At 39.7% G+C, this 57,671-nt stretch carries 49 protein-coding genes, 1 tRNA gene, 6 rRNA genes, 1 other RNA gene, 1 riboswitch and 1 other annotated feature (1 of these 59 running past the window's edge); of the genes, 49 read left to right on the forward strand and 8 right to left on the reverse strand.

The features are described from left to right. The 12 genes from dnaA to NSQ95_RS00060 all read left to right on the forward strand — a co-directional run bounded on the left by dnaA (window position 1) and on the right by NSQ95_RS00060 (window position 18,950). Window positions 1-1,344 carry a chromosomal replication initiator protein DnaA gene (gene dnaA / locus NSQ95_RS00005; RefSeq protein WP_340881197.1) on the forward strand — a complete coding sequence of 448 codons (1,344 nt, stop codon included), beginning with the start codon at window positions 1-3 and terminating at the stop codon, window positions 1,342-1,344. Window positions 1,345-1,514: 170 nt separating this feature from the next. Then, entirely contained in the window at window positions 1,515-2,651 is a 1,137-nt protein-coding gene (dnaN, locus tag NSQ95_RS00010; RefSeq protein WP_169359831.1) for a DNA polymerase III subunit beta, read from the forward strand. A gap of 107 nt (window positions 2,652-2,758) precedes the next feature. After that, the gene (gene yaaA / locus NSQ95_RS00015; RefSeq protein WP_340881194.1) at window positions 2,759-2,986 is read left to right on the forward strand and encodes a S4 domain-containing protein YaaA; all 228 of its coding nucleotides are present in this window, start codon (window positions 2,759-2,761) and stop codon (window positions 2,984-2,986) included. 1 nt (window position 2,987) lies between these two features. Continuing rightward, entirely contained in the window at window positions 2,988-4,100 is a 1,113-nt protein-coding gene (gene recF / locus NSQ95_RS00020; protein WP_340881192.1) for a DNA replication/repair protein RecF, read from the forward strand. 48 nt (window positions 4,101-4,148) lie between these two features. Further along, the gene (gyrB, locus tag NSQ95_RS00025; protein WP_340881190.1) at window positions 4,149-6,071 is read left to right on the forward strand and encodes a DNA topoisomerase (ATP-hydrolyzing) subunit B; all 1,923 of its coding nucleotides are present in this window, start codon (window positions 4,149-4,151) and stop codon (window positions 6,069-6,071) included. 27 nt (window positions 6,072-6,098) lie between these two features. Then, entirely contained in the window at window positions 6,099-8,615 is a 2,517-nt protein-coding gene (gyrA, locus tag NSQ95_RS00030) for a DNA gyrase subunit A (protein ID WP_340881188.1), read from the forward strand. 167 nt (window positions 8,616-8,782) lie between these two features. After that, a complete protein-coding gene (locus NSQ95_RS00035) occupies window positions 8,783-9,892 on the forward strand; it encodes an HD-GYP domain-containing protein (protein ID WP_340881186.1) in 1,110 nt (369 codons plus the stop codon). Between the two features lie 424 nt (window positions 9,893-10,316). Beyond that, window positions 10,317-11,870: ribosomal RNA gene (locus tag NSQ95_RS00040) — 16S ribosomal RNA — on the forward strand. Between the two features lie 205 nt (window positions 11,871-12,075). Beyond that, window positions 12,076-15,004: ribosomal RNA gene (locus NSQ95_RS00045) — 23S ribosomal RNA — on the forward strand. A gap of 56 nt (window positions 15,005-15,060) precedes the next feature. Continuing rightward, window positions 15,061-15,176, forward strand: a 5S ribosomal RNA gene (gene rrf / locus NSQ95_RS00050). The 16S, 23S and 5S rRNA genes sit together here, the layout of an rRNA operon. 839 nt (window positions 15,177-16,015) lie before the next feature. After that, window positions 16,016-17,482 carry an IMP dehydrogenase gene (gene guaB / locus NSQ95_RS00055; RefSeq protein ID WP_340881184.1) on the forward strand — a complete coding sequence of 489 codons (1,467 nt, stop codon included), beginning with the start codon at window positions 16,016-16,018 and terminating at the stop codon, window positions 17,480-17,482. A gap of 97 nt (window positions 17,483-17,579) precedes the next feature. Then, on the forward strand, window positions 17,580-18,950 hold the full coding sequence (locus NSQ95_RS00060) for a serine hydrolase (protein ID WP_340881183.1): 1,371 nt from the start codon (window positions 17,580-17,582) through the stop codon (window positions 18,948-18,950). Between the two features lie 62 nt (window positions 18,951-19,012). Here the strand turns inward: NSQ95_RS00060 and NSQ95_RS00065 are convergent, their stop codons facing one another. After that, window positions 19,013-20,467, reverse strand: a complete 1,455-nt coding sequence (locus NSQ95_RS00065; RefSeq protein ID WP_340881181.1) for a PLP-dependent aminotransferase family protein — start codon at window positions 20,465-20,467, stop codon at window positions 19,013-19,015. Window positions 20,468-20,518: 51 nt separating this feature from the next. Between NSQ95_RS00065 and pdxS the strand changes: the two genes are divergently transcribed. The 3 genes from pdxS to serS all read left to right on the forward strand — a co-directional run bounded on the left by pdxS (window position 20,519) and on the right by serS (window position 23,597). Further along, window positions 20,519-21,409 (forward strand): pyridoxal 5'-phosphate synthase lyase subunit PdxS, encoded by an 891-nt coding sequence (gene pdxS / locus NSQ95_RS00070; RefSeq protein ID WP_169361356.1) that lies wholly within the window; start codon window positions 20,519-20,521, stop codon window positions 21,407-21,409. A 1-nt stretch (window position 21,410) separates the two neighbouring features. Beyond that, window positions 21,411-22,004 (forward strand): pyridoxal 5'-phosphate synthase glutaminase subunit PdxT, encoded by a 594-nt coding sequence (gene pdxT / locus NSQ95_RS00075; RefSeq protein ID WP_340881178.1) that lies wholly within the window; start codon window positions 21,411-21,413, stop codon window positions 22,002-22,004. A 24-nt stretch (window positions 22,005-22,028) separates the two neighbouring features. Continuing rightward, window positions 22,029-22,240: a binding site (T-box leader), on the forward strand. Window positions 22,241-22,322: 82 nt separating this feature from the next. After that, window positions 22,323-23,597: a serine--tRNA ligase gene (gene serS / locus NSQ95_RS00080; RefSeq protein WP_169361354.1), complete on the forward strand. Its 1,275-nt coding sequence runs from the start codon at window positions 22,323-22,325 to the stop codon at window positions 23,595-23,597. Between the two features lie 215 nt (window positions 23,598-23,812). Here the strand turns inward: serS and tadA are convergent, their stop codons facing one another. Further along, a complete protein-coding gene (tadA, locus tag NSQ95_RS00085) occupies window positions 23,813-24,289 on the reverse strand; it encodes a tRNA adenosine(34) deaminase TadA (protein ID WP_340881176.1) in 477 nt (158 codons plus the stop codon). 76 nt (window positions 24,290-24,365) lie between these two features. On the opposite strand from tadA, the gene NSQ95_RS00090 reads away from it, so the two are divergent. The 3 genes from NSQ95_RS00090 (at window position 24,366) to NSQ95_RS00100 (ending at window position 26,916) form a co-directional block, all read left to right on the forward strand. Continuing rightward, complete coding sequence (locus tag NSQ95_RS00090) at window positions 24,366-25,502, forward strand: glycosyl hydrolase family 18 protein (RefSeq protein ID WP_340881175.1); 1,137 nt, start codon at window positions 24,366-24,368, stop codon at window positions 25,500-25,502. Window positions 25,503-25,607: 105 nt separating this feature from the next. Then, complete coding sequence (locus NSQ95_RS00095; RefSeq protein WP_340881172.1) at window positions 25,608-26,240, forward strand: deoxynucleoside kinase; 633 nt, start codon at window positions 25,608-25,610, stop codon at window positions 26,238-26,240. A gap of 1 nt (window position 26,241) precedes the next feature. Beyond that, window positions 26,242-26,916, forward strand: a complete 675-nt coding sequence (locus NSQ95_RS00100; RefSeq protein WP_169361350.1) for a deoxynucleoside kinase — start codon at window positions 26,242-26,244, stop codon at window positions 26,914-26,916. A gap of 236 nt (window positions 26,917-27,152) precedes the next feature. Here the strand turns inward: NSQ95_RS00100 and NSQ95_RS00105 are convergent. Beyond that, window positions 27,153-27,245: transfer RNA gene (locus tag NSQ95_RS00105), tRNA-Ser, on the reverse strand. Between the two features lie 149 nt (window positions 27,246-27,394). Between NSQ95_RS00105 and ffs the strand changes: the two genes are divergently transcribed. From ffs to rrf (NSQ95_RS00150), 9 genes are all read left to right on the forward strand, one after another. Continuing rightward, an RNA gene (gene ffs / locus NSQ95_RS00110) (signal recognition particle sRNA large type) lies at window positions 27,395-27,661 on the forward strand. 145 nt (window positions 27,662-27,806) lie between these two features. Continuing rightward, on the forward strand, window positions 27,807-29,558 hold the full coding sequence (gene dnaX / locus NSQ95_RS00115; protein ID WP_340881169.1) for a DNA polymerase III subunit gamma/tau: 1,752 nt from the start codon (window positions 27,807-27,809) through the stop codon (window positions 29,556-29,558). 14 nt (window positions 29,559-29,572) lie between these two features. Beyond that, window positions 29,573-29,893 carry a YbaB/EbfC family nucleoid-associated protein gene (locus tag NSQ95_RS00120; RefSeq protein ID WP_340881167.1) on the forward strand — a complete coding sequence of 107 codons (321 nt, stop codon included), beginning with the start codon at window positions 29,573-29,575 and terminating at the stop codon, window positions 29,891-29,893. Window positions 29,894-29,904: 11 nt separating this feature from the next. After that, window positions 29,905-30,501, forward strand: a complete 597-nt coding sequence (gene recR, locus NSQ95_RS00125) for a recombination mediator RecR (protein ID WP_169361347.1) — start codon at window positions 29,905-29,907, stop codon at window positions 30,499-30,501. Between the two features lie 16 nt (window positions 30,502-30,517). Beyond that, a complete protein-coding gene (locus NSQ95_RS00130) occupies window positions 30,518-30,730 on the forward strand; it encodes a YaaL family protein (protein WP_169361346.1) in 213 nt (70 codons plus the stop codon). 59 nt (window positions 30,731-30,789) lie between these two features. Continuing rightward, on the forward strand, window positions 30,790-31,047 hold the full coding sequence (locus NSQ95_RS00135) for a pro-sigmaK processing inhibitor BofA family protein (RefSeq protein WP_340881164.1): 258 nt from the start codon (window positions 30,790-30,792) through the stop codon (window positions 31,045-31,047). A gap of 232 nt (window positions 31,048-31,279) precedes the next feature. After that, a 16S ribosomal RNA gene (locus NSQ95_RS00140) occupies window positions 31,280-32,834 on the forward strand. 205 nt (window positions 32,835-33,039) lie between these two features. Further along, window positions 33,040-35,968: ribosomal RNA gene (locus NSQ95_RS00145) — 23S ribosomal RNA — on the forward strand. A gap of 56 nt (window positions 35,969-36,024) precedes the next feature. Beyond that, window positions 36,025-36,140: ribosomal RNA gene (gene rrf / locus NSQ95_RS00150) — 5S ribosomal RNA — on the forward strand. A gap of 653 nt (window positions 36,141-36,793) precedes the next feature. Here the strand turns inward: rrf (NSQ95_RS00150) and NSQ95_RS00155 are convergent. Further along, window positions 36,794-37,342 carry a cupin domain-containing protein gene (locus NSQ95_RS00155; RefSeq protein WP_342560090.1) on the reverse strand — a complete coding sequence of 183 codons (549 nt, stop codon included), beginning with the start codon at window positions 37,340-37,342 and terminating at the stop codon, window positions 36,794-36,796. 233 nt (window positions 37,343-37,575) lie between these two features. On the opposite strand from NSQ95_RS00155, the gene NSQ95_RS00160 reads away from it, so the two are divergent. From NSQ95_RS00160 to rsmI, 10 genes are all read left to right on the forward strand, one after another. Next, complete coding sequence (locus tag NSQ95_RS00160; RefSeq protein ID WP_340881160.1) at window positions 37,576-38,997, forward strand: aminotransferase class I/II-fold pyridoxal phosphate-dependent enzyme; 1,422 nt, start codon at window positions 37,576-37,578, stop codon at window positions 38,995-38,997. 2 nt (window positions 38,998-38,999) lie between these two features. Next, window positions 39,000-39,641 carry a dTMP kinase gene (gene tmk, locus NSQ95_RS00165; protein WP_251556947.1) on the forward strand — a complete coding sequence of 214 codons (642 nt, stop codon included), beginning with the start codon at window positions 39,000-39,002 and terminating at the stop codon, window positions 39,639-39,641. Window positions 39,642-39,690: 49 nt separating this feature from the next. After that, a complete protein-coding gene (locus tag NSQ95_RS00170; RefSeq protein ID WP_142643831.1) occupies window positions 39,691-40,020 on the forward strand; it encodes a cyclic-di-AMP receptor in 330 nt (109 codons plus the stop codon). Between the two features lie 24 nt (window positions 40,021-40,044). Further along, a complete protein-coding gene (locus NSQ95_RS00175; protein WP_169360334.1) occupies window positions 40,045-40,485 on the forward strand; it encodes a YaaR family protein in 441 nt (146 codons plus the stop codon). Window positions 40,486-40,549: 64 nt separating this feature from the next. Further along, on the forward strand, window positions 40,550-41,560 hold the full coding sequence (locus NSQ95_RS00180; RefSeq protein ID WP_340885813.1) for an AAA family ATPase: 1,011 nt from the start codon (window positions 40,550-40,552) through the stop codon (window positions 41,558-41,560). Beyond that, a complete protein-coding gene (locus tag NSQ95_RS00185; RefSeq protein ID WP_169360335.1) occupies window positions 41,553-42,368 on the forward strand; it encodes a stage 0 sporulation family protein in 816 nt (271 codons plus the stop codon). The genes NSQ95_RS00180 and NSQ95_RS00185 overlap by 8 nt, the downstream gene beginning before the upstream one ends. 24 nt (window positions 42,369-42,392) lie before the next feature. Beyond that, the gene (gene yabA / locus NSQ95_RS00190) at window positions 42,393-42,749 is read left to right on the forward strand and encodes a DNA replication initiation control protein YabA (protein ID WP_169360336.1); all 357 of its coding nucleotides are present in this window, start codon (window positions 42,393-42,395) and stop codon (window positions 42,747-42,749) included. Between the two features lie 62 nt (window positions 42,750-42,811). After that, the gene (locus NSQ95_RS00195; protein WP_340886141.1) at window positions 42,812-43,558 is read left to right on the forward strand and encodes a tRNA1(Val) (adenine(37)-N6)-methyltransferase; all 747 of its coding nucleotides are present in this window, start codon (window positions 42,812-42,814) and stop codon (window positions 43,556-43,558) included. Then, complete coding sequence (locus NSQ95_RS00200) at window positions 43,545-43,835, forward strand: GIY-YIG nuclease family protein (RefSeq protein WP_340886142.1); 291 nt, start codon at window positions 43,545-43,547, stop codon at window positions 43,833-43,835. Before NSQ95_RS00195 ends, NSQ95_RS00200 begins: the two co-directional genes overlap by 14 nt. Then, the gene (gene rsmI, locus NSQ95_RS00205; RefSeq protein ID WP_340886144.1) at window positions 43,807-44,679 is read left to right on the forward strand and encodes a 16S rRNA (cytidine(1402)-2'-O)-methyltransferase; all 873 of its coding nucleotides are present in this window, start codon (window positions 43,807-43,809) and stop codon (window positions 44,677-44,679) included. Before NSQ95_RS00200 ends, rsmI begins: the two co-directional genes overlap by 29 nt. A gap of 84 nt (window positions 44,680-44,763) precedes the next feature. On the opposite strand, the gene NSQ95_RS00210 is transcribed toward rsmI, so the two are convergent. After that, window positions 44,764-45,039, reverse strand: coding sequence for an AbrB/MazE/SpoVT family DNA-binding domain-containing protein (locus NSQ95_RS00210; RefSeq protein ID WP_144541581.1), 276 nt, complete (start codon window positions 45,037-45,039; stop codon window positions 44,764-44,766). 334 nt (window positions 45,040-45,373) lie between these two features. Between NSQ95_RS00210 and metG the strand changes: the two genes are divergently transcribed. Further along, window positions 45,374-47,335, forward strand: coding sequence for a methionine--tRNA ligase (gene metG, locus NSQ95_RS00215; protein WP_340886146.1), 1,962 nt, complete (start codon window positions 45,374-45,376; stop codon window positions 47,333-47,335). A 469-nt stretch (window positions 47,336-47,804) separates the two neighbouring features. Here the strand turns inward: metG and NSQ95_RS00220 are convergent, their stop codons facing one another. From NSQ95_RS00220 to NSQ95_RS00230, 3 genes are all read right to left on the reverse strand, one after another. Then, on the reverse strand, window positions 47,805-48,020 hold the full coding sequence (locus NSQ95_RS00220; RefSeq protein WP_205964094.1) for a spore coat protein: 216 nt from the start codon (window positions 48,018-48,020) through the stop codon (window positions 47,805-47,807). Window positions 48,021-48,236: 216 nt separating this feature from the next. Further along, window positions 48,237-48,659, reverse strand: coding sequence for a spore coat protein (locus tag NSQ95_RS00225; RefSeq protein ID WP_340886149.1), 423 nt, complete (start codon window positions 48,657-48,659; stop codon window positions 48,237-48,239). A 31-nt stretch (window positions 48,660-48,690) separates the two neighbouring features. After that, window positions 48,691-49,224, reverse strand: a complete 534-nt coding sequence (locus NSQ95_RS00230; RefSeq protein WP_340886151.1) for a spore coat protein — start codon at window positions 49,222-49,224, stop codon at window positions 48,691-48,693. A 595-nt stretch (window positions 49,225-49,819) separates the two neighbouring features. Between NSQ95_RS00230 and NSQ95_RS00235 the strand changes: the two genes are divergently transcribed. The 11 genes from NSQ95_RS00235 to NSQ95_RS00285 form a co-directional block, all read left to right on the forward strand. After that, window positions 49,820-50,590 (forward strand): TatD family hydrolase, encoded by a 771-nt coding sequence (locus tag NSQ95_RS00235; RefSeq protein WP_340886153.1) that lies wholly within the window; start codon window positions 49,820-49,822, stop codon window positions 50,588-50,590. A gap of 122 nt (window positions 50,591-50,712) precedes the next feature. Next, entirely contained in the window at window positions 50,713-51,930 is a 1,218-nt protein-coding gene (locus tag NSQ95_RS00240; RefSeq protein ID WP_340886155.1) for a ubiquitin-like domain-containing protein, read from the forward strand. A gap of 168 nt (window positions 51,931-52,098) precedes the next feature. Continuing rightward, window positions 52,099-52,668, forward strand: coding sequence for a ribonuclease M5 (gene rnmV, locus NSQ95_RS00245; RefSeq protein WP_340886158.1), 570 nt, complete (start codon window positions 52,099-52,101; stop codon window positions 52,666-52,668). Then, complete coding sequence (gene rsmA, locus NSQ95_RS00250) at window positions 52,665-53,546, forward strand: 16S rRNA (adenine(1518)-N(6)/adenine(1519)-N(6))-dimethyltransferase RsmA (protein ID WP_340886160.1); 882 nt, start codon at window positions 52,665-52,667, stop codon at window positions 53,544-53,546. Before rnmV ends, rsmA begins: the two co-directional genes overlap by 4 nt. A 152-nt stretch (window positions 53,547-53,698) precedes the next feature. After that, window positions 53,699-53,962 (forward strand): Veg family protein, encoded by a 264-nt coding sequence (locus NSQ95_RS00255; RefSeq protein ID WP_144541541.1) that lies wholly within the window; start codon window positions 53,699-53,701, stop codon window positions 53,960-53,962. Between the two features lie 131 nt (window positions 53,963-54,093). After that, window positions 54,094-54,270 carry a small, acid-soluble spore protein, alpha/beta type gene (locus NSQ95_RS00260; protein WP_144541539.1) on the forward strand — a complete coding sequence of 59 codons (177 nt, stop codon included), beginning with the start codon at window positions 54,094-54,096 and terminating at the stop codon, window positions 54,268-54,270. A 220-nt stretch (window positions 54,271-54,490) separates the two neighbouring features. After that, window positions 54,491-55,357, forward strand: a complete 867-nt coding sequence (ispE, locus tag NSQ95_RS00265; protein WP_340886162.1) for a 4-(cytidine 5'-diphospho)-2-C-methyl-D-erythritol kinase — start codon at window positions 54,491-54,493, stop codon at window positions 55,355-55,357. A 57-nt stretch (window positions 55,358-55,414) separates the two neighbouring features. Then, the gene (gene purR, locus NSQ95_RS00270; RefSeq protein ID WP_169360385.1) at window positions 55,415-56,266 is read left to right on the forward strand and encodes a pur operon repressor; all 852 of its coding nucleotides are present in this window, start codon (window positions 55,415-55,417) and stop codon (window positions 56,264-56,266) included. Beyond that, on the forward strand, window positions 56,244-56,615 hold the full coding sequence (locus NSQ95_RS00275) for a RidA family protein (RefSeq protein WP_169360348.1): 372 nt from the start codon (window positions 56,244-56,246) through the stop codon (window positions 56,613-56,615). The genes purR and NSQ95_RS00275 overlap by 23 nt, the downstream gene beginning before the upstream one ends. 286 nt (window positions 56,616-56,901) lie before the next feature. Next, the gene (spoVG, locus tag NSQ95_RS00280) at window positions 56,902-57,189 is read left to right on the forward strand and encodes a septation regulator SpoVG (protein WP_169360349.1); all 288 of its coding nucleotides are present in this window, start codon (window positions 56,902-56,904) and stop codon (window positions 57,187-57,189) included. A gap of 100 nt (window positions 57,190-57,289) precedes the next feature. Next, window positions 57,290-57,388, forward strand: a riboswitch (guanidine-I (ykkC/yxkD leader). 63 nt (window positions 57,389-57,451) lie between these two features. Next, window positions 57,452-57,671 carry the 5' portion of a multidrug efflux SMR transporter gene (locus NSQ95_RS00285; RefSeq protein ID WP_340886169.1) on the forward strand. 122 nt of this gene lie beyond the right edge of the window, so the window shows 220 of its 342 coding nt (coding positions 1-220); it begins with the start codon at window positions 57,452-57,454; its stop codon lies off the right edge, out of view.

Consider the following 57,671-nt stretch of genomic DNA (forward strand, 5'->3'; position numbering starts at 1 on the left):
TTGGAACACTTTGAAGAACTTTGGGCTAAAGTTCTCTCTGAAGTAGAAAAGAAAACATCGAAACCAAGCTTCGAAACCTGGTTAAAATCAACAAAGATGCTTTCTTATAAGGGAGACACTGTAACCATAGCTGCGCCCAATTCCTTTGCTAGGGATTGGCTCGAAAATCACTATGTTCATTTAATTGCTGGCATTCTTACTGAACTTACTGGCAATGAACTATTAATTTCTTTTGTAGTACCTAAGGGTCAGGACTTTGATGACTTTGAAATACCAAAGCCAAAAACACCGGTTACTCCAGATGATCAGCCAGACTTTTCTCCTGGAATGCTTAACTCAAAAAATACATTTGATACTTTTGTCATTGGTTCTGGTAACCGTTTTGCCCATGCTGCCTCTTTAGCTGTAGCAGAAGCACCTGCAAAAGCATATAATCCTCTTTTCATTTACGGAGGAGTTGGATTAGGAAAAACCCACTTAATGCACGCGATTGGACACTATGTTCAAGAACACAATCCGAATGCAAAAGTGGTTTATTTATCTTCTGAAAAATTCACGAACGAATTTATTAATTCTATTCGCGATAACAAAGCAGTAGACTTCCGAAATAAGTATCGAAACGTAGATGTTCTCTTAATAGATGATATTCAGTTCCTTGCCGGAAAAGAATCAACTCAAGAAGAATTTTTTCATACTTTTAATGCATTACATGAAGAATCTAAACAAATTGTTATCTCTAGTGACAGACCACCTAAAGAGATTCCCACTTTAGAGGATCGTTTACGCTCCCGTTTTGAATGGGGCTTGATAACAGATATAGCACCACCTGATTTAGAAACAAGAATTGCTATCTTACGTAAAAAAGCACGCGCAGACGGTTTAGATATTTCTGATGAAGTTATGGCCTATATCGCAAACCAAATTGACTCGAATATAAGAGAGCTTGAAGGTGCACTTATTCGCGTAGTGGCCTATTCCTCGCTTGTTAATAAAGATATTAATATCGACTTGGCTGCTGAGGCATTAAAAGATATTCTGCCAAATGCACGTCCAAGAATTATTACCATCTTAGATATTCAAAAGGTTGTAGGAGAGCATTTTCATATTAGATTAGAGGATTTTACTGCAAAAAAGCGTACTAAATCTATCGCATTCCCTCGTCAGATAGCTATGTTTCTTTCCCGCGAGCTAACTGATTTCTCATTGCCTAAAATTGGCGAAGAGTTTGGTGGACGTGATCATACTACAGTAATTCATGCACACGATAAAATAGCAACGATGCTAAAAACAGATATGAACCTGCAGGATGATATTAAGCAAATAAAATCTATCCTCGGTAGATAATTAGATTGTGGATAAGTTCCTATTTTAGATCCATACTTAAACACAAGTTATACACATGGGGATATGTAGCGAAATATAGCGAAATATGCACTTATCAACATATCCACAAGCCCTATTACTATATCTATTAATCTTTTAATAAATAATAAATATATAAGTGAGGTACTAAAATGAAATTTGAAGTAATGAGAGATAGTCTATTAAATGGACTAAATGATGTAATGAAAGCCGTAAGTTCTAAAACAACAATTCCTATATTGACTGGATTAAAATTAGAAGTAACAAAAGAAGGTTTGTATTTAACTGGTAGTGATTCAGATATTACGATCCAAACATTTATACCAGTTGAAAAAAATGGAGAACAAATTATAAAAATTGTAGAACCAGGATCAATAGTTGTCCAAGCAAGAATGTTTAGTGAGATTGTTCGTAAATTACCTACAAACGATGTAGAAATTGAAGTTACAAACCAATTCCACACACATATCCGTTCGGGTAAATCAGAATTTAACTTAATAGGCATTGATGCTAGTGAATATCCTTTGTTACCTCAACTTGAAGAAGATCGACAATTCTACATTCCTTCTGACTTGTTGAAATCTATTATTAAAGAAACAGTTTTTGCTGTTTCTACATCAGAAAGCAGACCGGTATTAACTGGAGTGAATTGGCAGGTTATTGATGGGGAGCTCCACTGTGTAGCTACAGACAGCCATCGTCTAGCAAAAAGAAAAACAGCATTAAAAGATTTACCTGAAGAAAAATATAGCGTAGTAATTCCAGGAAAAAGCTTAAATGAATTAAATAAAATTCTAGAAGAAACTTCTTCTGAAGTAGCTATAGTTATGACTCAGCAGCAGATATTATTCAAAACAGAGGATGTATTATTTTACTCTAGATTGTTAGAAGGAAATTACCCTGACACATCTAGACTGATCCCAAGCGAATATAAAACAACTATTGTCGTTAACGGTAAATCTTTATTGCAAGCAATAGATCGTGCTTCCTTATTGGCACGAGAAGAAAGAAATAATGTTGTTCGTTTTTCAACTCTAGATTTAAATTCCTTAGAAGTTTCCTCCAACTCTCCTGAAATCGGAAAAGTAGAAGAACAAATTCTTGCGGAAACTATAGAAGGCGAAGAGCTTAAAATTTCTTTCAGTGCTAAATACATGATGGATGCACTAAAGGCGATTGATGGTCAAGATGTTAAAATTCTTTTTGCAGGAACTATGAGACCGTTTGTTTTAAAATCTGTACATGACGATTCAATCTTGCAATTAATCCTTCCGGTAAGAACTTACTAAACAGCATAAACAAGAGATAGTCACCAATAGTGGCTATCTTTTTTACTTATTTGCTTTATTAGGGTAAAATGGTGGGATAAACAAAATGAGAAGAGGTTGAATAATTAGTGGAAGAGATTCGTTTTGATTCGGAATTTATTACCTTAGGTCAATTACTTAAGATGACAGACGCAATAAGTTCAGGTGGAATGGCTAAATGGTTTTTGAGCGAAAATACCGTATATATAAACGGAGAAGCAGATCAACGAAGAGGTAGAAAAATAAGAAACAAAGATGTAGTGAATATTCCAGGAGTAGGAAAATTTCTAATGATTGGACCTGAGAACGGAGAGTAATATGTATATTGAACGACTTGAGCTTAAAAACTTCCGTAATTACGATTCAATAGAATTGGATTTTTCCTCCAAAATAAATGTGTTGATTGGGGAAAATGCCCAAGGTAAAACTAACTTAATGGAATCCCTATATGTATTATCAATGGCGAAGTCTCATAGAACTTCTAATGATAAAGAATTGATACGCTGGGAAGCAGAGTATGGTAAAATAATAGGGGATATACACAAAAAATATGGACGACTCCCCTTGGAATTAATACTCTCCAAAAAAGGAAAAAAAGCAAAGGTGAATCACCTAGAACAAAATAGACTCAGTGACTACATAGGTCAGCTTAATGTTGTCATGTTTGCACCAGAGGATTTGTTTTTGGTTAAAGGTAGTCCTCAAGTCAGAAGACGTTTTCTAGATATGGAAATAGGACAAATATCTCCTAGGTATTTACATGATTTGCTTAACTTTCAAAAGATTTTAAAGCAAAGAAACCATATTTTAAAAAAACATCAAGGTCAATCTAAGTTAAATGATGTCATGTTTGACGTTTATACAGAACAATATATAAATGCTGCAGTAAAAGTAATTCAAAAAAGATTCCAATTTATGGAATTACTTCAAAAGTGGGCAGAACCAATTCATTTTGGGATCTCTCGAGGATTAGAAAAACTCACAGTTGCATATGACTCTACTATAGGTATTAAAGCAGACTATTCAGAAAGTCAGATGAAGGCAACTTTAGAGACAAAAATATTTGAAAATCAAAAAAGAGAATTAGATCGCGGAGTCACTTTGTATGGTCCACATCGTGATGACCTTAAATTTTTTGTAAATGACTATGATGTTCAAACTTATGGTTCGCAAGGACAACAAAGAACAACAGCCTTATCACTTAAATTAGCCGAAATCGAATTGATAAAACAGGAGGTAGGTGAAGCTCCTGTTTTATTGCTGGATGACGTTCTATCGGAATTAGATGATTACCGACAATCGCATCTATTAACGACTATTCATGGTGACGTTCAGACGTTTGTTACAACGACAAGTATTGAAGGAATAGCCCATGACACAATTAAACAAGCAAAGATGTTTCATGTGGAACAAGGGGCAGTTATAAAATAAAATTCACCAGTATTGAAAGTAATGAAAGAGTGGGTGAGCAAGTTGGCAATGGAAGAGAAAGATTTACAACCATCTTATGATGCTGATCAGATACAAGTATTAGAAGGTTTAGAAGCGGTAAGAAAACGTCCCGGAATGTACATAGGGACTACTAGCTCTAAAGGACTTCACCATCTTGTATGGGAAATCGTTGATAACAGTATTGATGAGGCGCTCGCTGGTTATTGCGATCATATTATTGTAACGATTGAAAAAGACAATTGGATTCGTGTGGAAGACAATGGCCGTGGTATACCAGTTGATAACCAAGAAAAAATGGGAAAACCTGCAGTTGAAGTTATTATGACTGTTCTTCATGCTGGTGGTAAGTTTGGCGGCGGCGGATATAAAGTGTCCGGCGGGCTTCATGGTGTTGGTGCATCAGTAGTAAATGCCTTGTCAGAGTATACGGAAGTTTATGTTAAACGCGATGGAAAAATTCATACGATTAAGTTTGAACGAGGAGCTGTTGCTTCACCTTTAGAAGTAACGGGAGAAGCATTAGAAACAGGAACTACTACAAGATTTAAAGCAGACTCGCAAATTTTTACGGAAACAACTGTTTATGAGTATGATATCTTAGCGCACCGCGTAAGAGAATTAGCTTATTTAAACCGTGGTTTGACCATCACTATTGCAGATGAACGAGAAGGCCAAGAAAAATCAGTTAAATACCTTTACGAGGGTGGTATTAAGTCTTACGTAGAGGATCTAAATAAATCAAAAGAGCCAATTACAGAAGAAGCTATTTTTGTAGAAGGCGAGAAAGACGGAATATCTATTGAAATTGCCATGCAATATAACGCTGGATATTCATCAAATATTTTATCTTTCGCAAATAACATTAATACGTATGAAGGCGGAACACATGAATCTGGCTTTAAAACTGCCCTTACTCGCGTAATTAATGATTATGCAAGAAAAAATGGTTTACTAAAAGATTCAGAAACAAACTTGTCTGGTGATGATGTACGAGAAGGTTTAACTGCTATTGTTTCAGTAAAACATCCCGATCCTCAATTTGAAGGACAAACCAAAACAAAACTTGGTAACTCCGAAGTAAGCACTATTACTAATAGTTTGTTTGCTGAAGGTTTTGACCGATTTTTATTAGAAAACCCTCAAATTGCTAGAAAAATTGTGGATAAAGGGCTGATGGCTGCTCGTGCACGTGTAGCTGCGAAAAAAGCACGAGAATTAACTCGTCGAAAGTCAGCTTTAGAGGTATCTAGTTTACCAGGGAAATTAGCAGATTGTTCTTCCCGTATTCCAGCAGATAGCGAATTGTATATAGTTGAGGGTGACTCAGCAGGTGGATCAGCGAAATCAGGGCGAGATCGTCACTACCAAGCTATTCTTCCATTACGAGGGAAAATATTAAATGTGGAAAAAGCACGTTTAGATAGAATACTTGGAAATGCAGAGATTCGCACTATGATTACAGCTTTAGGCACTGGCATTGGGGAAGAGTTTATTTTAGAAAAAGCTCGTTATCATAAAATCATTATCATGACCGATGCCGATGTAGACGGAGCTCATATTCGAACATTATTACTTACATTCTTCTTCCGATTTATGAGACCATTGATTGAAGCAGGTTATGTGTATGCAGCACAACCACCTTTATATCAAGTGAAACAAGGAAAGCATGTAGAGTATTGCTATAACGATGAACAACTAAAAGAAATTTTAGATCGATTGCCTAAAACGTCTAAGCCAAACATTCAACGTTATAAAGGACTTGGAGAAATGGATGCGACCCAACTTTGGGAAACAACGATGGATCCAGATAATCGAACATTGCTTCAAGTTAACTTGGATAATGCAATGGAGGCAGACGAAGTCTTTACACAGCTGATGGGCGAAGAGGTAGAACCACGTCGTCAGTTTATCGAAGACAACGCTGTATATGTGAAAAATTTAGATATTTAAGAATGCGTTTAACTGGAGGTCTTTAGGATGTCAGAAATACCGAATAAAGGTGTCAGAGGGATCAATATTAGTACAGAAATGAAAACATCTTTTCTTGACTATGCGATGAGTGTTATTGTATCCCGTGCATTACCTGACGTACGAGACGGGTTAAAGCCTGTACATCGTCGAATTTTATATGGGATGCAAGAACTAGGAAATACACCAGATAAGCCTCATAAAAAATCTGCTCGTATCGTAGGAGACGTAATGGGGAAATACCATCCCCATGGTGACTCCTCCATTTATGATGCAATGGTTCGTATGGCGCAGGATTTTAGCTATCGTTACATGCTGGTAGACGGTCATGGTAACTTTGGATCTGTCGATGGAGACGGAGCAGCAGCTATGCGATATACAGAATCACGTATGTCCAAAATTGCTTTAGAATTATTACGCGATATAAATAAAAATACGATAGATTATAAAGATAACTATGATGGTCAAGAAAAAGAGCCAGTTGTGTTACCAAGTAGATATCCGAATTTACTTGTAAATGGAGCTTCAGGAATTGCCGTAGGTATGGCAACTAACATCCCTTCCCACCACCTTGGGGAGGTAATAGACGGGGTTTTGGCTTTAACGGAAAACCCAGCCATCACTATTGAGGAATTAATGAATATTATTCCTGGTCCTGATTTCCCAACAGGCGGTATCATATTGGGCCGTAGCGGGATCCGTCGTGCTTATGAGACTGGGAAAGGCTCTATCCTAATCCGTGCGAAGGTCGAGATTGAACAAAAGCCTAGCGGTAAAGAAGTAATTATCGTTAAAGAAATTCCATATCAAGTAAATAAAGCTCGTCTAATTGAAAAAATAGCAGAGCTTGTACGTGATAAGAAAATTGATGGAATTACTCATTTGGCTGATGAATCAGATCGAAACGGAATGCGTATTGTTATTGAAGTTCGTAAGGATGCAAATTCTCACGTGCTCCTCAATAACTTATACAAACAAACTGCACTTCAATCGAGCTTTGGTATTAATATGTTAGCGTTGGTGGACAACCAGCCTAAAGTGTTGAACCTAAAAGAAATGCTTTACTATTATCTAGAACATCAAAAAGTAGTAATTCGTCGCCGTACGCAGTTTGAATTGAACAAGGCTGAAGACCGCGCGCATATTCTAGAAGGTTTACGAATTGCATTAGATCATATTGATGAAATTATTAAGCTAATTCGTTCTTCTCAAACAGGAGAAATAGCAAAAAACGGCTTAATGGAGCAGTTCGATTTATCAGAACGACAAGCACAAGCGATTCTGGATATGCGTTTACAACGTTTAACTGGATTAGAGCGCGATAAAATTGAAGAAGAATATAAGGCATTAGTTCAATTAATAGAGGAACTAAAATTCATCTTAGCTAATGAATATCGAGTAATTGAAATTATCCGTGAAGAAATTACAGAGATTAAAGATCGCTATGCAGATAAACGCCGTACGGAGATTGTTGCAGGAGGAGCAGAGGTCTTTGAAGATGAAGACCTAATACCTGTAGAAAATTCTGTACTTACTTTAACAAATAAAGGGTATATTAAACGTTTACCTGCAAATACGTATAAGAGTCAAAAACGTGGTGGTCGTGGGGTACAAGGAATGGGAACTAATGAAGATGATTTCGTTGAGCATTTATTGTACACATCCACCCATGATACGATTCTATTCTTTACGAATAATGGTAAGGTATACCGTGCAAGAGGATTTGAAATTCCAGAGTATGGCCGCACAGCAAAAGGCTTGCCACTGGTTAATCTTCTAGGCATTGAGAAAAACGAGCATGTAACTGCGATGATCCCAATGGCTTCATTCGAAGAAGATAATTACTTAATCTTTACGACCAAGCATGGTGTAACAAAAAGAACACCAGTATCAGGTTTTGCACATATCCGTGCTAATGGTTTAATAGCTATCTCTTTACGAGAAGAGGATGAACTGATAGGAGTTCGTTTAACCAACGGTAAAAAAGAGATTATCATAGGTACACGCCAAGGTAAGCTAGTAAGATTCGAAGAGACAGATATACGTTCTATGGGCCGGACTGCTGGAGGAGTAAGAGGAATCCGTTTGAAGGATGACGATTATGTAGTAGGAATGGAAATTATAGAACCTGGACAAGAGATACTAGTGGTTACAGAGAATGGCTATGGTAAACGTACACCAGAATCTGAGTATAGATTGCAAACTAGAGGTGGTATGGGTGTGAAAACATGCCAAATCACTGATAAGAATGGACCTTTATGTGCCGTGAAGGCAGTAGATGGCTCTGAAGACTTGATGCTAATCACAATTAATGGCATGTTGATCCGTATGGATGTAAACGACATTTCTATGACAGGACGAAGTACACAAGGTGTTCGTCTAATGAGATTATCTGGCAGCGAGTTAATTGCTACCGTAGCAAAAGTAGAAAAAGAAGAGGAAGAAGAAGTAATAGATGCTGATATTGAAGAAGCAGCTGTTACTCCTGATGAAGATTCATCCTCAACAGAAGAAATAGAAGAATAAGTAAAAACTACCCTTAGACATTGTTTAAGGGTAGTTTTTTTAGTTAGATAACTGCAGCTAAGTGTAAATACGATTTATATTAATTATAGAAACATAGAATTCCCATATACAAGAATCAATAGAATTTAGTATAATTAAGGAAAATAAAAGAAAAAGCAGGGTAACAAATGGAATATATCTTACAAAATCTAGAAGAGGTTAGAATTGGTAGTATAATAGCCGAAGATCTGTTTGTGAATACAAAGTCCCCAGTTGTGCGTAAAGATACAAAAGTTTCTAGGGAGCATATTGAGGTACTAAGAGCATTTAATATTATTAAAGTACCTATCTCTGTTGAAAATATCTTTAATAGGTCAGAAGAAGAAATTCTCGAGTTAAACAATAAAAAACAAGTAGATGAGCAGAAAAATAGTAACTCCTTATCGAATAAAACAAACTTTAATACCTTATATAACCAAGCAGTAAATAACTTCTTTAAAGAGTTTACTGCATGGGAAACAGGAATTAAGGTTGATGTAGCAAAACTAAGAAATATTGTTATGCCTTTAGTAGATCGTGCGATGCAGGAGAAGCATATATTTTCTCTTTTAAATAGTTTTTCTTCTATGGATAAATATGTAGCTCACCATTCTATAGCTGTAGGCATATTATCGGGAGCTATTGCTAAAAAGCTTCGTTACGAGCCGGGTCTTATCAACCAAATAGCGACTGCTGGCTTATTAGCTGACGCTGGAATGGCCAAGGTAAACTATAAGATTCGAGACAAAAAGACGCCACTTACGGAAAATGAGTTTTCCGAAATCAAAAAACATACTATTTTTAGCTTCCAAGCTATTAAAGATAGTCCTTTACTGAAGCCAGAGATGAAACTAGCAATCTTTCAGCACCATGAAAGATTAGATGGAAGTGGTTATCCAAAAGGAGAAAGAATGAACAATATATCTCTATTCTCTCAGATTATAGCTGTGGCTGATGTTTATCATGCAATGACATCAGAACGAATATATCGGGCTAAAGCTTCCTCTTTTAAAGTGTTAGAGATGATTAAAGAAGAAGAGTTTGGTAAGTATAATATAGAAGTAGTCAATGCTCTCATCTCGCTTGTCTGTGACTTACCTATTTCCACAAAGGTGAGATTGTCAGATGGAGAACTGGGAGAGATTATCTTTATTCATAGAGATTCTCCAATGAGACCTATGATCCGTCTCTTGGAAACTGGCCATATAATTGATTTGGCAGGAAAGAGATCCTTGCATATTGAAAGTGTAATCAATTGATAAGATAATGAAGTACCCTTCTAAATTAAAGAAGGTAACTCAAGCACTAGAACCTTTTTAAAACGGCTGTTATATAGAAGAATCACTTAGAACTTATATAAGTGATTCTCATACTTTAAATAGTTCTAAAGTTTATTCTTAAAAAGTATTGACGAATAGGTTCAAAGGATGGTATAGTAATCAAGTTCTCATTTTTAATTCTTATTTGCAAAAAAACAATTTGAATAAAGTTGTTGACAACAAGATAAGAATTTGATATGATAATAAAGCTGTCGGAACAAACGACACAATGAACATTGAAAACTGAACATGCAAAACGTTAAGACATACAGCATCAACAAGCTTCGGCTTGATTGACGCAAAACAATTTTGACATCATTTAATGATGATGCCAGCAAAACAAAATGAGCTTTTTAAGTTCTCTATTATGGAGAGTTTGATCCTGGCTCAGGACGAACGCTGGCGGCGTGCCTAATACATGCAAGTCGAGCGGATGATGAAGAAGCTTGCTTCTTCTGATTTAGCGGCGGACGGGTGAGTAACACGTGGGCAACCTGCCCTGTAGATTGGGATAACTCCGGGAAACCGGGGCTAATACCGAATAATCCATTCCCTCACATGAGGAAATGTTAAAAGACGGTTTCGGCTGTCACTACAGGATGGGCCCGCGGCGCATTAGCTAGTTGGTGAGGTAACGGCTCACCAAGGCGACGATGCGTAGCCGACCTGAGAGGGTGATCGGCCACACTGGGACTGAGACACGGCCCAGACTCCTACGGGAGGCAGCAGTAGGGAATCTTCCACAATGGACGAAAGTCTGATGGAGCAACGCCGCGTGAGTGAAGAAGGTTTTCGGATCGTAAAACTCTGTTGTGAGGGAAGAACAAGTACGAGAGTAACTGCTCGTACCTTGACGGTACCTCATTAGAAAGCCACGGCTAACTACGTGCCAGCAGCCGCGGTAATACGTAGGTGGCAAGCGTTGTCCGGAATTATTGGGCGTAAAGCGCGCGCAGGCGGTCCTTTAAGTCTGATGTGAAAGCCCACGGCTCAACCGTGGAGGGTCATTGGAAACTGGGGGACTTGAGTACAGAAGAGGAAAGCGGAATTCCAAGTGTAGCGGTGAAATGCGTAGAGATTTGGAGGAACACCAGTGGCGAAGGCGGCTTTCTGGTCTGTAACTGACGCTGAGGCGCGAAAGCGTGGGGAGCAAACAGGATTAGATACCCTGGTAGTCCACGCCGTAAACGATGAGTGCTAAGTGTTAGGGGGTTTCCGCCCCTTAGTGCTGCAGCTAACGCATTAAGCACTCCGCCTGGGGAGTACGGTCGCAAGACTGAAACTCAAAGGAATTGACGGGGGCCCGCACAAGCGGTGGAGCATGTGGTTTAATTCGAAGCAACGCGAAGAACCTTACCAGGTCTTGACATCCCGCTGACCGGCCTAGAGATAGGCTTTTCCCTTCGGGGACAGCGGTGACAGGTGGTGCATGGTTGTCGTCAGCTCGTGTCGTGAGATGTTGGGTTAAGTCCCGCAACGAGCGCAACCCTTGATCTTAGTTGCCAGCATTCAGTTGGGCACTCTAAGGTGACTGCCGGTGATAAACCGGAGGAAGGTGGGGATGACGTCAAATCATCATGCCCCTTATGACCTGGGCTACACACGTGCTACAATGGACGGTACAGAGGGTCGCAACCCCGCGAGGGTGAGCAAATCCCATAAAACCGTTCTCAGTTCGGATTGTAGGCTGCAACTCGCCTACATGAAGCCGGAATCGCTAGTAATCGTGGATCAGCATGCCACGGTGAATACGTTCCCGGGCCTTGTACACACCGCCCGTCACACCACGAGAGTTTGTAACACCCGAAGTCGGTGGGGTAACCCTTTTGGGAGCCAGCCGCCGAAGGTGGGACAGATGATTGGGGTGAAGTCGTAACAAGGTAGCCGTATCGGAAGGTGCGGCTGGATCACCTCCTTTCTAAGGATATATTCGGAATACAGATCTTTATCTGTATCTTAACGTTTTGCAGTTCAGTTTTGAATGTTCATTCTATATGAGCATTTAAAGCTTTTTAACTTGTTCTTTGAAAACTGGATAAAACGACATCAAAAAAAGAAACAAACGCAAGATATTCAAATTGTGATCACTTACGTGATTGCAAGTGTAGTACTTTTAACTTTTAGGTTAAGTTAATAAGGGCGCACGGTGGATGCCTTGGCACTAGGAGTCGATGAAGGACGGCACTAACACCGATATGCTTCGGGGAGCTGTAAGTGAGCTTCGATCCGAAGATTTCCGAATGGGGAAACCCACTGCCCGTAATGGGGCAGTACATTTGCGTGAATACATAGCGCATCTGAGACACACCCAGGGAACTGAAACATCTAAGTACCTGGAGGAAGAGAAAGAAAATTCGATTCCCTGAGTAGCGGCGAGCGAAACGGGAAGAGCCCAAACCAAGAGGCTTGCCTCTTGGGGTTGTAGGACACTCTATACGGAGTTACAAAAGAATGAGCTAGACGAAGCGATCTGGAAAGGTCCGCAGGATAGGGTAAAAGCCCCGTAGTCAAAAGTTCATTCCCTCCAGAGTGTATCCTGAGTACGGCGGAACACGTGAAATTCCGTCGGAATCCGGGAGGACCATCTCCCAAGGCTAAATACTACCTAGTGACCGATAGTGAACCAGTACCGTGAGGGAAAGGTGAAAAGCACCCCGGAAGGGGAGTGAAATAGACCCTGAAACCGTGTGCCTACAAATAGTCAAAGCCCGTTAACGGGTGATGGCGTGCCTTTTGTAGAATGAACCGGCGAGTTACGATTACATGCGAGGTTAAGTTGAGAAGACGGAGCCGCAGCGAAAGCGAGTCTGAATAGGGCGAATGAGTATGTGGTCGTAGACCCGAAACCAGGTGATCTACCCATGTCCAGGATGAAGGTGAGGTAACACTTACTGGAGGTCCGAACCCACGCACGTTGAAAAGTGCGGGGATGAGGTGTGGGTAGCGGAGAAATTCCAATCGAACCTGGAGATAGCTGGTTCTCTCCGAAATAGCTTTAGGGCTAGCCTCAAACGTTAGAATCTTGGAGGTAGAGCACTGTTTGGACTAGGGGCCCATCCCGGGTTACCGAATTCAGACAAACTCCGAATGCCAATGATTTATGTTTGGGAGTCAGACTGCGAGTGATAAGATCCGTAGTCAAGAGGGAAACAGCCCAGACCACCAGCTAAGGTCCCAAAGTATTTGTTAAGTGGAAAAGGATGTGGCGTTGCTTAGACAACCAGGATGTTGGCTTAGAAGCAGCCATCATTTAAAGAGTGCGTAATAGCTCACTGGTCGAGTGACGCTGCGCCGAAAATGTATCGGGGCTAAACAAATCACCGAAGCTGTGGATTGATACCTTTGGTATCAGTGGTAGGAGAGCGTTCTAAGGGCGTTGAAGTCAGACCGGAAGGACTGGTGGAGCGCTTAGAAGTGAGAATGCCGGTATGAGTAGCGAAAGATGGGTGAGAATCCCATCCACCGTATGACTAAGGTTTCCTGAGGAAGGCTCGTCCGCTCAGGGTTAGTCGGGACCTAAGTCGAGGCCGATAGGCGTAGACGATGGACAACAGGTTGATATTCCTGTACCACCACCCCACCGTTTGAGTGATGGGGGGACGCAGTAGGATAGGGTAAGCGTGCTGTTGGTTATGCACGTCCAAGCAGTGAGGTGTGAGTGTAGGCAAATCCGCACTCTGTAACATTGAGCTGTGATGGCAAGGACGTATGTCCGGAGTTCCTGATTTCACACTGCCAAGAAAAGCCTCTAACGAGGTGGGAGGTGCCCGTACCGCAAACCGACACAGGTAGTCGAGGAGAGAATCCTAAGGTGAGCGAGAGAACTCTCGTTAAGGAACTCGGCAAAATGACCCCGTAACTTCGGGAGAAGGGGTGCTCTTTTGGGTGAATAGCCTAGAAGAGCCGCAGTGAATAGGCCCAGGCGACTGTTTAGCAAAAACACAGGTCTCTGCAAAACCGTAAGGTGAAGTATAGGGGCTGACGCCTGCCCGGTGCTGGAAGGTTAAGAGGAGTGCTTAGCGCAAGCGAAGGTGCGAATTGAAGCCCCAGTAAACGGCGGCCGTAACTATAACGGTCCTAAGGTAGCGAAATTCCTTGTCGGGTAAGTTCCGACCCGCACGAAAGGCGTAACGATCTGGGCACTGTCTCAACGAGAGACTCGGTGAAATTATAGTACCTGTGAAGATGCAGGTTACCCGCGACAGGACGGAAAGACCCCGTGGAGCTTTACTGTAGCTTGATATTGAATTTTGGTGCAACTTGTACAGGATAGGTAGGAGCCTTAGAGCCCGGAGCGCCAGCTTCGGAGGAGGCGTCGGTGGGATACTACCCTGGTTGTATTGAAATTCTAACCCATACCCGTAACCCGGGTAGGAGACAGTGTCAGGCGGGCAGTTTGACTGGGGCGGTCGCCTCCTAAAGTGTAACGGAGGCGCCCAAAGGTTCCCTCAGAATGGTTGGAAATCATTCGAAGAGTGTAAAGGCAGAAGGGAGCTTGACTGCGAGACCTACAAGTCGAGCAGGGTCGAAAGACGGGCTTAGTGATCCGGTGGTTCCGCATGGAAGGGCCATCGCTCAACGGATAAAAGCTACCCCGGGGATAACAGGCTTATCTCCCCCAAGAGTCCACATCGACGGGGAGGTTTGGCACCTCGATGTCGGCTCATCGCATCCTGGGGCTGTAGTCGGTCCCAAGGGTTGGGCTGTTCGCCCATTAAAGCGGTACGCGAGCTGGGTTCAGAACGTCGTGAGACAGTTCGGTCCCTATCCGTCGTGGGCGTAGGAAATTTGAGAGGAGCTGTCCTTAGTACGAGAGGACCGGGATGGACACACCGCTGGTGTACCAGTTGTTCTGCCAAGGGCATCGCTGGGTAGCTATGTGTGGACGGGATAAGTGCTGAAAGCATCTAAGCACGAAGCCCCCCTCAAGATGAGATTTCCCATTACGCAAGTAAGTAAGATCCCTCAAAGACGATGAGGTAGATAGGTTCGGGGTGGAAGCGTGGCGACACGTGCAGCTGACGAATACTAATCGATCGAGGACTTAACCAAATGGTTTGTTTCTAATATGATGTCTTTTATCCAGTTTTGAGTGAACAACTCAAAAGTCTAGTGATGATGGCGAAGAGGTCACACCCGTTCCCATACCGAACACGGAAGTTAAGCTCTTCAGCGCCGATGGTAGTTGGGGGTCTCCCCCTGCAAGAGTAGGACGTCGCTGGGCAACTAAAGGAAGTCGTCACCGAGTAATCGGTGGCGGCTTTTTTGTTTTGTTTAAAATGAAAAAAAAAGCCGAAGGCACTCTCTCCCTAAGCAAGTAGGCGAGAAGCCGGAGGGGCAAAGAGTTCGAGGAAGCAAGGAAGAGAGGCTCGGAGCGTATGGCATACGCGAGAACCGAACGACTGCGGCTGACGAAGAAATCTGCCGCCCATCTGGTTTCGCAGCCGCCGATGGTAGTTGGAGGGTCGCCCCTGCAAGAGTAGGACGTCGCTGGGCACCAAAGAAAGTCGTTACCGAGTAATCGGTGGCGGCTTTTTTGTTTGGTCTTTTTATTTTTAAAGGAACAAGCCGAAGGCTATCACTCTCCCTAACCACAGATGTGAGAATAGCTTAGAAGCTCTTTGCGATTTTCTAGTTTCAAATAAACTTTCATAAGAATATTACATAGGTAAAAATTAATGATATATATAGCAATCTACCAGTAAAATACTTACCAATAGGCAGTGACACAAGCAGGTATAGTGAGGCAGATAATACATCACACCTGTGCGGTCTAATGCTCACGCCACAGGAAGCGTCTGTCAGAGCAGACATCAATTAAAAGCATATAAATATCGATATTACTCTTAGAGAAAGTTCAGTTTATATATTTATCTATTAAAATAGGTGTTATGGACTCAAACCTAGTTTCAACTTAATAGTTTTTAATCTTTTAATAGACAAAGTAATAAAATAATTGCAAGAAAAGTCGGAATATATATATTATTTATCGATTCTTGACAGTCTATGTGCCCGCTGATAACCTTGTAATAATATTTAATTATAGAGGAGGAAGTCAGCGTAATGTGGGAATCGAAATTTCAAAAAGAAGGTTTAACATTCGACGATGTTTTATTAGTTCCAGCTCAATCAGAGGTTTTACCAAAGGATATTAATTTATCAGTACACTTAACATCAAAAATCAAATTAAATATTCCGGTGATCAGTGCTGGTATGGATACTGTTACAGAGGCGAAAATGGCTATTGCTATGGCACGCCAAGGTGGACTAGGAATTATTCATAAAAACATGAGCATTGAGGAACAAGCAGAACAAGTGGAAACAGTTAAACGTTCAGAGAATGGCGTTATCACGGATCCTTTTTATCTAACACCGACTCATCAAGTTTATGATGCAGAGCATTTAATGGGGAAATACCGCATCTCTGGGGTTCCTATAGTAAATAATGAAGAAGAACTAAAACTAGTTGGAATAATTACGAATCGTGACCTACGTTTCATTCAAGATTATTCTTTACCAATTAATGAAGTAATGACTAAAGAACAGTTAGTGACTGCTGCAGTTGGTACTACATTAGAACAAGCTGAAAAAATCCTTCAACAATACAAAATAGAAAAATTACCAATCGTTGATGATAACGGAATCCTTAAAGGCTTAATAACTATTAAAGACATTGAAAAAGTAATTGAGTTTCCTAACGCTGCTAAGGATCAACACGGTCGATTGTTAGTAGGAGCTGCAGTTGGAGTAACAAGTGATACAATGATTCGTGTACAAAAGTTAGTGGCTGCACAGGTAGATGTAATTGTTATTGATACAGCTCACGGACATTCTAAGGGCGTAATAGATGTAGTGAAGGAAATAAGAGCAACCTATCCAGATTTAGATATTATTGCTGGAAATGTCGCAACTGGTGCTGCTACAAAGGCTTTATACGAAGCTGGTGCAGATGTGGTGAAAGTCGGGATTGGTCCAGGTTCAATTTGTACTACTCGTGTAGTAGCAGGAGTTGGTGTGCCACAAATTACAGCTATCTATGATTGTGCTACTGAAGCTCGCAAGGCTGGAAAAACGATTATTGCCGATGGCGGTATTAAATTCTCTGGTGATATTGTAAAAGCTTTAGCTGCTGGAGGACATGTAGTTATGCTAGGTAGTCTACTTGCTGGAACTACGGAAAGCCCAGGGGAAACAGAGATTTTCCAAGGGAGACGTTTTAAAGTTTACCGAGGAATGGGTTCTATTGCTGCAATGGAAAAAGGTTCTAAGGATCGCTATTTCCAAGAGGATGCAAAGAAATTAGTTCCAGAAGGTATTGAAGGTCGTCTTCCATACAAAGGTCCACTTTCTGATACAATTCATCAGCTTCTTGGTGGAGTTCGAGCAGGTATGGGGTATTGTGGTACAGGTACTTTAGAAGACCTACGAGAAAATGCACAATTTATTCGCATGACTGGTGCTGGCCTACGAGAAAGTCACCCACACGATGTACAAATAACAAAAGAAGCACCAAACTACTCTATCTCTTAAAATAAGTAGAAACTTTCGCACCCATTTCACGTCTATATATAGGCCGAATGGGTGCTTTTTTAAAGTGTTATGCACCTAGTTCAAAAAGTATGATAAAATGAGCATTGATAATAGAAAAAGTGGAGGTACAGTAGTGAAGAAATATTGGAAAACAACAATGGTAAAGTGGCTAGTACTTCCGATGTTGCTTGTGTCTTTAGTAGGTGGAATGCCAACTAACACAAAAGCAGAGGAAAGTTTAAATTTAAATGTTGATGCAGCAATCTTAGTAGATGCTGATTCTGGAAAAATTCTTTTTGAGCAAAATGCAGATGCAGCTTTAGGAATTGCAAGTATGACAAAAATGATGACCGAATATCTTCTTTTTGAAGCAATAGAAGAAGGTAAAATTTCATGGGAACAACAATATTCAGTAAATGAATATACATATAAAATTTCTCAAGATCGTCGTCTAAGTAACGTGCCTCTACGCGAGGATGGTACTTATTCAATTCGTGAATTATATGAAGCAATGGCAATCTATTCAGCCAATGCAGCAACTATTGCAATAGCAGAAACAATTGCTGGAACTGAAGAAAACTTTGTGAAGTTAATGAATGAAAAAGCTTCAGAAATGGGCTTAGAAAACTATAAATTTGTAAATTCAACAGGCTTAAACAACGCAGATTTACAAGGCATGCATCCGGCAAGCACAGGAGCAACAGATGAAAATGTCATGCCTGCTAGCTCGGTGGCAAAATTAGCTTATCTTCTGATGAAAGACTATCCAGAAGTGTTAGAGACAACAAAGATTCCTCATAAAATTTTTCGCGAGGGCACATCGGATGCTATCAAAATGAGTAACTGGAACTGGATGCTACCAGGACTAGTTTACGAATATGAAGGCGTAGATGGTTTGAAAACAGGAACAACAGATTTTGCAGGACATTCCTTTACCGGAACTGCTGAAAGAAACGGTATGAGAGTAATCGCTGTAGTCATGAAAGCAGTAGACGCTAACGGAAAAGGAAGTTATGAAGCTAGATTTGACGCAACTAGAGCGTTATTTGATTTTGGTTTTGCCCAATTTACTAAAGTAGAGCTAATACCCGAAGGATATAAAATTCCTGGTCATAAAACTTTGAAAGTAAATAAAGGAAAAGAAGATACGGTTGCAATTGCAGTGAAAGAACCTATCTCTATGCTGATCAAATCCAGTGATAAAGATCTGTACAAGCCTGTTTTCACTCCATTAGAAGACAAGCTAGAAGCAGAAGTCAAGAAGGACACAGTAGTAGGAAAAGTCCATCTTGAAAAATCTGAAGGTACTGATTATGGGTACATTACTGGCGATCAAGGAAGTGTTGATGTAGTAACAACAGAAGCTGTAGAAAAAGCAGGTTGGTTTAGTTTAATGCTACAAGGCATCGGCAAATTCTTTAGCGGATTATGGGATAGTACAACAGATTTTGTTGGTGGTTTATTTTAAATCTCTATAAAAAAGCACTGAAACTCTATATGGGTTTCAGTGCTTTTAGTTTGCAATGGATGTTATGACTTCTCTATTTTGATTGCCCGCATAAGTTCATGTATGGAGGACGAAAGATTTGTAAAATCTAGTCCACCGAAACCTAAAACTAACCTTGGAACAGTTTCGTCAATGGGAGAGGTTATATACTTATGCAAACCATAGATTTGAATGTTAGCTTGTTGGGCAAGAGAAACAAGCTCCTCTTCCTTCCTATCTGTCTGGATGGTTAATAGAAGATGCATTCCTGCCTGTTCCCCTGAAAGTTTAACAATAGGCTCATACTCTGAAAGTGTCTTCGTGACAATTTCCAGCTTTCTTTTATAAATTTTACGCATTTTATTTAAGTGCTTTGCAAAGTGACCGTCCTCCATAAATTTTGCAAGTATATGCTGATCCATGCGTGGTACAGTAGCAGAATAATAATAGTATTTGTCCTTATATTGCTTTATAAGCGTGTTTGGAAGGACAGCGTAGGCAATCCTTAAGGAGGGCATGAGAGACTTCGAAAATGTGCTTAAGTAAATTACACGGTCGTTTTGATCCATACCTTGTAAAGAAGGTATTGGTTTTCCTGTATATCTAAACTCACTGTCATAATCATCTTCAATAATATATCGTTTCTCTTCCTGATAAGCCCATGCTAGCAGTTGACTTCTGCGTGAGGCTGACATAACAGAACCAGTTGGAAATTGATGAGATGGTGTAACATACATAACCGTTGTATTAGTTTTCTCCAGCTCCTCCACCACTAACCCTTCCTCGTCTACTGGAACAGCAACAGACTTTTCCTCATTCTCTAAAAAAAGGTGATGGGATAATGGATACCCAGGATTTTCGTAACCATAAACGGCTTTGTCACCAAGAAGACGAACGAGAAGTGGCATGAGTTGTTCTGTACCTGATCCTAAAATAATTTGCTCTGGTCTGCTTTTTACACCACGGGATTGATAAAGATAGGACGATATTTGTTGTCTTAGTATATAGTCTCCCTGAGGATGTCCTAGCTGCAATAGATCTTTATGGTCTTCATGAGCTAATTCTTTTGCGTATTTTCTCCAAAGAGTAAAAGGAAAAGAATCTTCATCTATCTTTCCCGGTGAGAAGTCTATATGGAAGGAAGTAGCTTTCTCTTCTTTTCCAACAGGAGTATCTTCCTTTTCAATCAGAGCTAGCTCTTCTATGTTTTGGACAAAATACCCTTTTCTTGGCTCCGAATTAATATATCCTTCTGCGACAAGCTGACTATAGGAAAGCTCGATCGTTGTTTGACTTAGATCTAGGTATTCAGCTAGCTTTCTTTTAGATGGAAGCTTTTCTCCTTCCTTAATATGACCTTGCACAATGGCATCTTTTAAAAATTTATATAATTGTTCATATAATGGCAGATTTGTGTTCTTTTCTAAAGGAAGCATGAGAAAATCCATTGTATCATCCAATCTGACCATGTTCATTTTATTGTTTCTGGCACTTTTCATATGGTCAAATACCATTATACTAAATTTTATAACAATTAGGAGGTATATAGGATGAATTTACATATGACAGGAACAGAGCTAGTAAAAAGAGGTATGGCTGAGATGCAAAAGGGTGGAGTTATAATGGATGTTATTAATGCGGAGCAGGCTCGTATTGCAGAGGCAGCAGGAGCCGTGGCAGTTATGGCATTAGAACGTGTGCCATCTGATATTCGTGCTGCGGGCGGAGTGGCTCGTATGGCCGATCCTCGCATAATGGAAGAGGTAATGAGTGCTGTAACGATTCCAGTCATGGCTAAAGCGCGTATTGGACACATCACGGAAGCCAGAATGCTTGAAGCAATGGGTGTGGATTATATTGACGAATCAGAAGTACTGACCCCAGCGGATGAGGAGTATCACCTTCGAAAAAGTGAGTTTACTGTTCCATTTGTTTGTGGGTGTAAGGACCTGGGAGAGGCTGCTCGACGTATAGGAGAAGGTGCATCCATGCTTCGCACAAAAGGGGAGCCTGGGACAGGGAATATTGTAGAAGCAGTTCGTCATTTGCGTAAGGTAAATGCCCAAGTGAGAAAGATTGTGCATATGGATGAGGATGAATTAATGACAGAGGCAAAAATTCTTGGAGCACCATATGAAATTTTATTGCAAATTAAGCACAAAGGAAAATTACCAGTAGTAAATTTCGCAGCAGGAGGAGTTGCAACTCCAGCAGATGCTGCACTAATGATGGAGCTAGGAGCAGATGGAGTGTTTGTCGGTTCAGGTATATTTAAATCCGATAATCCAGAGAAATTTGCTCGCGCTATTGTAGAGGCAACTACTCATTATCAAGATTATAAATTATTAGTGGAGATTTCAAAGGATTTAGGAATCCCTATGAAGGGAATAGAGATTTCTCGTTTATCAACTGCTGAGCGTATGCAAGATCGAGGGTGGTAAGATGGTCACAATAGGAGTGCTTGCTCTTCAAGGAGCTGTTACGGAACATATCCGTTCAGTGGAGGAATGCGGAGCAAAAGCAGTAAAGATTAAAACAAAAGAAGACTTGAAAGGAATAGATGGCTTAATCCTACCTGGTGGAGAAAGTACCGCAATGCGCAAGCTTATAGACCGTTTTGATTTACTAGGTTGTTTAAAGCAGTTTGCAGATTCAGGCAAGCCTATATTTGGTACTTGTGCTGGTCTAATATTATTAGCAAAGCAAATTCAAGGTCAGGATACACATCATATTGGTGTGCTACAAGCAACTGTCGCAAGAAATTCCTTCGGTCGTCAGGTGGATAGCTTTGAAACTAATTTAGATATTCAAGGGATAGCGACTGATTTTCCAGCCATTTTTATAAGGGCTCCACATATTGTCGAAGTAGATAAGAGTGTAGAAATTCTTGCTACCCATGAAGAACGAATCGTAATGGCAAGACAGAATCATATATTGGGATGCTCCTTTCATCCCGAATTAACAAATGATCATCGTATAACTGCCTATTTTATACAAATGGTTCAGGAATCGCTTGCCAAACCGGTCAACCTATAGTAAAGTATGGTTAATTTCATGATTTAAAAAACGATGATAGGAAGTAGTAGCAAGTAAGTTTTTTTTAGAGAGTCAGCGGCTGGTGGGAGCTGATAAAAGCGCTTGTGAATCCGTCCTTTGAGTTGCGCAGCTGAAAAATAGGTAAGCTGTGGCCGGTTGAAAAGCCGTTATTAGACAAGTGGATCTGAGATGTCAGATCAATCAGGGTGGCAACGCGGGTAGCTCTCGTCCCTTTTATAAGGGATGGGGGCTTTTTTGTCGTTTTTTATGAATTTAAATCTGGTTAATAGGCCAAAAATATCAAGAGGAGGAAATCATATGTTAGATGTAAAATTTGTACGTGATAATTATGAAGAAGTGAAAGCTAAACTTGCGAAGCGTGGAGAAGATATCTCCGAGTTCGATCAATTTCTTCCTTTAGACCAAAAGCGTAGAGAATTAATAGCAAAAACAGAAGTACTAAAGGCAGAAAGAAACGAGGTTTCTCAAAAAATCTCACAAATGAAACGAAATAAAGAGAATGCTGATGATGTAATCGCTCGCATGCGTGAAGTAGGCGATGAGATTAAAGCATTAGATGAAGAACTACGCCAGGTAGAAGAAAAATTTGAATATATGATGATGCGCATTCCAAATATTCCACATGATGACGTTCCAATTGGCGATTCTGAGGATGATAATGTTGAAATTCGTAAATGGGGAGAGGTCCCTGCGTTTAACTTTGATACAAAGGCTCATTGGGATATCGCCACAGATTTAAAAATTGTGGACTTTGAACGAGCTGCAAAAGTAACTGGAAGCCGTTTTGCTTTTTACCGTGGTTTAGGGGCAAGATTAGAGCGCGCGCTATGGAATTTCATGATGGACCTTCATTCAGAAGAGCATGGCTATGAAGAAATGCTACCACCATATATGGCAAACCGTATGAGCCTAACAGGTACTGGACAGCTTCCAAAGTTTGAAGAGGATGCTTTCTTAGTTAACGAGGAGGATTATTTCTTAATCCCAACGGCTGAGGTGCCAGTAACTAACTTCTACCGGGATGAAATTTTAGATGGAGCTGATCTTCCACAAGCCTTTACTGCTTTTAGTGCTTGTTTCCGTTCAGAGGCTGGTTCTGCAGGTAGAGATACACGCGGGCTAATCCGTCAGCATCAATTTAATAAAGTTGAGCTGGTACGTTTTGTTAAACCAGAGGATTCATACGAGCAATTGGACCTTCTAACAGGACATGCAGAAAAGGTTCTTCAGCTTTTAGGACTTCCATATCGTGTGCTACGTATGTGCACAGCAGATCTTGGATTCACTGCAGCGAAGAAGTATGATATTGAAGTATGGTTACCAAGCTATGGCGAATATAAAGAAATTTCTTCATGCAGTAACTTCGAGGACTTCCAAGCTCGTCGTGCTGGAATCCGTTTTAGAAGAGAACCGGGTGCTAAACCTGAGTTTGTACACACATTAAACGGTAGTGGACTAGCAATCGGACGCACAGTAGCTGCCATCCTAGAAAATTATCAGCAACCAGATGGATCAGTTAAAATCCCAGAGGTCCTACAACCATACATGGGCGGAAAAACAATTATTAAATAAAGAAAAGCGGAACCGCCTATGTCTGCCCCGACAGGCAAATGGGGAAAAGTGAGGAGGCAGCTCTTCAGCCACCAGAACTTTTATTCATTTGACCCCGAGGGACAAGGTGCTGGAGCTAGCCAAAAAGAAAAGCGCAAGCACCTATCTCTGCCCCGACAGGCAAATGATCCGTTATAAGATACTTTTAATGATATAAAAGTAAGAACCAAAAACGCCTAGAGTTCTAAGCGTTTTTGGTTCTTTTTCTTTAGTCGTAGCTCTCGAAAGAAAGTCGTTAGTAAGTTACCACAGGTTTCCGCAAGAACCCCTTCCGTTACCTCACAGACATGGTTGAATCGAGTATCATTTAAAAGCGTATACAGAGAGGCTACACACCCTGCCTTCATGTCTCTCGCACCATATACTACTCGAGGGATACGTGACTGTAATATTGCTCCTGCACACATAGGGCAAGGCTCTAAAGTAACATAAAGGGTTGTTTCTTCGAGTCTCCAGCTACCAATTTTGGCACATGCCTCTTGAATAGCCAGAAGTTCTGCATGTGTCGTTGCATTTTGGGTCGTTTCTCGTAGATTGTAGGCACTCCCAATTACCTCATTTTTATGTACGATAATAGCTCCGATCGGAACCTCACCTATGGCAGCAGCCTTTTTTGCTTCCTCAATTGCTAAATTCATATAATATTCATCCATTTGGAGTCAACTCCTTACGCGTATTTTAGCATGTTTTGTAGATAACGTGCATATTCTGATTTGAAGGAGTGATGCGATGATTTATACAGTTAAGTTAGGTGATAGCTTATATTCTATTGCAAGACAAAATGGTACTAGTGCGGCTACTATTGCTTCCATCAATGGCTTGCCGAACCAGGATGTATTGGTCGTTGGACAATCATTAGTCCTACCCTCTACTCCAAGTCCAAATCGGCCAATGATTGAAACCAATTTATATGTGGAATGGTATACCGAGGCACCATCTGAAACAGTTATTAGCCAAGTAGAAAATGTAGCCTCTCTATTAACCTACATGATGCCATTTGCTTTTGAAGTTAAAAGAGATGGATCATTGACTAAAATGGATTGGGGAAGGTTGCCAGAAGTTGCTGCGGCAAATAACGTGGAAGAAGTTGTTATAATAGTCAATATTGAAGAAGGTGCTTTTAGCGACACATTAGCTCATACCATTTTTACGAATGAGGAAGTGAAGCAAAGAGTATTTGAAGAGACAGTTGCTGAGGCTAATAGAAGAGGAACGAATCATATTCATACTGATTTTGAATATATAGATCCAGATGATCGGGATGAATACGTAACTTTCTTAAAAGAGTTTCGGGCTTTTGCTCCTAGCTTTATTTTTTCTGCAAGCTTAGCTCCAAAAACAAGTGCTAACCAGCCTGGTAAGTGGTACGAAGGACATGACTATAAGGCTCTAGGTGAGGTGTTAGACTTCGTCGTCATTATGACGTATGAATGGGGCTATAGTGGAGGACCTCCGATGGCTGTGTCACCAATAGGTCCAGTAAGAAAAGTTTTAGAGTATGCCATAAGTGAAATACCTTCACAAAAGGTTATGATGGGGCAAAACCTGTACGGCTATGATTGGACATTACCCTACAAAGTAGGCAATCCATTTGCAAGAGCAATTAGTGCCCAAGCAGCAGTTCAACTGGCAATCGATCGAAATGCCGCGATAGAATATGATGAAGTTGCCCAGGCACCTTTTTTTAATTACTGGAGGGACGGGAAAGAGCATGAAGTGTGGTTCGAGGATGCTCGTTCTATTCAGGCTAAGTTCAATCTTTTAAAGGAACTGAACCTTTTAGGAATCTCCTACTGGCATAGTGGCTTCAATTTTCCTCAGAATTGGTATCTTTTAAATGATATGTTTCGTATTAAGAAAAAATAGGGGGTATTTGTCTTTCTCTGGAAAGACAAATATCCTCTATTTTTCATCATATCCCTATGCTAAAATAGAGGATACGACTTGAAACTTTAGAGTGAGGTTAGAGATATGTCTGTTCCATTTATAACGGTAGAGGGTCCAATAGGTGTTGGTAAAACCTCATTGGCCAAAGCAATTGCTAATACATATCAATTTGAATTGTTAAAAGAGATCGTAGACGAAAACCCCTTTTTAAATAAATTCTATGAAGATATAGCAGAGTGGAGCTTTCAAACTGAAATGTTCTTTCTTTGTAATCGCTATAAGCAATTAAGTGATATTGAAAAAAAATACTTATCTAACGAAACAGCAGTTGTTGCGGATTATCATATTTTTAAAAATCTTATTTTTGCAAAACGCTCCCTAAATGAGGTCGAGTATGAGAAATACGAGTCCATTTATCATATTTTAACGAGGGATATGCCAATCCCGAACATGGTAATTTATTTAGATGCAAGTATAGACGTGTTAGAAAATCGTATTGATTTACGTGGGAGAGAGTTCGAAAAGAAAATTAGTACAAGCTATTTAGAGCAACTTTCATCGGACTATAGAATGTTTATAGATGACTTTGAAGCAAAGCACCCAGACGTTCCTGTTATTCGTTTCAACGGTGATGAAATGGATTTTGTACAGAACAGCCAGGATTTAAATATAATTTTAGAAAAAGTAAGTGCTACACTACATAAAAGGAGTAAATAACATGAACTTAAGAGAAAAGTATGGCATCCCAGCCAATGCTGTCATTACTATTGCAGGAACTGTAGGTGTGGGGAAATCTACTATGACAAAAATGCTTGCTGACGCATTACATTTTAAGACTTCGTTTGAAAAAGTAGATACTAACCCATATCTTGACCGTTTTTACGAGGATTTCTCTAAATGGAGCTTTCATTTACAGATTTACTTCCTAGCAGAGAGATTTAAGGAACAAAAGAGAATGTTTGAATATGGTGGGGGATTTATTCAGGATCGTTCTATCTATGAGGATACTGGCATTTTTGCTCAAATGCACAAGGAAAAGGGAACCATGGATCCAATCGATCATGAGACATATACAAGCCTATTCGAGGCAATGGTGATGACACCGTATTTCCCGCATCCTAACCTTTTAATTTATTTAGAAGGCTCTCTGGACAGTGTAATCGATCGTATTCATGAACGAGGTCGTCCGATGGAGCAGCAGACGCCAATCGCTTATTGGGAAGAAATGCATGGTCGTTATGAAAAGTGGATTGATGGATTTAATGGTTGCCCGGTGCTTCGCCTTAACATTAATGATTATGATATCGTAGAAAATCCTGAAGATGTCGAGCTAATTCTTGAAAGAATTGGACATTTTATGGAACAAACACAGACAATTACCTTACGTAAATAATGAAAGCTTCCGCATTTATTGCGGAAGCTTTTTTGTTACAAAGGATGATATTAATGGAAAGCTTGGGGGCGACTAAGTATGTTGAGGATATCATTATGAATCAATTCATAAAATAAAAAAGAAGCTGACCCATAAAAAGTCAACTTCTTAATATTCTGAACATGTATGGCTAAGAAAAATTCGTTACAAAAGCAACGAATTCAATCTCAAATTTATGCGTGTGTGTTGTTAAAAAATGGAGGAGGAAGAGGGATTCGAACCCCCGCGCGGTATGACCCGCCTGTCGGTTTTCAAGACCGATCCCTTCAGCCAGACTTGGGTATTCCTCCGAAGTACAAGAACTAATTTATCATGGATGAAATTCAAAGTCAACATTTTTGAAAAAAATATAGTGTTTTTTTTAGAATAGAGTTATAGAAAAAGAGGAAAAGGATATTTCCATTGATTTCTCAACGAAAAAAGCTTATACTGAATATTGCCGTGCTAGGTGGGAAGGTAGCGGTGTCTTGTAACTCGCAATCCGCTCTAGCGAGACTGAACCCCTTCTCGAGGTTGTTTATATGTAGGGTCTGGTATTTGCACGTGATGTTGACGTCTGGGTCCTGCGCAATGGGAGCCCATGAACCATGTCAGGTCCGGAAGGAAGCAGCATTAAGTGGTGCATTCTCATGTGCCGCAGGGTTGCCTAGACTGAGTTAACGACAAAGGTGCCGCCTATGTGTATCAATCGAAGGAAGGTGCACGGCTTTAAATTATATAATTCAAACTCATTCATCTTCGGAGGAATGAGTTTTTTATTTGTCTATATTAGAGTTTGGAGCAGAAGTACAGTTCTCTTTATGATATAATTAGTCCATACTTTACTTAAACAAAAGAGGGAGGGAAACTTGTTGTCGTATCAAGCTTTTTACCGCGCTTATCGACCTCAGTCGTTTGCGGAAATGTCCGGTCAAACTCATATCAAGCAAACCCTTCAAAATGCCCTCCTTTATAATAAAACTACTCATGCATATCTATTTTCGGGACCAAGAGGAACAGGAAAAACAAGTGCTGCAAAAATATTTGCAAAGGCTTTGAACTGTGAAAATGGCCCTGCAAAGGAACCATGTAATGAATGTGAGACTTGTAAAAGCATTACAGAGGGTTCCAACACAGATGTAATTGAGTTCGATGCTGCTTCTAATTCTCGTGTAGAGGAGATAAGAGATATTATTGAAAAGGTGCGTTTTGCTCCTTCCAATGCTCGTTTCAAAGTTTATATTATAGATGAAGTGCATATGCTTTCTACAAGTGCCTTTAATGCTTTATTAAAAACATTAGAAGAACCACCGGCACATGCCGTCTTTATACTGGCAACCACAGAGCCACATAAGATACCATTAACCATCATTTCTAGATGTCAGCGTTTCGATTTTAAACGTATTACCTCAACTGATATCGTTTCTAGAATGATAGAAGTGCTGACTGATGCACGAATTGAATACGATGTAAATGTTTTGAAAATCATTGCCCAGGCCGCAGCAGGTGGGATGCGAGACGCTCTCAGCATGTTAGATCAGGTGGTATCCTTTAGTGGCGAAACAATGACTATAGAAGATGCTTTACTTGTAACTGGTTCAATAGGTCAGGATGTATTTTATCAGCTTGCAGAAGCATTGAGTGAAAGAGATGTTGCCCATGCATTAGGGAGCATTGAAAAGCTCGTAGATGACGGAAAAGATCCTGTAAGGTTAACAGAGGATTTTATCACGTTCTATCGAGATTTGTTAGTACTACAGGTAGCTCCCGATCAAGCGGAATTGTTAGAGATTGCTACGGGAGATGAGCATTTTAGAGAACTTGCCTTTAAGTTTCCGGTAGAAACTCTTTATAAGAGTATCTCGATTCTTACAAACACCCAACAAGAAATGCGTTTTTCTAATCATGCGAAGGTCTATTTAGAAACTGCCATTATACGATTGGCACAAGTACCTCAAGATGCAAACGTAGGTAACGTTAATACCACTGAATTAGAGAATAAAGTTCAGTTGCTTGAAGGGCAATTACAACAACTTCAGCAGCAATTAAGCCAAGGCACTTATACTACAGGAAACAGTCAAGGGGCTCAGCAGGAACAACCAAAGAGAACAAGACAAAAAGCTTCAGGAGTCAAAGTGTCTAGTGGGCGTATTCAAGAAATTTTAAAAATGGCGACAAAATCAGATATCCAAGCCATTAAATCTCATTGGGCAACTATCCTACAACAGCTACAAAAGTCACATGCAGCGTTATTAAATGATGCGGAGCCAGTTGCAGCATCTTCTACTGCATTTGTGTTAAAATTTAAGTATGATATACATTGTCAAATGGCAATGGAGAATAAAACATTCTCAACTTCTTTCCCTCAGCTTATCGCGAATCTTACTGGAACGATGTATGAGGTAGTGTATGTACCTGAAGAAAGTTGGTTAAAGATTAGAGAAGAATTTATTCAGCAAAATGGATTAAAGAAAGATTCAACAGAGTCAGAGGCGACGTCTTCTTCAGAACCATTAGAAGCGATGGAGTTACTGCAAGGAATGGAAGAGATTTCAGAAGATCCATTGATTGTGGAAGCTGAGAGGCTTTTCGGCAAAGATTTTGTAGAAGTACATGATGACTAAGGAGGAAAATAATTATGCGTGGAATGGGAAATATGCAAGGTATGATGAAACAAATGCAAAAGATGCAAAAGAAAATGGCTGAAGCTCAAGAGGAGTTAGCAACTCAACGTTTTGAAGCGGTTGCCGGTGGTGGAATGGTGAAAGTTACTGTTTCAGGACAAAAAGAAGTATTAGAGGTAGCTTTAGACCCTGCTGTTGTAGATCCAGACGATGTGGAAATGCTACAAGACTTGATCGTAATTGCAACCAACGAAGCAATGAAGAAAGCGGAAGAAACAGCTAATGCCACTATGGGTCAATTCACGAAAGGATTGAACCTTCCTGGCATGTTCTAGGAGGACAAATCATGCATTATCCTGAACCGATATCAAAGCTAATTGAAAGCTTTATGAAATTGCCAGGAATCGGGCCCAAAACAGCGGCCCGTCTGGCATTTTTTGTGTTAACTATGAAAGAAGATACAGTACTAGACTTTGCAAAAGCTCTAGTAGATGCAAAAAGGAACTTGAGCTACTGCTCGGTTTGTGGACATATCACGGACATAGATCCTTGCCATATTTGTCAGGATAAACAGCGTGATGGATCTATGATCTGTGTAGTACAAGATACAAAAGATGTAATTGCAATGGAAAAAATGAGAGATTACAACGGCTTATACCATGTACTGCATGGGGCTATCTCACCGATGGATGGAATAGGTCCAGAGGATATTAATGTACCGACCCTTTTAAAAAGATTACAGAATGACCAAGTAGAAGAACTGATTTTAGCAACAAACCCAACTATAGAAGGAGAAGCAACCGCGATGTATATATCTCGTCTAGTAAAGCCCTCAGGCATTAAGACTACGAGGATTGCACATGGTTTGCCTGTAGGTGGAGATTTAGAGTATGCAGATGAGGTTACTCTTTCTAAAGCATTAGAAGGACGTAGAGAGCTATAAGGAGATGTAGAGCTGGATGTTTTTTAAAAAGGGGAAACTAAAAAAAGAATTTGATGAACGATTTGTAGAGCTTATTAAAGCTACCAAAGAAGATTGGCAACAAGCTCAACGAATTGAAGATTACTTGAATGACTATGATCTAGATGCAGTTGCTAAAAGGAAAATGGCAGAGAGTATACACTTCTATCTATATAAAGAGGCAAAGATTCGAAATGTAATTATAAAATAGAATATTAATAGTACTAGCTTCATATAATAAGGATATTGATTTTATGGAGGGATAATAACATGAAGTTAACCATTATTGTGTGTTCGCTAGTATTATTACTTTTTTTAGTATTGAAGAGTTCGTCTTCTAATTTATTTGAGAGTATTTCTATCTTGTTATTTCGTTTAGGGTTTTCTATTTTACTGTTATTCGGAGTTCATTTATTACTTGGAACAGCAGGATACGCGGTTCCGATTAATCTTTTTACAGGCGCAGTAGTAGCAGTGTTAGGAGTTCCAGGAGTAGCGTCAGTAGTAGCTATTTCTATACTAATATAAAAAAATAAAAAAAGTTTTTAAAAAGTGTTGACGTAAGTTTAAAACGAGTGTAATATAGTAGAAGTCGCCAAGAGGTAAACAAGTTTGGCTGACACAATGAACATTGAAAACTGAACATGCAAAACGTTAAGACATATAGCATCAACAAGCTTCGGCTTGATTGACGCAAAATAATTTTTGACATCATTTAATGATGATGCCAGCAAAACAAAATGAGCTTTTTAAGTTCTCTATTATGGAGAGTTTGATCCTGGCTCAGGACGAACGCTGGCGGCGTGCCTAATACATGCAAGTCGAGCGGATGATGAAGAAGCTTGCTTCTTCTGATTTAGCGGCGGACGGGTGAGTAACACGTGGGCAACCTGCCCTGTAGATTGGGATAACTCCGGGAAACCGGGGCTAATACCGAATAATCCATTACCTCACATGAGGAAATGTTAAAAGACGGCATCTCGCTGTCACTACAGGATGGGCCCGCGGCGCATTAGCTAGTTGGTGAGGTAACGGCTCACCAAGGCGACGATGCGTAGCCGACCTGAGAGGGTGATCGGCCACACTGGGACTGAGACACGGCCCAGACTCCTACGGGAGGCAGCAGTAGGGAATCTTCCACAATGGACGAAAGTCTGATGGAGCAACGCCGCGTGAGTGAAGAAGGTTTTCGGATCGTAAAACTCTGTTGTGAGGGAAGAACAAGTACGAGAGTAACTGCTCGTACCTTGACGGTACCTCATTAGAAAGCCACGGCTAACTACGTGCCAGCAGCCGCGGTAATACGTAGGTGGCAAGCGTTGTCCGGAATTATTGGGCGTAAAGCGCGCGCAGGCGGTCCTTTAAGTCTGATGTGAAAGCCCACGGCTCAACCGTGGAGGGTCATTGGAAACTGGGGGACTTGAGTACAGAAGAGGAAAGCGGAATTCCAAGTGTAGCGGTGAAATGCGTAGAGATTTGGAGGAACACCAGTGGCGAAGGCGGCTTTCTGGTCTGTAACTGACGCTGAGGCGCGAAAGCGTGGGGAGCAAACAGGATTAGATACCCTGGTAGTCCACGCCGTAAACGATGAGTGCTAAGTGTTAGGGGGTTTCCGCCCCTTAGTGCTGCAGCTAACGCATTAAGCACTCCGCCTGGGGAGTACGGTCGCAAGACTGAAACTCAAAGGAATTGACGGGGGCCCGCACAAGCGGTGGAGCATGTGGTTTAATTCGAAGCAACGCGAAGAACCTTACCAGGTCTTGACATCCCGCTGACCGGCCTAGAGATAGGCTTTTCCCTTCGGGGACAGCGGTGACAGGTGGTGCATGGTTGTCGTCAGCTCGTGTCGTGAGATGTTGGGTTAAGTCCCGCAACGAGCGCAACCCTTGATCTTAGTTGCCAGCATTCAGTTGGGCACTCTAAGGTGACTGCCGGTGATAAACCGGAGGAAGGTGGGGATGACGTCAAATCATCATGCCCCTTATGACCTGGGCTACACACGTGCTACAATGGACGGTACAGAGGGTCGCAACCCCGCGAGGGTGAGCAAATCCCATAAAACCGTTCTCAGTTCGGATTGTAGGCTGCAACTCGCCTACATGAAGCCGGAATCGCTAGTAATCGTGGATCAGCATGCCACGGTGAATACGTTCCCGGGCCTTGTACACACCGCCCGTCACACCACGAGAGTTTGTAACACCCGAAGTCGGTGGGGTAACCCTTTTGGGAGCCAGCCGCCGAAGGTGGGACAGATGATTGGGGTGAAGTCGTAACAAGGTAGCCGTATCGGAAGGTGCGGCTGGATCACCTCCTTTCTAAGGATATATTCGGAATACAGATCTTTATCTGTATCTTAACGTTTTGCAGTTCAGTTTTGAATGTTCATTCTATATGAGCATTTAAAGCTTTTTAACTTGTTCTTTGAAAACTGGATAAAACGACATCAAAAAAAGAAACAAACGCAAGATATTCAAATTGTGATCACTTACGTGATTGCAAGTGTAGTACTTTTAACTTTTAGGTTAAGTTAATAAGGGCGCACGGTGGATGCCTTGGCACTAGGAGTCGATGAAGGACGGCACTAACACCGATATGCTTCGGGGAGCTGTAAGTGAGCTTCGATCCGAAGATTTCCGAATGGGGAAACCCACTGCCCGTAATGGGGCAGTACATTTGCGTGAATACATAGCGCATCTGAGACACACCCAGGGAACTGAAACATCTAAGTACCTGGAGGAAGAGAAAGAAAATTCGATTCCCTGAGTAGCGGCGAGCGAAACGGGAAGAGCCCAAACCAAGAGGCTTGCCTCTTGGGGTTGTAGGACACTCTATACGGAGTTACAAAAGAATGAGCTAGACGAAGCGACCTGGAAAGGTCCGCAGGATAGGGTAAAAGCCCCGTAGTCAAAAGTTCATTCCCTCCAGAGTGTATCCTGAGTACGGCGGAACACGTGAAATTCCGTCGGAATCCGGGAGGACCATCTCCCAAGGCTAAATACTACCTAGTGACCGATAGTGAACCAGTACCGTGAGGGAAAGGTGAAAAGCACCCCGGAAGGGGAGTGAAATAGACCCTGAAACCGTGTGCCTACAAATAGTCAAAGCCCGTTAACGGGTGATGGCGTGCCTTTTGTAGAATGAACCGGCGAGTTACGATTACATGCGAGGTTAAGTTGAGAAGACGGAGCCGCAGCGAAAGCGAGTCTGAATAGGGCGAATGAGTATGTGGTCGTAGACCCGAAACCAGGTGATCTACCCATGTCCAGGATGAAGGTGAGGTAACACTTACTGGAGGTCCGAACCCACGCACGTTGAAAAGTGCGGGGATGAGGTGTGGGTAGCGGAGAAATTCCAATCGAACCTGGAGATAGCTGGTTCTCTCCGAAATAGCTTTAGGGCTAGCCTCAAACGTTAGAATCTTGGAGGTAGAGCACTGTTTGGACTAGGGGCCCATCCCGGGTTACCGAATTCAGACAAACTCCGAATGCCAATGATTTATGTTTGGGAGTCAGACTGCGAGTGATAAGATCCGTAGTCAAGAGGGAAACAGCCCAGACCACCAGCTAAGGTCCCAAAGTATTTGTTAAGTGGAAAAGGATGTGGCGTTGCTTAGACAACCAGGATGTTGGCTTAGAAGCAGCCATCATTTAAAGAGTGCGTAATAGCTCACTGGTCGAGTGACGCTGCGCCGAAAATGTATCGGGGCTAAACAAATCACCGAAGCTGTGGATTGATACCTTTGGTATCAGTGGTAGGAGAGCGTTCTAAGGGCGTTGAAGTCAGACCGGAAGGACTGGTGGAGCGCTTAGAAGTGAGAATGCCGGTATGAGTAGCGAAAGATGGGTGAGAATCCCATCCACCGTATGACTAAGGTTTCCTGAGGAAGGCTCGTCCGCTCAGGGTTAGTCGGGACCTAAGTCGAGGCCGATAGGCGTAGACGATGGACAACAGGTTGATATTCCTGTACCACCACCCCACCGTTTGAGTGATGGGGGGACGCAGTAGGATAGGGTAAGCGTGCTGTTGGTTATGCACGTCCAAGCAGTGAGGTGTGAGTGTAGGCAAATCCGCACTCTGTAACATTGAGCTGTGATGGCAAGGACGTATGTCCGGAGTTCCTGATTTCACACTGCCAAGAAAAGCCTCTAACGAGGTGGGAGGTGCCCGTACCGCAAACCGACACAGGTAGTCGAGGAGAGAATCCTAAGGTGAGCGAGAGAACTCTCGTTAAGGAACTCGGCAAAATGACCCCGTAACTTCGGGAGAAGGGGTGCTCTTTTGGGTGAATAGCCTAGAAGAGCCGCAGTGAATAGGCCCAGGCGACTGTTTAGCAAAAACACAGGTCTCTGCAAAACCGTAAGGTGAAGTATAGGGGCTGACGCCTGCCCGGTGCTGGAAGGTTAAGAGGAGTGCTTAGCGCAAGCGAAGGTGCGAATTGAAGCCCCAGTAAACGGCGGCCGTAACTATAACGGTCCTAAGGTAGCGAAATTCCTTGTCGGGTAAGTTCCGACCCGCACGAAAGGCGTAACGATCTGGGCACTGTCTCAACGAGAGACTCGGTGAAATTATAGTACCTGTGAAGATGCAGGTTACCCGCGACAGGACGGAAAGACCCCGTGGAGCTTTACTGTAGCTTGATATTGAATTTTGGTGCAACTTGTACAGGATAGGTAGGAGCCTTAGAGCCCGGAGCGCCAGCTTCGGAGGAGGCGTCGGTGGGATACTACCCTGGTTGTATTGAAATTCTAACCCATACCCGTAACCCGGGTAGGAGACAGTGTCAGGCGGGCAGTTTGACTGGGGCGGTCGCCTCCTAAAGTGTAACGGAGGCGCCCAAAGGTTCCCTCAGAATGGTTGGAAATCATTCGAAGAGTGTAAAGGCAGAAGGGAGCTTGACTGCGAGACCTACAAGTCGAGCAGGGTCGAAAGACGGGCTTAGTGATCCGGTGGTTCCGCATGGAAGGGCCATCGCTCAACGGATAAAAGCTACCCCGGGGATAACAGGCTTATCTCCCCCAAGAGTCCACATCGACGGGGAGGTTTGGCACCTCGATGTCGGCTCATCGCATCCTGGGGCTGTAGTCGGTCCCAAGGGTTGGGCTGTTCGCCCATTAAAGCGGTACGCGAGCTGGGTTCAGAACGTCGTGAGACAGTTCGGTCCCTATCCGTCGTGGGCGTAGGAAATTTGAGAGGAGCTGTCCTTAGTACGAGAGGACCGGGATGGACACACCGCTGGTGTACCAGTTGTTCTGCCAAGGGCATCGCTGGGTAGCTATGTGTGGACGGGATAAGTGCTGAAAGCATCTAAGCACGAAGCCCCCCTCAAGATGAGATTTCCCATTACGCAAGTAAGTAAGATCCCTCAAAGACGATGAGGTAGATAGGTTCGGGGTGGAAGCGTGGCGACACGTGCAGCTGACGAATACTAATCGATCGAGGACTTAACCAAATGGTTTGTTTCTAATATGATGTCTTTTATCCAGTTTTGAGTGAACAACTCAAAAGTCTAGTGATGATGGCGAAGAGGTCACACCCGTTCCCATACCGAACACGGAAGTTAAGCTCTTCAGCGCCGATGGTAGTTGGGGGTCTCCCCCTGCAAGAGTAGGACGTCGCTGGGCACTAAAGGAAGTCGTCACCGAGTAATCGGTGGCGGCTTTTTTGTTTTGTCTTTTAGAGGAAAAAGCCGAAGGCACTCTCTCCCTAAGGAAGTGAGCGAGAAGCCAGAGGGGCAAAGAGTTCGAGGAAGCAAGAAAGAATGTTATAATAAAAATCATTAAAAAAAGGTCAACCAATTCAGGCTGACCTTTTAATACGAACGGGGTAGACAGTTGTGTAAATGAATTTGTGGGTAAATTGGAAAATATTATTGTTAGGAGGTATCTCATGGAACTCATTAATATTGTTGTCGGATTTATAGTATGTATTTGTATTGGTTCTGTATTGAATATACTACTTAAAACAACTCAAAAAAGAGATTGGCTAATTACATTCTTAATAAGTGTAGTGTTATCAATAATAATAGTGCCTTTGTTAGGTTAACGATATAACTATTTTATGGAACTAACAGTGTAATATTTAGCCGAAAAAAATTCCCTAACCCCCCCATGAAAAGTAGAGAGACAGAAGTTATTTGTTTCGTACATTTTCAAATCGACTTTTATCTTTAACATAGCTATAAAAATCAATCTCCCGCTAAGTCAGTGTGAAAAAAACATAAAAGAGACATGGGAGTAGTCCATGTCGTCTTGTCTGAAATTCATTATGTTAAGAATTAACTTTCAGTAGTTTTGTTACAGCTTGCAGGTGGACCAATAAATGTGGAAGGGACTACTGGTGCAATTGCTTTTTCCCAAAGAGTTTTATCTAAACAATAGGTCTGGGCCATAATATTCGTTGGAGTTAACTTCAGGATATCTGATCCGAGTATTACTTCGGGTGTTGGAGCATTAAAAATGGCTAGTAGATGTGTATGTTTCTCTGTAGCTACTTCATAATGCCACCATCCTTGAGGTACATTCGCTACTTGGCCAGGTGAGAGCGGAAAATGTTGCATTTGCTTGGTAAAGGGATTCAATAATGAGACGGTTAATCCACCAGAAATACAATAGACAAGTTCGGATGCATTTTGGTGGTAATGGGGCTCGATCACATTGTTTGGACTAAAAAAAATATCAAGTAAGGATACATTATCTAGTGTGTTTAATTGCTGAATCCCTAAAACATTAATAAAGTTTTGGCTATCTTTTTTAAACAAGGTACTTGTGTTCACATCAAAAGTGAATTGAGCGGATGGGGAGGTGTAATCAAACGGGAAAACCATAGGGCAGCTCCTTTCTATATCGTCATTGCTATACATTCTTCGCATAATATGTGTTAATCCAATTTGTTGTGCAGTAGGAGCCATATTCATACAATAAAATAATTTCCCGGAAAATAAATATTTAATAAAGTTCTACCCTTTCTGGCCAAAAATAGGTTCAAATCATCTATCCTTATTTCATGTCTTATTTCATGTATAATAGAAAGATAATAAAGTTTGGTGAGGTATAAGAAATGCATGAAAAACGACCTTTAGTAGAAGCGCTTGAAAAATTTCATAGTCAAAAGAATATCTCCTTTCATGTACCAGGACATAAACATGGGGTGTTATCCAATCTTCCTGAGGTTATTAAAGAGGCCTTATCCTATGACCTTACAGAACTTAAAGGCTTAGATGACTTACATCATCCAGAAGAAGCTATTAAAGAAGCGGAAGAATTGTTAGCCTCTACATACGGGGCAAAAAAAAGTTATTTTCTTGTCAATGGAACGACTGTTGGCAATTTAGCTATGCTATATGCAACATGCCAGTATGGAGAACAGTTAATAGTCCAGAGGAATGCTCACAAGTCAATTTTTCATGCAATTGAGCTTGTAGGTGTTGAACCTATCTTTGTTACTCCAGAATGGGATTCTCGCACAAAAACAACAACCTTTGTTTCTGCCAACACCATTAAAAGCGCAATAGAAGAGTTTCCTTTAGTAAAAGGTGTTCTACTCACTTACCCAACTTATTATGGATTGGCTTCTAATGAAATAAAAGAGATTATCGATTATTGCCATACAAAAGACATTCCAGTCCTAGTAGATGAAGCACATGGAGCACATTTTAAGGCAAACAGCGGTTTTCCATTATCTGCTCTTGATTTCGGTGCAGATATAGTAGTACAATCTGCACACAAAACATTACCATCTATGACAATGGGTTCTTACTTACATATGAATTCTTCTATTATAAAAGCTTCTAAAGTAAACAAGTATTTAAGGATGCTTCAATCAAGCAGTCCTTCTTATTTATTAATGGCATCCTTAGATGATGCAAGAAGCTATGTACAAAGATACAATGAAATGGATTTCAAACAATTAATATATAAAAGAAATTTGTTCATTCAGGCACTCCAAACGATTAAGTTAGTGGAAGTAATAGAAGTAAATGATCCACTGAAATTACTAATACGTGTTGGGAACTATTCTGGTTTTCAAGTTCAACAGGCTTTAGAAGCACAACATGTATATGCGGAGCTTGCGGATACTTATCAGGTATTATTAATTCTTCCTTTACTAAAAAAGGACCAAGACTACCCTTTTGCAGAGGTAAGAAAACGAATTAAAATGGCCGTAGACGAGCTTAAAAAAGAAACACCGATAATTCCTAAAGATATAAGAAATAAATCGTTTAAATCTGTTTCTACGATTGAAATGAATATGAGCCTCTTAAATGAGAAAAAAGGCGAGTGGGTTCCATATGTTCGCTCCATAGGAAGAATAGCTAAAGGAATACTCATTCCGTATCCACCGGGAGTACCATTGTTCATTCCAGGAGAAAAGATTACGATTTCTATGTTAACTGAACTGGAGGAATGGATTGATAAAGGAGCTACCTTCCAGGGGGATCATAGACTCGATGAAAAGCTAATTTATGTTGTGGAGGATTAATAGTGCAAAAAAAAGGGTATTTTATAACAAGCGAGGGTCCAGAAGGTGCAGGCAAGACAACTGTCATGCAATTACTTGGAAAAAGATTAATGGAAGAGGGCTTTGAAGTCGTGATGACAAGAGAGCCTGGAGGCATTAATATCTCGGAGAAAATAAGAGGAATAATCTTAGATAACGAGCATACAATGATGGATAGCCGTACGGAGGCATTATTATATGCTGCAGCAAGGAGACAGCATTTAGTTGAAAAAGTTTTGCCTGCTCTAGAAGCTGGTAAAATTGTTATTTGTGATCGTTTTATTGATAGTTCGCTTGCGTATCAAGGGCATGCAAGAGGTATAGGGGTAGAAGAAATATTAGCAATCAATCAATTTGCAATTGGACAGACTATGCCCGACCGCACGATTCTTTTTGATATAGAACCAAGTCTGGGGTTAGAAAGAATTAATGCACATAGCAGTAGGGAAAAAAATAGGCTAGATGTAGAGAGTCTTCAATTTCATGAAAAGGTTAGAGAAGGCTACCTTAACTTAGTAAAACAATATCCAGACAGAATTAAAGTAATCGATGCTTCTCAAAAGCTCGAAGAAGTATTAGAAGCTACCTATAAAGTAGTAAAAATGGAATTAGAAATTTTTAGGTAATTAATGCTATAATAAAATAAACAGAATAGAAAAGTGGGAGTGAGTAGCGATGAAATTAATAGTAGCCGTAGTGCAGGACCAAGATAGTAATAGATTGTCAAATGCGTTAACGAAAGCAAAGTTTCGTGCAACAAAACTTGCTAGTACAGGTGGGTTTTTAAGATCTGGAAATACTACATTTCTGATCGGTACAGATGACTCCTTAGTATCTTCTGCGTTAGAATTAATAAGAGACAATTGTAGAGCACGTGAACAGATGGTAGCCCCGGTTTCACCTATGGGAGGAAATGCTGATTCTTACATTCCGTACCCAGTGGAAGTAGAGGTAGGAGGAGCTACAGTATTTGTTCTTCCAATTGAACAATTCCATCATTTTTAATAATGAAGGAAAGGATCGAAAAATTTGAAGATAAATCAAGATGTACGAGTAGGGATAGATAAGATACGCAAGGATACTATGCAGAATAATATTCAATCTGCAAAGTTTGGCCAAATGATTACAAAGCAGGATCAGCGGATGCAAACCGAAGCCTTAACGAAACTGTTAGGAGATATTACTACAGCAGGAGATCGTTTAGCAAGATCTAGAAATCTACGTGATATGGCTAAGTTTAAAATGCTGATTAAAAAGTTTCTAGAGGAAGCTGTAGATTTTGGAATGGGATTAAAGCAATCTCATACATGGAATCGATTTGGTGAAGGAAGAAAGTTAAAAATCGTAGAGACTATTGATGAAAAATTGGTAGAGCTAGCAGAAGAAATTTTGAGCCAAGAAAAAAGCTCTATAGAATTATTAGATAAAATAGGCGAAATTAAAGGATTACTTATTAATCTATATACGTAATGTTCCCGTGTTATCGCACCGTGCGAAACACGGGATTTTTTAGAGAGGTGGAACCACTATGAGCATGGAAGAAGAATGGTCCATTGAAGGAATAGAAAAAATACAACCTACTGCTATTAAACAAATTCAATCCATAGTAGCAAAAAATCGTATTGGACATGCCTACATTATTGAAGGTGCTAATGGTACAGGTAAAACGAAAGTTATGCAATTTTTTGTACAGCTTATGTTTTGCGAAAATTCGACAGAAAATGTTCCATGTGAAACATGTCGAAACTGTAAAAGATTAAAATCATCTAATCATTTGAACATTATTCAACTGGAGCCAGATGGTCAAAATATAAAAAGAAATCAAATTGATGAATTAATACATGAGATGAGCAAAACCTCTATTGAAAGAGGAAGAAAGGTTTATGTAATACATGAAGCAGATCGATTGAACACAAGCTCCTCTAATACATTACTTAAATTTTTAGAGGAGCCTCAGAGCGAAATTACTGCCATCTTATTGACCGATAAGATGCATGCCTTATTACCAACAATACGGTCCAGGTGTCAGCATATAGGTTTAGCCACCATGCCACAGGGAGTATTAAAAAAGAAGTTAATGGAAGAGGGAATTACTGATTCAATGGCTTCTACAGTAAGTAGAATGACGAATCAAGTAGAAGAAGCTCTAATTTTAGCGAAAGACGAGCAATTTGGACTTGCAAGGAAATCAGTGATAAAATTGGTGGAAGCAAGTGAAAAAAGTGTTCAGGATGCGCTTATGTGCATACATGAAGATTTTGGTCCCTTGCTAAAAGAAAAGGAAAGTGCAGAACAAGTATTAGATTTACTACTATTTGCTTATCGTGATATAGTAGCTATAAAAGCAACTCCACTCGCAGTTTGTACCTATCCAGATATGATTTCATTCTGGAAACAGATAGCATTACACAAGACGTATGAGCAATTGTCTAAACAGTTAGAATTGATTTTAGATGCAAAGCAAAATTTGCATAGAAATATGAACCGGACACTGATGATGGAGCAGCTGATGCTTAACCTGCAGGAGGGGTATAGTTTTGTATAATGTTGTAGGAGTCCGCTTTAAGAAAGCGGGTAAAATATATTATTTTGATCCAGTAGACTACGCTTTAGAGAAAGATGACTATGTAATCGTTGAAACTGCTCGTGGCGTAGAATATGGGAAAGTCGTCGTACCTATTAAACAAGTAGGAGAAAACGATGTCGTTTTACCTTTGAAGCAAGTAGTCCGTCCTTCTACGGAGAAGGACAAAATCCAAGTGGAAGAAAATCGTTTAGAATCGGCTCAGGCATTAGCATTGGGAACCGAAAAAATATTACAAAGAGAATTAGAAATGAAGCTTGTAGACGTTGAATATACATTCGACCGAAACAAAATTATCTTCTATTTCACAGCGGAGGGTCGAGTAGACTTTCGTGACTTAGTAAAGGATCTTGCTTCTGTATTTAGAACTCGTATTGAACTCAGACAAATAGGAGTGCGAGACGAGGCAAAAATGCTAGGTGGTATTGGTCCTTGTGGAAGAATGCTTTGCTGTTCAACCTTTTTAGGTGATTTTGAGCCAGTATCTATTAAGATGGCAAAAGATCAAAACCTATCATTGAATCCTTCTAAGATTTCCGGATTGTGCGGACGTCTAATGTGCTGCTTAAAGTATGAAAATGACGAATATGAGGCTGCAAGAGAGCAAATGCCTGACATTGGTGATAAAATTGAGACACCAGATGGATTCGGAAAAGTAGTTAGCATGAATATTTTAGAGAGAATTTTACGTATTGAGTTAAGTGATCCACTTCGTATATTAGACTATACGTTAGATGAGGTTGTAAACTATGCTAAAAATCCAGTATAATGGACGGGGCAATGAGGTGAATAGGTGATGGACCGTAATTTTTTTGATACAATTATAGAATTTGAAAAACAGTTAGAGTCCACGCAGCTCCAATTTCGCGCTTTGAAAGAATTTGTAGCGATTATGATAGAAGAACGTCAAGCGTTACAAGAAGAGAACAATCATTTAAGACAAAGACTTGATGAAATACATGGAAAAGAAGTAATGGACGAAAAGATACGAGAGAAACGATTAAACAAGGCAGACATAGGTGAAGGCTATGATAACCTAGCAAGGCTTTATCAGGAAGGTTATCATGTATGTCATGTTCATTTCGGAAGCGCTCGGAAGGAAGAAGATTGTTTATTTTGCTTATCTTTTTTAAATAAACAAAATGTCTAATCAATTGACTGATGCCACTCCATAGGTGGGTGTCAGTCTTTTGTTTTATGGAGGTTTAAGTTATGGAGCAATGGCTAAAGGATGATGAAAGGCTAGACTATTTATTGGCAGAGGATTTAAGAATTATACAAAGTCCTTCTGTTTTCTCCTTTTCCCTAGATGCAGTTTTATTAGCAAGATTTACATATGTCCCATTTAAAAGAGGAAAAATAGTAGATTTATGTACTGGAAATGGAGCTATTCCTCTTTTCCTAAGTGCACGATCACAAGCTGAAATAGTGGGTATTGAATTGCAGGAAAGATTAGCTGATATGGCAAACAGAAGTGTCAAGTATAACAATCTAACAGAACAAATTCATATTATGCAAGATAATGTTATAGGTATAGCAAGTAAAATTGGAACTGAAAAATATGATGTGGTAACCTGTAATCCTCCTTATTTTCCAGCACATGAAGCAAGTGACAAAAATCTCAAGGAACATCTAGCTATTGCAAGGCATGAGATACATCTTACCCTAGAAGAGGCAGTGCAATCAGCGAGTGAGCTACTCAAACAGGGAGGGAAGGCTGCATTTGTTCATCGCCCTGGTAGGTTGTTAGATATTGTTACCTCTATGCGAGCCAACCGACTTGAGCCAAAACGTATTCGGTTTGTTTATCCCAAAAAAGGTAAGGAAGCTAATACATTATTGATTGAGGCTATTAAGGACGGAAAACCAGATTTAAAAATTTTACCTCCTCTTTATGTGTACGGCGAAGATGGACAATACACAGATGAGGTTAAAGAGATGCTGTATGGAGACAATTAAAGAGCATACTTTTTATGTATTACAATGTAATGACGGCTCCTACTATGCTGGTTATACGAATGATTTGTTTAAGCGTATTAAGGTTCATAATGAAGGAAAAGGAGCAAAGTACACGAGGGCAAGACTCCCAGTTAAGTGTATTTATAAGGAAATTTTCGAGTCAAAACAAGAGGCAATGCAGGCAGAATATGCTTTTAAGCAACTTACAAGAAAACAAAAAATAGCTCATATGAGAGGTGAGTCAGCCAATGAATTCACAAAAATCAACAGAACATGAAAACAGTAGTTGTTTGTATTTAGTAGCTACCCCAATAGGTAACCTAGAGGATATGACAATGCGTGCTATTCGTATTTTGAAGGAAGTCGACTATATAGCAGCAGAAGATACTAGGAATACGAAGAAGTTATGTAACTATTTTGAGATATCTACGCCTTTAACAAGCTATCATGACCATAACCAGCTAGCTGGTGGAGAGAAAATATTAGAAATATTGAGGGATGGGAAACAAGTTGCATTGGTAAGTGATGCGGGTCTACCGTGTATCTCAGATCCAGGAGCAGATATTGCTGCAAAAGCAATAGCAGAAGGATTTGCAGTGGTACCCGTTCCAGGAGCAAATGCTGCTATAAGTGCTCTAATAGCCTCAGGAATGATTACGCAACCGTTCTTTTTTTACGGATTCCTTAGTAGAAATAAGAAGGAAAGAAAAGCGGAAATTACAACGCTAGAAAAGAGACAAGAAACAATTCTATTATATGAGTCTCCTCACCGTCTGAAGGAATCTTTAAAAGATATGAAAGCAATTATGGATGGAACACGTCAAATTGTATTAGCGAGAGAGCTTACAAAGAAATTTGAGGAGTTTTTAAGAGGTACAATAGACGAAGCGGTCGAATGGGCAGAAACAAATGAAATTCGTGGTGAATTTTGTATAGTGCTTGCTGGCAATGAAGCTAAAGAGGAAATAGAAAAAGCTTGGTGGGCGGATTTAAGTATTGAGGAGCATGTCGAGCATTTAATACAAGAAAAGCAACTAAAGTCGAAGGATGCCATTAAAGAAGTATCCATCCAACGAGGGTTACCTAAAAGAGACGTTTACCAAAGCTATCACGTAGAATAGCTGGATCAGATCTTTTGAATCTCCATTGCTGCATTAAAAGCTGCATTAAAAAAAACATCCGTCTGCACGGATGTTTTTTAGGTCTTATTTTAAGCTGCTTTGAATTTCTTTGATTAATTGTTCTGCACCTTCTGGGCTTAAAATTAATTTGCCCCCAACAAGACGAAGATTTTCATCTGATACTTCACCAGTAACTGCACAAGTCATGTTTGGCATATATTTTTTTAAGATGATTTTATCATCGTCAACATATATTTCAAGCGCATCTTTTTCTGCTATACCTAGTGTACGACGAAGTTCAATAGGAATAACAACGCGTCCTAACTCATCAACTTTACGAACTATACCTGTAGATTTCATTATTAAAGTTTCTCCTCTCAAGAGTATATATTTTTCGCCAAAATTCGACATTAACCTCTTTTATGTACTTAATCATACCAAGTACTACCATATTGGTCAATAATTATTCTTCTGATTTTATTAGAATGGATGATAAAAATATGACTATGTTTACATAATATACCTAATAAAAATAAATATTATATCATTCTTAGGAATAATCTTGCTATTAATGGAAATAATGTAAGTCATAAAGAAAATTCGACAAAATTGCTTCAGAGGTATAGATTGAAACAACTACCCCATTTCGATAGAATAAAGTATATAGAAGATTCAGCATTGGAGGCAATTAGCATTGAGCGCACAAGATAAAACATTTTATATTACGACCCCTATTTACTACCCAAGTGGTAAATTCCATATTGGAACAGCTTATACAACGGTAGCTTCCGATGCAATGGCACGCTATAAACGGTTAAGAGGCTATGACGTTCGCTTTTTAACTGGGATGGACGAGCATGGTCAAAAAATACAGGAAAAAGCTCAAGAAGCGGGAATGGAGCCACAAGCATATGTGGACGAAATTGCATTAGCTGCTAAGAAGACTTGGGCAACTATGGATATATCTTATGACGATTTTATACAAACAACAGAAAGCCGTCATACAGAAGCAGTAGAAAAAATCTTTCAAACCTTCCTAGACAATGGAGATATATACAAAGGAGAGTATGAGGGGTCCTACTGTACGCCATGTGAGTCCTTCTTCACAGAAACTCAATTGGACGAAGGAAATTGTCCGGACTGTGGTAGACCAGTTCACAAGGTAAAAGAAGAATCGTATTTCTTCAATATGAAGAAGTATGCAGGACGTTTATTGGACTACTACGAAAACAATGTAGAATTTATAGAACCGGAATCCAGAAAAAATGAGATGATCAATAACTTTATCAAGCCTGGTTTAGAAGATCTGTCAGTATCGAGAACTTCCTTTGACTGGGGAATTCGTGTTCCAGGAGATGCAAAGCATGTCATTTATGTGTGGGTAGATGCTTTAACAAACTATATTACATCCTTAGGCTATATGTCAGATGACGACGCCCTTTTTAAAAAATATTGGCCTGCAGATGTACATGTAGTAGGGAAGGATATAGTACGCTTCCATACAATTTATTGGCCGATTTTCTTAATGGCATTAGACTTACCTCTTCCGAAAAAAGTGTTTGCACATGGATTTATCATGATGAAAGACGGTAAAATGTCAAAATCAAAAGGAAATGTTGTATATCCAGAGATGCTAGTGGAGCGTTATGGACTTGATGCGACACGTTATTTCCTACTTCGTGAGCTTCCATTTGGACAAGATGGTGTGTTTTCACCGGAATCCTTTGTAGAACGTACGAATTTTGACCTTGCCAATGATCTTGGGAATCTTTTAAATAGAACAGTCTCGATGATCAACAAATACTTTGATGGTAAAATTCCTGTTAACCAAGGAGAAGCGACAGAATTTGATGCAACTTTACATCAATTTGCTAAAGAAGCAATAGAAAAATATGAAGTCAATATGGAGAAAATGCAGTTTAGCCTTGTATTAGGAGATTTATGGTCTCTTGTGTCTCGTACAAACAAATATATTGATGAGACTCAGCCATGGGTTCTAGCAAAGGATGAAGCAAGAAAAGGGCAACTTGCAAGTGTTATGATCAACTTAGCGGAAAGTCTTCGTCAGATAGCGACCTTAATCCAACCATTTATGCCAAATAGCCCCAAAGAAATTATGGAGCAACTAGGCTTAACGGACGCTCAGCTACAATGGGAGAAACTTGGCGATTTTAATGTTATCCCTGAGGGTACACAAGTAATTAGTACAGGAGTGCCAATTTTCCCTCGTTTAGACGTAGATATAGAAGTAGCTTTTATACGTGAGCAAATGCGCGGTTCTGTCAAAACTCTACAAGAAGAGGTGGAGGAAGAAGCAGAGGAAGAGCAATCAGAGGAAATTTCTATTGATGACTTCTTTAAAGTTGATTTAAGAGTAGCAACAGTATTGGAATGTGAAGCTATTCCTAAAGCAGATAAGTTATTAAAACTACAATTAGACTTGGGATATGAAAAACGTCAGGTTGTCTCAGGAATAGCAAAGCATTATAAACCAGAGGAGCTAGTAGGAAAAAAAGTAATTGTAGTAGCTAATTTGAAACCAGTAAAACTTCGTGGAGAACTTTCCCAAGGGATGATTTTAGCTGGTGAAAAAGATGGATACTTAACTCTAGCAACTGTTGATGAAAAACTAGAAAATGGTGCACAAGTAAAATAATAAGCTAATTAAAACTGTCGCGTGAGCGGCAGTTTTTTTGTTGTTTAGGAAATTACAAAGTTCTGAACCTGTGGATAAATTGATGTCTAGCTCCACCGCCTTGCCCCTCGGGGTCAAATGGGTAAAAGCTCCGGTGGCTGAGGAACTGCCTCCTCGCATTTCTCCATTTGCCTGTCAGGGCAGATATAGGCGCATGCGCTTTTCTTGTGTAAATAAAAAATTAAACGCCTATGTTATAGGCGTTTAAATATGATTCCTAAAATAGTATTGGCAGTATAACTTGTATATTAATGTTGAAACATACAGTGGGATGAGTAGGCAGACAAGCCTTCACAACAGCGTAATCCTATAGTAAATCTTACCTGCTCTTCTCATTCACTGCTTCCACCATAGCGGAAATTAAAGACATGTTACTCTAATTAATACATCTTAAAATTATTTGTCAGTTACTAATAAGCAACGTTGTTTTTCAGTCATCATTCTTTTTTTCGGATGTCGGATCAATAAATTGGTCCACTTGTAAGGTTAGTTCTTCCACTAGTTCTTTGAGTAATTGCTTTTGCTCAGTGGATAATTTTCCTTTAACATCATCAAGATCTACGCCATTTTTACGTAGTGTATCACTCACTATTAAATCAATGACCTTATTAGGAATTGCATTTGCTTTTTTGGGTATCTCGCTCACGTCTTTCACTCCTTCTCTAATATCATTCGTATTATTATATGCAACTATAATTTAAGAGGAGCGTGGAATCTTTTACGTTTTCAAACCCAACGAATAGACCGTCTCAACAATAACCTTAATTGGAGGTTAATTAGAAAATATTTTAAAAGTGACTCGCTCAAACCAAATTTGAAGCGCACTTACTCAAATTAAATATTTCTAAATTGATTCGATATATTATAAAATATCTAACTTAGCTACTAAAGATACAAGAACTTGAAGCATAGCCTGAATGTTTATTGCTAGATCTGTGTCTGTAGTTGTAACTTTTACATTTTTGGATCCCTCAATAATAGTTTTTTGGACATTTTGTTGTTTAGTTTTTATAAACTGCTTCATGTCTTGGGCAACAGCTCTAGCTTGATCTGTATCTCCTAAAGTAATGGTTATAACTGCAGCAATAGCTGCTTGAATTCCTAGTTGTAAGGACAATGCTGCTTGTGTGTCTGTTGTTTGGATGTCTACGCCTTCTGAATTCTTTACAACAATCCACTCATATGATTGTTGCTTAGTAGATACTACTTGTGCTCCATTTTGCTGTACATCCGCATTATTATGATCATTGTCATCGCAATGATCTAATGCTTTCCATTTATTCATATTTTCACCTCTTTTCTTCTTTTTAAAAAATTTAAAGAACGTCTAGTTTAACAACTAATGAAACTAATACTTGAAGCATAGCCTGAATGTTCACGGCTAAATCTGTATCGGTAGTCACGATATTAACGTCTTTTGAGTTATAAATAATGATTTTTTGCTTATTGGATTGTTCATCATTAAACTTTTGGAATATATCTTGTGCAATAGCTTGACCCTGATTAGAATCACCAATTGCAATACTTACTACTAGAGCAATTGCAAGTTGTAGTCCAATTTGAAGAGACACGGATGCTTGAGTATCAGTTGTTTGAACTGTTACGTTACAGGAATCCTTAATCCAAATTAGTTCATCGGATTCTTGATCTACAGATATCAATTGATCGCCTTCCTCAACAACAGCTGCCTCACTAAAATCATTATCATGATGATCACTAAGTTCGTGATGATTCTGATAATGATGGTTTTTTAGCTCGCTATCTTTGGCATCAAGGCTGCTACATAGTTGGCAGTCTCTTACTGGTTGATAACTAGTGTCACTATATCGTTTACTTTGTGGTTGACTCATTCTAAAATCTCCTTTCCTATTTTCTAGCTTGGTTATAAGAAATGAATCCTTTCAACCTCACTTCTGTATCATATGAACAAGATATTTATTGACATAGTTTGTTTGACTATTAAAAAGACTATGTTTTTTACGCTTAATTATTTTGTGAACGCATAATTGTTGTGATAATCTTGACGATTCGAGCAAACTAAATAATCTTGCCTATAGAAAAATAAGCAAGATTAATTAGATTTAAAGAAAATGGGTGAATAGATTTTTATTAATCAACTAAACCGAGCAATTATTTTCAAACATAGGTGGGTTAATTTCATAATACCTATTATGAAGTGAAGGGGGAGGTTGCGACTCTAGGGGGGATTGAGACAGTTGTGCACTTCAAACGTTCGCAAGTGACGGTTTACTTAACCCTGCAAATATTGTTCAAGTTCTTACAAATTAACAGAAATGATGAAAATGATTCAGGAAATTTATTGTTTTATCGTATGAAATTAATCAAAAAATTTAAAAATGTGACTCATTTAATGTAATTGTAATAATATTGTGATGTATGTAAATTAAAAAGATTGTAAAATAAATATCAGATAGGAGAATGTATATGCTAATAGATACACATGTCCATTTAAATGCAGATCAATATGATGAAGACCTTCAGGAAGTAATTGATAGAGCCTTAGAGGCAAATGTTCAGAAGATGGTCGTAATTGGTTTTGATCGGAAAACAATTGAACGTGCAATGGAGTTAGCAGAAACATACCCGTTTATTTATGCCGTAATTGGATGGCATCCAGTGGATGCAATTGATTGTACGGAAGAAGATTTACAGTGGATCGAAGAGTTATCTGCACATGAGAAAGTAGTAGGTATTGGTGAAACAGGGCTAGACTATTATTGGGATAAGTCCCCTAAAGAAATTCAACAGACTATTTTCCGCAAGCAAATACGCTTAGCGCAAAAGGTTAACTTGCCAATCATTATACATAATCGAGAAGCAACGGAAGACGTGATTAGGATTCTTCAAGAGGAGGAGGCTCATCTAACAGGGGGAATTATGCATTGCTTTGGGGGAAGTGTAGAAACAGCAAAACAATGTATTGATATGAACTTTATGATTTCACTTGGTGGACCAGTAACCTTTAAAAATGCGAAGAAACCTAAAGAGGTCGCAACGGAGATTCCATTAGAGCATTTATTAATCGAAACAGATGCTCCTTATTTGGCTCCACATCCTCATAGAGGTAAAAGAAATGAACCTGCACTTGTTGCACTTGTTGCAGAAGAAATTGCTCGATTAAAGGGTATTTCAGTGGAGGAGGTAGCAGAGGCCACAACAAGCAATGCTATGCGTTTTTTTCACTTAAATGACTAACTAATGACCCTTATTTTTGTATAGTAAACCACCTTGAGGTAAAAATTGGATAAAAACCTAAAGTGTTGACAAGCTTAAAAGTACTCTATATAATCACACGAGTGAACAAGGAGGCGTTTTTCATGCAAAATAATACCATGAAAAACCTGTTCTTTCATTCATTGAGGAGCAAGAAAACACTAGTAACGATTGCATCTTTACTATTGTTTTTTGCAGTGGTTTCGTTCGTATTATACGAAGGAACAAAGAAAACTGTTGCTATAACAGTTAACGGAGAACAACAAGAAATAACAACACATGCCAATACCGTTGGAGAACTACTAGAGGAAAATAATCTAGTGGTCTCTAACGATGATTTTTTACATCCCTCAGTGAACACTTCAATCAAAAATAATCTTAAGATTGAGTGGGAGCAGGCAAGACAAATAGAAATCACAGTAGACGGTAAAATTCAAACTGTCCAGACTACTGATGATGTAGTATCAGAAATACTAGCAAAGGCAAATGTTGCTTATACAGAACATGATGCGATTACCCCTGCTGCAGATGCAGAGGTGGGACCCGATAATCGAATTGCAATTGAAAAAGCATATGAAGTCACGCTTATAGATGGCAAGGAAGAACAAAAATTATGGTCCACTTCGACTACGGTCGCTGACTTTTTAAAAAAACATAACATTTCATTAAATGAATTGGACCGTGTAGATCAGAAAATGGATGAACTTATACTTCCTAACTCTGAAATACAAATAGTGAGAGTAGAAAAGGTCACCGATGTAGTTGAGGAAGAAACAAACTTTGCAGTAGTTACAAAGAAAGATGATTCTCTGCTTAAGGGAAAAGAAAAAATCGTTGAAACAGGTGAAAAAGGTTCTGTTGCGCGCACTTATGAGGTAGTTAAAGAAAACGGGGTGGAAGTTTCCCGTAACATAGTGAGTGAAAAAGTCACTAAAGAGCCTAAAAAGAAAGTTGTAGCAGTTGGAACTAAAGTAATGACTGCAAGTGCGAATGTATCTCGTGGGACTAAAACCTCGGCTGCCCCATCCAAAGGAAGCGAGTTTTATGTCACAGCTACAGCGTATACAGCTAACTGTAATGGGTGTACAGGTGTGACAGCAACTGGTATTAATTTAAAGTCTAATCCAGAGGTAAAAGTGATCGCTGTAGATCCTAGTGTTATTCCTCTTGGGTCTAAGGTGTGGGTCGAAGGCTACGGCTATGCAGTGGCTGGAGATACTGGTGGTGCTATAAAAGGAAAGAAAATAGACTTATTTATGGCTTCCAAATCGCAAGCCTATGATTTTGGGCGTAAAAAAGTTCGTGTAAAAGTTTTAAAATAATATAAAAGGTATGTAAAGCAGGTGTAGATACAGATATCGGGTAAACTACGTACTCGCTTTATACGACATTGTATATCATTTTTCGTATAGCTTTCCCTCTCGTTGATAGGGAGAGCTTTTTTGCGTTATGATAGAGGCTAGTATAGAAGTGGAAAAGAGGTAAAACGCTTGCGAATAAATGAAATAATCGTCGTAGAAGGAAAAGATGATACGACTGCTATAAAAAGAGCAGTTGAAGCTGATACTATAGAAACTAATGGTTCTGCCATATCAAAAGAAACACTTATCAAAATTCAGCACGCTCAAGATAAAAGAGGTGTCATTGTATTCACTGACCCAGATTACCCTGGCAGAAGAATTCGTGCCATTATAGAACAACAAATCCCTGGGGTGAAGCATGCTTTTTTATCAAAAGAAAAAACGATAGCTAAAAATGGTAAGGGACTAGGGATTGAACATGCTAAAGATGAAGATATTCGACAAGCTCTTAGTCATGTGTATACCCCTAAAACTGACATGGAAACTACTTTTCCGGCCATTCCACTAGAAGTGCTAATAGCAGGAAAGCTTATTGGACACCCACATGCAAAAGACAGAAGGACTCGACTTGGAGAGTTATTAAAAATAGGCTATACCAATGGAAAGCAGTTACAAAAGAGACTAACTATATTTCAAATAAATAAGGAACAGCTGGAAGCAGCGATTCTGCAACTCGATTTGGAGGACAATACGAAATGACACAAAAAGATATAGCAACTCCTATACGCACACAGGAAATACTAAAAAAATATGGTTTTTCTTTTAAAAAGAGCTTAGGACAAAATTTCTTAATAGATCCTAATATTCTTAGAAATATCGTTAGTCATGCCAATTTAACAAATGAATCAGCCGCAATTGAAATTGGCCCGGGAATAGGAGCTTTAACAGAACATCTAGCAAGAGAAGCTGGAAAAGTAATCGCTTTTGAAATAGATCAGCGTTTGTTGCCTGTGCTAGCAGATACACTCTCACCATATAACAATGTAGAAATCATTCACAAGGATATTCTAGAGGCGAATATGCTAGAAGTATTTGAGGAAAAGTTAACTGATTATAAAGATGTCATGGTTGTAGCTAATTTGCCATACTATGTAACAACCCCAATTTTGCTGAAGCTATTAATGGATCGTTTGCCTATAAGGGGGATGGTTGTGATGATGCAGAAGGAGGTGGCTGATAGAATTACCGCTTCGCCGGGGACCAAGGCTTATGGGTCTTTGTCAATTGCAATTCAGTATTATATGAAAGCCGAGGTGGCTATGACTGTTCCTAGGGCTGTCTTTATGCCACCGCCAAACGTAGACTCTGCGGTAATTAAGCTAACTCGCCATGAAACTCCGCCAGTACAAGTGATAGATGAGGATTTCTTATTTAAAGTTTCAAGAGGTTCTTTTGTGCAACGAAGAAAAACTATAATAAATAACCTACAATCCTCCCTTCCTAATGGGAAGGAGAAGAAGGAACTAATCATTCAAGCACTGGAGAAGGTAGGCGTATCACCCACACGTAGAGGAGAAACGCTGAGTATTGAAGAGTTTGGAAGGCTAGCAGATGAGCTGTATCCAAATTTCCATTAAATTTACTTGTTACAATATTAGTAATGTTAATAAATAAAGTAGTAAAAACGATTAATAAAAACGTTGACAAGAGTATGTGTAAGTTGATAAAATGTTTTGTTTGACAAAAAAATGGATATGTGTTAGGATTGAGTCAGTGAGGTGTAAGCGGAATGCCAAAAACTTTAGCTGATATTAAAAAGTCATTAGATCATCATTTAGGGAAACGTTTGCAATTAAAAGCAAACGGAGGTCGTAAGAAAACAATTGAACGTGCAGGGGTGTTAAGAGAAACCTATCATGCAGTGTTCGTAATCGATTTGGATCAAGATGAAAATTCTTTTGAACGGGTATCTTATAGTTACGCAGACATTTTGACAGAAGCAGTAGAAATCACTATTTATGATGAAGCAAATAATTCAATTGTAGTAAAATGATTGTTTAGAACTTTTATTTTTACGTTTTTATATGGCAAAAACTCCTATCCCATTCGAATGAGTGGATAGGAGTTTTTTTCTTTTAAATGCACATACTAACGTTGCTAGTTGTTTTGAGGAGGATTCACCATATGGCTAGAAGAGGGATTATGTCTAAGGAATTAAAAGAAGAGATTGCCAAGGATCTTGGATTTTATGATGTAGTCAAAACAGAAGGCTGGGGTGGGATTAAATCCCGAGACGCAGGTAATATGGTAAAACGTGCAATTGAAATGGCTGAACAACAAATGAACAACCAAAGTAAATAAACAAGATTACCTAAGTTCGATATCCAAAATAAAATACAACTAGCAAAGAAAAGGCGATCTATGCCTTTTCTTTTTTTAATCACCTCTTCCATTCCCATTCCACCATTCGTTTAATGGGTAGAGTCAATGCTTATACTTTTCTTATTGTTCTCATTTTTTTCAAAAAGGAAGGACTATGGTAAAATAGGGAACAGCATAAGTAGGAAAAGGAGCAGATGGGATGTACTATGTGAAAGCACCTGCTAAGATAAATTTAACACTTGATGTATTACATAAACGCCCTGATGGCTATCATGAGGTGGAAATGATTATGACCACTGTAGATTTAGCAGACCGCATCGGGTTAGAAATGAGAGAAGACGGAGCTATACATATTATTTCAGTCGATCGTTTTGTTCCAAATGATCATCGTAACCTTGCCTATCAAGCGGCAAAGATACTTAAAGAAATGTACAAGGTGAAGTCTGGCGTCTCTATTAAAATCGAAAAGAATATACCAGTTGCAGCAGGACTTGCAGGTGGTAGTAGTGACGCTGCGGCAACTTTAAAGGGGCTAAATGTTCTGTGGGGATTAAATCTCACTTTAGACGAGCTAGCTCAAATAGGAACAAAAATAGGGTCAGATGTGGCATTTTGTGTATACGGTGGGACTGCATTGGCGACCGGGCGAGGAGAAAAAATCCAAGAGCTTCCGGCACCGGCCAACTGTTGGGTTATATTAGCTAAGCCAACATTAGGGGTATCTACTGCAGATGTATATGGAAATTTAAAAATTGATCAAATAGTTCATCCGAAAACAACAGCAATGGTAAATGCTATTAAGGACAAGGATTATGATTTGATGTGCAACTCACTTGGGAATGTTTTAGAAGATGTAACACTAAAACTATACCCTGAAGTAGCTAACCTAAAAGAGCAAATGCAACGCTTCGGAGCTGATGCTGTATTAATGAGTGGTAGTGGTCCAACTGTTTTTGGACTTGTAAACCAAGAATCACGAGTACAGAGAATATATAACGGGCTACGAGGATTCTGTGATGAGGTATATGCCGTTAGGCTAATGGGAGATAGAGAACCACTTGCTTAAACACGTATAATTGTGGTAAGTTTTGTTTAAAATATTCGTGATTAGAGGTGGAAAATGATGAAATGGAAAAGAAGTGAACGGTTAGTGGACATGACTCAATATTTAATGGAGCATCCACATAAACTAATCCCTTTAACTTATTTTGCTGCTTTATATCAGTCTGCAAAATCTTCTATTAGTGAAGATTTAACGATAGTAAAAGAAACATTTGAAGAAAGAGGCAAAGGTATACTTGTGACTGTACCTGGTGCAACAGGGGGAGTTAAATTTATTCCAACTATGACAGACCAGGATGTTAAGAAAATCGCTCAGGAATTAATGGACCAACTTTCTAAAGCGGAACGTCTCTTACCCGGTGGTTATTTGTATATGACTGACCTTTTGGGTGAACCAATGCTAATGAACAAAATAGGGAAGGTATTTGCATCTGCATTTGTCGATACAAAAATCGATGCTATTATGACAGTTGCAACAAAAGGTATTCCTATTGCTCATGCTATTGCAAGACACTTAAATGTTCCTGTAGTTGTAGTGCGACGGGATAGTAAGGTCACAGAAGGACCTACTGTCAGCATAAATTATGTTTCTGGTTCAGCTAGAAGAATTCAAACAATGGTTCTTTCTAAAAGAAGTATGGAAAAAGGCCAGCGTGTGCTAATTACCGACGACTTTATGAAAGTTGGAGGAACTATCAATGGTATGAAAAGCTTACTTGAGGAGTTTAACTGTGAGCTTGCGGGCATAGCTGTCTTAGTGGAAGCGGAGCATACAGGGGAACAATTGGTTGAGAATTACTTGTCTTTATTAAAGTTACATGAAGTAAATGAAAAAGACGGTACGATCGCTTTAACTGAAGGTAATTATTTCACGAGGGGTGGAAAATCAAATGAAAATAGTATCAACGAATAAGGCTCCAGCTGCAATAGGTCCATACGTACAAGGTATGGTAGTTAACGGAATGTTTTATAGCTCAGGTCAAATTCCATTAACGCCAACCGGAGAAGTAATTGATGGTTCTATTACGGAACAGACTGACCAAGTTTTCGCTAACTTAGAAGCTGTTCTAACTGAAGCTGGTTCTTCCTTGTCCAAGGTAGTAAAAACTCTTGTCTTTTTAAAAGATATGAACGATTTTGTTGAATTCAATGCTGCCTATGAAAAACATTTTGGTGATCACAAGCCTGCTCGTTCAGCTGTAGAGGTTGCTCGCTTACCTAAAGATGTAAAGGTAGAAATTGAAGTTATAGCAGTTATTTAAAGCTAAGGCACATGCTTTCTTCGGAAATTATGTGCTTTTTTAGATTTTCTTTAAGTTTACTTTATTGTCACTCCCACAAGCATTTCATCGAACAATAAGGATACAAGAACCTCAAGTCATACTCCAAATAAGTTTTGTAAAATCCCCTCGTCTTTTATACTATTTTTTGATAGTTTTTTAATGTATATAATATTAAAAATATTCTAAAACAAAGCAGGAATTTTTAAATTTTTGTGGAATAGTAAGTTAATATAGATATTTGCAACTAGGGGGAAGGAGAGATTATATGGAAGTGACAGATGTGAGATTGCGTAAAGTATTAACCGATGGGCGTATGAGGGCAATCGCTTCTATAACACTAGACAACGAGTTTGTAGTCCATGACATTAGAGTTATCGAAGGAAATGCAGGGTTATTTGTGGCTATGCCAAGTAAGCGAACACCAGAAGGGGAATTTCGAGATATAGCTCATCCTATAAATGTAGGCACACGATCTAAAATTCAGGATGCTGTGCTATATGCCTATCATTTAAGTGATGATGTAATAGCGGAAGTGGAAGAAGCGACTATATAAGACTATCTTCAGTTGTAGTTAGCGTTCAGAAACAGGCTATAAGAATCTTATACTTTTACTTTACTAATAAACAACTATATAATATCCATAATAAAATACTTTGAATGTTTTCTAGGGTTCCGCAACCGTTGTGGTTGGTCTGGACCGAGAGAAAACTCACAGCTTTGCTGTGTCACGGAAGGATAAAAGCCTGGGAGAAACTGTTTAATAGTTTCTCTCAGGCTTTTTTTTGAGAATAATAATATATTGGAGGTTTTTTTAGATGGATAAGGCATGGATTAAAGTGTTCATTGCTGCATTATTTGAGGTTTTTTGGGTTATTGGATTAAAGTATGCAGACGATTTTTGGACTTGGGCTGGAACAGTTATTGCTATCTTTATCAGTTTCTATTTAATGATTATGGCTGGTCGAGAACTTCCTGTAGGTACTGTTTATGCTATTTTCGTTGGTATAGGTACAGCAGGGACTGTATTTTCTGAGA

The sequence above is a fragment of the Psychrobacillus sp. FSL W7-1457 genome (assembly GCF_038593405.1).
Taxonomy (GTDB): domain Bacteria; phylum Bacillota; class Bacilli; order Bacillales_A; family Planococcaceae; genus Psychrobacillus.

Excerpts from the sequence above, each read along its gene's own strand:
- gyrA (WP_340881188.1), top strand. The coding sequence starts at position 6,099 with ATGTCAGAAATACCGAATAAAGGTGTCAGAGGGATCAATATTAGTACA.
- NSQ95_RS00100 (WP_169361350.1), top strand. The coding sequence starts at position 26,242 with ATGAACTTAAGAGAAAAGTATGGCATCCCAGCCAATGCTGTCATTACT.
- tadA (WP_340881176.1), bottom strand. The coding sequence starts at position 24,289 with ATGGATGAATATTATATGAATTTAGCAATTGAGGAAGCAAAAAAGGCT.
- NSQ95_RS00090 (WP_340881175.1), top strand. The coding sequence starts at position 24,366 with ATGATTTATACAGTTAAGTTAGGTGATAGCTTATATTCTATTGCAAGA.
- NSQ95_RS00180 (WP_340885813.1), top strand. The coding sequence starts at position 40,550 with ATGGAAGAAGAATGGTCCATTGAAGGAATAGAAAAAATACAACCTACT.
- NSQ95_RS00240 (WP_340886155.1), top strand. The coding sequence starts at position 50,713 with ATGCAAAATAATACCATGAAAAACCTGTTCTTTCATTCATTGAGGAGC.
- spoVG (WP_169360349.1), top strand. The coding sequence starts at position 56,902 with ATGGAAGTGACAGATGTGAGATTGCGTAAAGTATTAACCGATGGGCGT.
- NSQ95_RS00170 (WP_142643831.1), top strand. The coding sequence starts at position 39,691 with ATGAAATTAATAGTAGCCGTAGTGCAGGACCAAGATAGTAATAGATTG.
- NSQ95_RS00135 (WP_340881164.1), top strand. The coding sequence starts at position 30,790 with ATGAAGTTAACCATTATTGTGTGTTCGCTAGTATTATTACTTTTTTTA.
- NSQ95_RS00200 (WP_340886142.1), top strand. The coding sequence starts at position 43,545 with ATGGAGACAATTAAAGAGCATACTTTTTATGTATTACAATGTAATGAC.
- purR (WP_169360385.1), top strand. The coding sequence starts at position 55,415 with ATGAAATGGAAAAGAAGTGAACGGTTAGTGGACATGACTCAATATTTA.
- NSQ95_RS00235 (WP_340886153.1), top strand. The coding sequence starts at position 49,820 with ATGCTAATAGATACACATGTCCATTTAAATGCAGATCAATATGATGAA.
- NSQ95_RS00035 (WP_340881186.1), top strand. The coding sequence starts at position 8,783 with ATGGAATATATCTTACAAAATCTAGAAGAGGTTAGAATTGGTAGTATA.
- NSQ95_RS00255 (WP_144541541.1), top strand. The coding sequence starts at position 53,699 with ATGCCAAAAACTTTAGCTGATATTAAAAAGTCATTAGATCATCATTTA.
- NSQ95_RS00120 (WP_340881167.1), top strand. The coding sequence starts at position 29,573 with ATGCGTGGAATGGGAAATATGCAAGGTATGATGAAACAAATGCAAAAG.
- serS (WP_169361354.1), top strand. The coding sequence starts at position 22,323 with ATGTTAGATGTAAAATTTGTACGTGATAATTATGAAGAAGTGAAAGCT.
- NSQ95_RS00130 (WP_169361346.1), top strand. The coding sequence starts at position 30,518 with ATGTTTTTTAAAAAGGGGAAACTAAAAAAAGAATTTGATGAACGATTT.
- NSQ95_RS00210 (WP_144541581.1), bottom strand. The coding sequence starts at position 45,039 with ATGAAATCTACAGGTATAGTTCGTAAAGTTGATGAGTTAGGACGCGTT.
- guaB (WP_340881184.1), top strand. The coding sequence starts at position 16,016 with ATGTGGGAATCGAAATTTCAAAAAGAAGGTTTAACATTCGACGATGTT.
- NSQ95_RS00225 (WP_340886149.1), bottom strand. The coding sequence starts at position 48,659 with ATGAATAAATGGAAAGCATTAGATCATTGCGATGACAATGATCATAAT.
- pdxT (WP_340881178.1), top strand. The coding sequence starts at position 21,411 with ATGGTCACAATAGGAGTGCTTGCTCTTCAAGGAGCTGTTACGGAACAT.
- NSQ95_RS00230 (WP_340886151.1), bottom strand. The coding sequence starts at position 49,224 with ATGAGTCAACCACAAAGTAAACGATATAGTGACACTAGTTATCAACCA.
- NSQ95_RS00260 (WP_144541539.1), top strand. The coding sequence starts at position 54,094 with ATGGCTAGAAGAGGGATTATGTCTAAGGAATTAAAAGAAGAGATTGCC.
- pdxS (WP_169361356.1), top strand. The coding sequence starts at position 20,519 with ATGAATTTACATATGACAGGAACAGAGCTAGTAAAAAGAGGTATGGCT.
- NSQ95_RS00155 (WP_342560090.1), bottom strand. The coding sequence starts at position 37,342 with ATGGTTTTCCCGTTTGATTACACCTCCCCATCCGCTCAATTCACTTTT.
- NSQ95_RS00095 (WP_340881172.1), top strand. The coding sequence starts at position 25,608 with ATGTCTGTTCCATTTATAACGGTAGAGGGTCCAATAGGTGTTGGTAAA.
- rsmA (WP_340886160.1), top strand. The coding sequence starts at position 52,665 with ATGACACAAAAAGATATAGCAACTCCTATACGCACACAGGAAATACTA.
- ispE (WP_340886162.1), top strand. The coding sequence starts at position 54,491 with ATGTACTATGTGAAAGCACCTGCTAAGATAAATTTAACACTTGATGTA.
- gyrB (WP_340881190.1), top strand. The coding sequence starts at position 4,149 with ATGGAAGAGAAAGATTTACAACCATCTTATGATGCTGATCAGATACAA.
- NSQ95_RS00195 (WP_340886141.1), top strand. The coding sequence starts at position 42,812 with ATGGAGCAATGGCTAAAGGATGATGAAAGGCTAGACTATTTATTGGCA.
- recF (WP_340881192.1), top strand. The coding sequence starts at position 2,988 with ATGTATATTGAACGACTTGAGCTTAAAAACTTCCGTAATTACGATTCA.
- NSQ95_RS00160 (WP_340881160.1), top strand. The coding sequence starts at position 37,576 with ATGCATGAAAAACGACCTTTAGTAGAAGCGCTTGAAAAATTTCATAGT.
- recR (WP_169361347.1), top strand. The coding sequence starts at position 29,905 with ATGCATTATCCTGAACCGATATCAAAGCTAATTGAAAGCTTTATGAAA.
- rsmI (WP_340886144.1), top strand. The coding sequence starts at position 43,807 with ATGAATTCACAAAAATCAACAGAACATGAAAACAGTAGTTGTTTGTAT.
- NSQ95_RS00065 (WP_340881181.1), bottom strand. The coding sequence starts at position 20,467 with ATGAAAAGTGCCAGAAACAATAAAATGAACATGGTCAGATTGGATGAT.
- dnaN (WP_169359831.1), top strand. The coding sequence starts at position 1,515 with ATGAAATTTGAAGTAATGAGAGATAGTCTATTAAATGGACTAAATGAT.
- NSQ95_RS00060 (WP_340881183.1), top strand. The coding sequence starts at position 17,580 with ATGAGCATTGATAATAGAAAAAGTGGAGGTACAGTAGTGAAGAAATAT.
- NSQ95_RS00275 (WP_169360348.1), top strand. The coding sequence starts at position 56,244 with ATGAAAATAGTATCAACGAATAAGGCTCCAGCTGCAATAGGTCCATAC.